The sequence below is a fragment of the Caballeronia sp. SEWSISQ10-4 2 genome, assembly GCF_030464885.1.
GTDB lineage: Bacteria > Pseudomonadota > Gammaproteobacteria > Burkholderiales > Burkholderiaceae > Caballeronia.
The window spans coordinates 57,672-115,342 of the sequence record NZ_JALPRJ010000003.1; the positions used below are offsets into that span (position 1 = coordinate 57,672).

General features: G+C 56.9%; 44 protein-coding genes and 4 pseudogenes (2 of these 48 cut by a window edge). 8 read left to right on the forward strand and 40 right to left on the reverse strand.

The genetic code is table 11. The annotated features are described in order from the left end of the window. The 7 genes and pseudogenes from M0D69_RS02960 to M0D69_RS02990 form a co-directional block, all read right to left on the reverse strand. Positions 1 to 487, reverse strand: the 5' portion of a protein-coding gene (locus tag M0D69_RS02960; RefSeq protein ID WP_301780588.1) for a P-loop NTPase. Its footprint begins 206 nt before the window's first position; the window shows 487 of its 693 coding nt (coding positions 1–487); it begins with the start codon at positions 485 to 487; its stop codon lies beyond the left edge, outside the window. 83 nt (positions 488 to 570) lie between these two features. Further along, complete coding sequence (locus M0D69_RS02965; RefSeq protein ID WP_301780589.1) at positions 571 to 960, reverse strand: hypothetical protein; 390 nt, start codon at positions 958 to 960, stop codon at positions 571 to 573. A gap of 1,632 nt (positions 961 to 2,592) precedes the next feature. Beyond that, complete coding sequence (locus tag M0D69_RS02970) at positions 2,593 to 3,765, reverse strand: porin (RefSeq protein ID WP_301780590.1); 1,173 nt, start codon at positions 3,763 to 3,765, stop codon at positions 2,593 to 2,595. Positions 3,766 to 4,571: 806 nt separating this feature from the next. Beyond that, on the reverse strand, positions 4,572 to 6,005 hold the full coding sequence (locus M0D69_RS02975) for an MFS transporter (RefSeq protein ID WP_301780591.1): 1,434 nt from the start codon (positions 6,003 to 6,005) through the stop codon (positions 4,572 to 4,574). 119 nt (positions 6,006 to 6,124) lie between these two features. After that, a complete protein-coding gene (locus M0D69_RS02980; protein WP_301780592.1) occupies positions 6,125 to 6,772 on the reverse strand; it encodes a glutathione S-transferase in 648 nt (215 codons plus the stop codon). A 169-nt stretch (positions 6,773 to 6,941) separates the two neighbouring features. Beyond that, on the reverse strand, positions 6,942 to 7,931 hold the full coding sequence (locus M0D69_RS02985) for a zinc-dependent alcohol dehydrogenase family protein (RefSeq protein WP_301780593.1): 990 nt from the start codon (positions 7,929 to 7,931) through the stop codon (positions 6,942 to 6,944). A gap of 366 nt (positions 7,932 to 8,297) precedes the next feature. Beyond that, positions 8,298 to 8,413 (reverse strand): annotated as a pseudogene (locus tag M0D69_RS02990) (electron transfer flavoprotein subunit alpha/FixB family protein); the annotation flags it as partial. Positions 8,414 to 8,445: 32 nt separating this feature from the next. Here M0D69_RS02990 and M0D69_RS02995 point away from each other — a divergent pair. Next, positions 8,446 to 8,853 carry a hypothetical protein gene (locus tag M0D69_RS02995; RefSeq protein WP_301780594.1) on the forward strand — a complete coding sequence of 136 codons (408 nt, stop codon included), beginning with the start codon at positions 8,446 to 8,448 and terminating at the stop codon, positions 8,851 to 8,853. 69 nt (positions 8,854 to 8,922) lie between these two features. On the opposite strand, the gene M0D69_RS03000 is transcribed toward M0D69_RS02995, so the two are convergent. The 20 genes and pseudogenes from M0D69_RS03000 to M0D69_RS03095 all read right to left on the reverse strand — a co-directional run bounded on the left by M0D69_RS03000 (position 8,923) and on the right by M0D69_RS03095 (position 30,841). Beyond that, the gene (locus M0D69_RS03000; RefSeq protein WP_301780595.1) at positions 8,923 to 9,792 is read right to left on the reverse strand and encodes a MaoC/PaaZ C-terminal domain-containing protein; all 870 of its coding nucleotides are present in this window, start codon (positions 9,790 to 9,792) and stop codon (positions 8,923 to 8,925) included. A gap of 92 nt (positions 9,793 to 9,884) precedes the next feature. Continuing rightward, positions 9,885 to 11,081, reverse strand: coding sequence for an acetyl-CoA C-acetyltransferase (locus M0D69_RS03005; protein WP_301780596.1), 1,197 nt, complete (start codon positions 11,079 to 11,081; stop codon positions 9,885 to 9,887). A 54-nt stretch (positions 11,082 to 11,135) separates the two neighbouring features. Then, positions 11,136 to 12,056: an SDR family NAD(P)-dependent oxidoreductase gene (locus M0D69_RS03010; protein WP_301780597.1), complete on the reverse strand. Its 921-nt coding sequence runs from the start codon at positions 12,054 to 12,056 to the stop codon at positions 11,136 to 11,138. Between the two features lie 35 nt (positions 12,057 to 12,091). Beyond that, the gene (locus M0D69_RS03015; RefSeq protein ID WP_301780598.1) at positions 12,092 to 12,895 is read right to left on the reverse strand and encodes an enoyl-CoA hydratase/isomerase family protein; all 804 of its coding nucleotides are present in this window, start codon (positions 12,893 to 12,895) and stop codon (positions 12,092 to 12,094) included. A gap of 20 nt (positions 12,896 to 12,915) precedes the next feature. After that, complete coding sequence (locus M0D69_RS03020) at positions 12,916 to 13,662, reverse strand: SDR family NAD(P)-dependent oxidoreductase (RefSeq protein ID WP_301780599.1); 747 nt, start codon at positions 13,660 to 13,662, stop codon at positions 12,916 to 12,918. A 44-nt stretch (positions 13,663 to 13,706) separates the two neighbouring features. Further along, positions 13,707 to 14,882 carry a thiolase family protein gene (locus tag M0D69_RS03025; protein WP_301780600.1) on the reverse strand — a complete coding sequence of 392 codons (1,176 nt, stop codon included), beginning with the start codon at positions 14,880 to 14,882 and terminating at the stop codon, positions 13,707 to 13,709. A 48-nt stretch (positions 14,883 to 14,930) separates the two neighbouring features. Beyond that, positions 14,931 to 16,082, reverse strand: coding sequence for an acyl-CoA dehydrogenase family protein (locus tag M0D69_RS03030; RefSeq protein ID WP_301780601.1), 1,152 nt, complete (start codon positions 16,080 to 16,082; stop codon positions 14,931 to 14,933). Positions 16,083 to 16,648: 566 nt separating this feature from the next. Then, a complete protein-coding gene (locus M0D69_RS03035; RefSeq protein ID WP_367619681.1) occupies positions 16,649 to 16,936 on the reverse strand; it encodes a hypothetical protein in 288 nt (95 codons plus the stop codon). A gap of 32 nt (positions 16,937 to 16,968) precedes the next feature. Further along, positions 16,969 to 17,754 carry an enoyl-CoA hydratase/isomerase family protein gene (locus tag M0D69_RS03040; protein ID WP_301780602.1) on the reverse strand — a complete coding sequence of 262 codons (786 nt, stop codon included), beginning with the start codon at positions 17,752 to 17,754 and terminating at the stop codon, positions 16,969 to 16,971. Further along, the gene (locus M0D69_RS03045; RefSeq protein WP_301780603.1) at positions 17,751 to 17,897 is read right to left on the reverse strand and encodes a hypothetical protein; all 147 of its coding nucleotides are present in this window, start codon (positions 17,895 to 17,897) and stop codon (positions 17,751 to 17,753) included. Before M0D69_RS03045 ends, M0D69_RS03040 begins: the two co-directional genes overlap by 4 nt. A 524-nt stretch (positions 17,898 to 18,421) precedes the next feature. Beyond that, the gene (locus M0D69_RS03050; protein WP_301780604.1) at positions 18,422 to 19,198 is read right to left on the reverse strand and encodes an enoyl-CoA hydratase/isomerase family protein; all 777 of its coding nucleotides are present in this window, start codon (positions 19,196 to 19,198) and stop codon (positions 18,422 to 18,424) included. 21 nt (positions 19,199 to 19,219) lie between these two features. Beyond that, positions 19,220 to 20,416: a CaiB/BaiF CoA-transferase family protein gene (locus M0D69_RS03055; protein ID WP_301780605.1), complete on the reverse strand. Its 1,197-nt coding sequence runs from the start codon at positions 20,414 to 20,416 to the stop codon at positions 19,220 to 19,222. A 929-nt stretch (positions 20,417 to 21,345) separates the two neighbouring features. Further along, positions 21,346 to 22,773, reverse strand: a complete 1,428-nt coding sequence (locus tag M0D69_RS03060) for an NAD-dependent succinate-semialdehyde dehydrogenase (protein WP_301780606.1) — start codon at positions 22,771 to 22,773, stop codon at positions 21,346 to 21,348. A 450-nt stretch (positions 22,774 to 23,223) separates the two neighbouring features. Next, positions 23,224 to 23,943: an SDR family oxidoreductase gene (locus M0D69_RS03065; protein WP_301780607.1), complete on the reverse strand. Its 720-nt coding sequence runs from the start codon at positions 23,941 to 23,943 to the stop codon at positions 23,224 to 23,226. 124 nt (positions 23,944 to 24,067) lie between these two features. Continuing rightward, complete coding sequence (locus M0D69_RS03070; RefSeq protein ID WP_301780608.1) at positions 24,068 to 24,742, reverse strand: SDR family NAD(P)-dependent oxidoreductase; 675 nt, start codon at positions 24,740 to 24,742, stop codon at positions 24,068 to 24,070. 386 nt (positions 24,743 to 25,128) lie between these two features. Beyond that, positions 25,129 to 26,031 carry a LysR family transcriptional regulator gene (locus M0D69_RS03075; RefSeq protein WP_301780696.1) on the reverse strand — a complete coding sequence of 301 codons (903 nt, stop codon included), beginning with the start codon at positions 26,029 to 26,031 and terminating at the stop codon, positions 25,129 to 25,131. A gap of 360 nt (positions 26,032 to 26,391) precedes the next feature. Then, a complete protein-coding gene (locus tag M0D69_RS03080) occupies positions 26,392 to 27,357 on the reverse strand; it encodes a D-2-hydroxyacid dehydrogenase family protein (RefSeq protein WP_301780697.1) in 966 nt (321 codons plus the stop codon). Between the two features lie 290 nt (positions 27,358 to 27,647). Further along, positions 27,648 to 27,829, reverse strand: a pseudogene (locus M0D69_RS03085) (methyl-accepting chemotaxis protein); the annotation flags it as partial. Between the two features lie 510 nt (positions 27,830 to 28,339). After that, positions 28,340 to 29,227: a haloalkane dehalogenase gene (locus M0D69_RS03090; protein WP_301780609.1), complete on the reverse strand. Its 888-nt coding sequence runs from the start codon at positions 29,225 to 29,227 to the stop codon at positions 28,340 to 28,342. Positions 29,228 to 29,311: 84 nt separating this feature from the next. Next, positions 29,312 to 30,841 carry an AMP-binding protein gene (locus M0D69_RS03095; protein WP_301780610.1) on the reverse strand — a complete coding sequence of 510 codons (1,530 nt, stop codon included), beginning with the start codon at positions 30,839 to 30,841 and terminating at the stop codon, positions 29,312 to 29,314. 876 nt (positions 30,842 to 31,717) lie between these two features. On the opposite strand from M0D69_RS03095, the gene M0D69_RS03100 reads away from it, so the two are divergent. The 3 genes and pseudogenes from M0D69_RS03100 (at position 31,718) to M0D69_RS03110 (ending at position 34,392) form a co-directional block, all read left to right on the forward strand. Beyond that, positions 31,718 to 32,824 (forward strand): TauD/TfdA family dioxygenase, encoded by a 1,107-nt coding sequence (locus M0D69_RS03100; protein ID WP_301780611.1) that lies wholly within the window; start codon positions 31,718 to 31,720, stop codon positions 32,822 to 32,824. 172 nt (positions 32,825 to 32,996) lie between these two features. Beyond that, positions 32,997 to 33,650: pseudogene (locus tag M0D69_RS03105) on the forward strand (class II aldolase/adducin family protein). A gap of 154 nt (positions 33,651 to 33,804) precedes the next feature. Beyond that, on the forward strand, positions 33,805 to 34,392 hold the full coding sequence (locus tag M0D69_RS03110) for an HD domain-containing protein (protein WP_301780612.1): 588 nt from the start codon (positions 33,805 to 33,807) through the stop codon (positions 34,390 to 34,392). Between the two features lie 646 nt (positions 34,393 to 35,038). Here the strand turns inward: M0D69_RS03110 and M0D69_RS03115 are convergent. The 9 genes from M0D69_RS03115 to M0D69_RS03155 form a co-directional block, all read right to left on the reverse strand. Then, complete coding sequence (locus M0D69_RS03115; RefSeq protein WP_301780613.1) at positions 35,039 to 36,901, reverse strand: acyl-CoA dehydrogenase; 1,863 nt, start codon at positions 36,899 to 36,901, stop codon at positions 35,039 to 35,041. Positions 36,902 to 36,914: 13 nt separating this feature from the next. Continuing rightward, positions 36,915 to 38,093: an acetyl-CoA C-acyltransferase gene (locus M0D69_RS03120; RefSeq protein ID WP_301780614.1), complete on the reverse strand. Its 1,179-nt coding sequence runs from the start codon at positions 38,091 to 38,093 to the stop codon at positions 36,915 to 36,917. A 91-nt stretch (positions 38,094 to 38,184) separates the two neighbouring features. Continuing rightward, complete coding sequence (locus M0D69_RS03125; protein ID WP_301780615.1) at positions 38,185 to 40,266, reverse strand: 3-hydroxyacyl-CoA dehydrogenase NAD-binding domain-containing protein; 2,082 nt, start codon at positions 40,264 to 40,266, stop codon at positions 38,185 to 38,187. A gap of 246 nt (positions 40,267 to 40,512) precedes the next feature. Further along, on the reverse strand, positions 40,513 to 40,695 hold the full coding sequence (locus M0D69_RS03130) for a hypothetical protein (protein WP_301780616.1): 183 nt from the start codon (positions 40,693 to 40,695) through the stop codon (positions 40,513 to 40,515). 89 nt (positions 40,696 to 40,784) lie between these two features. Then, positions 40,785 to 41,537: an enoyl-CoA hydratase-related protein gene (locus M0D69_RS03135; protein ID WP_301780617.1), complete on the reverse strand. Its 753-nt coding sequence runs from the start codon at positions 41,535 to 41,537 to the stop codon at positions 40,785 to 40,787. 30 nt (positions 41,538 to 41,567) lie between these two features. Continuing rightward, positions 41,568 to 42,554, reverse strand: a complete 987-nt coding sequence (locus M0D69_RS03140) for an NADPH:quinone oxidoreductase family protein (RefSeq protein ID WP_301780618.1) — start codon at positions 42,552 to 42,554, stop codon at positions 41,568 to 41,570. A gap of 449 nt (positions 42,555 to 43,003) precedes the next feature. Further along, on the reverse strand, positions 43,004 to 43,966 hold the full coding sequence (locus M0D69_RS03145; RefSeq protein WP_301780619.1) for an NAD(P)-dependent oxidoreductase: 963 nt from the start codon (positions 43,964 to 43,966) through the stop codon (positions 43,004 to 43,006). Positions 43,967 to 44,138: 172 nt separating this feature from the next. Further along, entirely contained in the window at positions 44,139 to 44,309 is a 171-nt protein-coding gene (locus M0D69_RS03150) for a hypothetical protein (protein WP_301780620.1), read from the reverse strand. A 634-nt stretch (positions 44,310 to 44,943) separates the two neighbouring features. Beyond that, on the reverse strand, positions 44,944 to 46,056 hold the full coding sequence (locus M0D69_RS03155) for a TauD/TfdA family dioxygenase (protein WP_301780621.1): 1,113 nt from the start codon (positions 46,054 to 46,056) through the stop codon (positions 44,944 to 44,946). Between the two features lie 447 nt (positions 46,057 to 46,503). On the opposite strand from M0D69_RS03155, the gene M0D69_RS03160 reads away from it, so the two are divergent. Continuing rightward, a complete protein-coding gene (locus M0D69_RS03160) occupies positions 46,504 to 47,313 on the forward strand; it encodes a Crp/Fnr family transcriptional regulator (RefSeq protein WP_301780622.1) in 810 nt (269 codons plus the stop codon). Between the two features lie 658 nt (positions 47,314 to 47,971). Here M0D69_RS03160 and M0D69_RS03165 read toward each other — a convergent pair. After that, a complete protein-coding gene (locus tag M0D69_RS03165; RefSeq protein WP_301780623.1) occupies positions 47,972 to 48,880 on the reverse strand; it encodes a LysR family transcriptional regulator in 909 nt (302 codons plus the stop codon). Positions 48,881 to 49,987: 1,107 nt separating this feature from the next. Next, positions 49,988 to 50,617: a Crp/Fnr family transcriptional regulator gene (locus M0D69_RS03170; RefSeq protein ID WP_301780624.1), complete on the reverse strand. Its 630-nt coding sequence runs from the start codon at positions 50,615 to 50,617 to the stop codon at positions 49,988 to 49,990. Positions 50,618 to 51,420: 803 nt separating this feature from the next. On the opposite strand from M0D69_RS03170, the gene M0D69_RS03175 reads away from it, so the two are divergent. From M0D69_RS03175 to M0D69_RS03185, 3 genes are all read left to right on the forward strand, one after another. Then, positions 51,421 to 52,530: a TauD/TfdA family dioxygenase gene (locus tag M0D69_RS03175; protein ID WP_301780625.1), complete on the forward strand. Its 1,110-nt coding sequence runs from the start codon at positions 51,421 to 51,423 to the stop codon at positions 52,528 to 52,530. Beyond that, on the forward strand, positions 52,523 to 53,359 hold the full coding sequence (locus M0D69_RS03180) for a class II aldolase/adducin family protein (protein ID WP_301780626.1): 837 nt from the start codon (positions 52,523 to 52,525) through the stop codon (positions 53,357 to 53,359). The genes M0D69_RS03175 and M0D69_RS03180 overlap by 8 nt, the downstream gene beginning before the upstream one ends. 175 nt (positions 53,360 to 53,534) lie before the next feature. Then, entirely contained in the window at positions 53,535 to 54,122 is a 588-nt protein-coding gene (locus tag M0D69_RS03185; protein WP_301780627.1) for an HD domain-containing protein, read from the forward strand. Positions 54,123 to 54,918: 796 nt separating this feature from the next. Here M0D69_RS03185 and M0D69_RS03190 read toward each other — a convergent pair. Beyond that, positions 54,919 to 56,294, reverse strand: a pseudogene (locus M0D69_RS03190) (IS4 family transposase). Positions 56,295 to 56,515: 221 nt separating this feature from the next. After that, on the reverse strand, positions 56,516 to 57,671 hold the 3' portion of the coding sequence (locus M0D69_RS03195) for a porin (protein WP_301780628.1). 59 nt of this gene lie beyond the right edge of the window; 1,156 of the gene's 1,215 nt are visible here — the last part of the coding sequence; its start codon lies beyond the right edge, outside the window; the stop codon is at positions 56,516 to 56,518.

Genomic DNA, 57,671 nt, shown 5'->3' on the forward strand with positions numbered 1-57,671 from the left:
CCTTGTACAGCGTGAACTTGTCCGCCGTGCCAAAGTAGCCATTGCGCACGACATGCGTAGTCGCATTGGGAAAGGTCGTGCCGAATTCGCGCAGCAGTTCCAGACTGTCGCGCTGCCGGTTGATGACCCAGAACACGACCAGCCGCCGGGATAGCTCTTCCAGCGTACTGGCAAGCATCGCGCCATACCGCGCGACCCCTGCCTGGTTGCGCGCCGCTGTATTGATGATCACCACCGCATCGCGATGCGTGTCGCAGAAGTTCACCAGCCCGATCCAGCCATCGGCCTCATCGAGATCGAACGCCGCGCATTCGATCTCGTCGTGAACCGCCTTCATCACATCCGGATTCGACGTGTCGGTTTCCATCAGCACGATATTGGCATCGCGCCGTTGCAAGTGATCAACCAGCGCCAGCGCGACCATGCTTTTACCCACGCCGCCCTTACTGCCGCCAACGATATAAATGGGATTGATTGTCGTATCCATCGCCTTCCTCTACAGATCGTCGGTATCAGGTTTGATCGCGAATGAGAGCGGCGCCTGTACCGGCATGGGGTTCGGTTTGACTTCTATTTTTCCCCATGTTGTCGCACGTCGCTGCGCACGTTGTCTGCGCGTAACGCGCCGTTTTGCACTGAGGATTGTCCGTGCTTCTGTACTGAAGTTGACCGCGACGACCCGGTTTTAGGTGCTGGTCGCGGCTTCGTTCCCTTACTCGATTCACGCAGGGCAAGCTTCAACGTGCCCGCACTGATGTCGACACCCGCTCGCTTCGCATGTTCGGCGATCTGCCCCAGCGTATAACCCTTGTTCTGCGCCGTGCGGATATGGCTTTTGACCTCCTTCATCGCCTCGCGCACCGTCATCCCGCGTTCACTTGCCGGTTTATCAGGAAGCGCGTCGAGACCGCGCACGAACTCATCCCATTGCGATCTCGTAAAGACTTTCACAACAGGCATTGTTAACCTCCGCCACACCGCTTGTGACGATCTTGCTAACCCGCGAGGCAAACGTCAACCACCTGTTTTTAGCCACAAAGATCTTCCCGGAACACCACGGACCACACTGGACATTGTCGGAACAACACACTTTTTTTGACCTGTCGTATGTCCGCAACGATGTGCGATCTGCTTTTGTTATCGACCAGCATCACGCACAGGATGTGTCCAGGTTCGCATCGTATGCGCCGGGGATTCAAAGCGACCGACCTTCGATGTTTTCGCGAAGCAACGTCGTTACCTCGGCCGTTGTTTCCGACTGCACGGGTTCTGTCTCGCCATCATGCGCCGTCCGTGTTGAGTGACTTGCGATGCCCTTCCGCGCTCGGTTGCTATTTATCCAGCGGACGTTTTTTCTCTCGCGCATCTGCTTCTTTGTTATCCAGTGTTTGTTATTTTTGCGTTGCCGAGGACGTCTCCTCTGTTTACCCGCGACGCATCTTTTTGTTGTCCGTCGCGCATCTGCGCAGGATTCACTGTGCGCATTAGGTGCGATCTTTTGTTGTCCGGCATAGGTCATGCATCCCTCGCGTTTGCGCTGGGTCGATGCCGTTTATTGACCGCGCGTGAATAACCGTTTGCTTGCCGTAGATACGTAACTTGCCTGAAAGCGCGATTTTGCTGACCCAGGTTCATCTCACGGAGCTGTAAACGACACCGAAACTAAGGTATTGCAGGATAGGCTACCGCCGGTTTTGGGCACCATGTCATGGTGACCGCCTCGCATACGGTGTTGGCTTACCGCGAAGACACATCGTTAACACCGCCGGATCAAGGGAGAGCTAGACCGGCGCGAGCGAGTTGTCGGCCGGATGTCGCGATTGCTCGAAGTGAGCTTCTCCCTCCTTGGTGAGCACCCACCGAATCGTAAGCTATGAGAGGTCGTGCGAGCCTACGATTCGTACAAGATCAAACAGACGTGTCGGCCGACTTCGGCCACTACGGTCCGCTATCTATTCGCATCTCCGCTGTGTTTGAGACCGTCGTCCTTCTCGATCGCTGTGGTCTGAGCCATGTGCACTTTGAAGGCAGCTTCCTATAGCCCGTCAACAAGTCAGCACCGGTAGTACGTGGATTCCACCACGACACCCGCCAGTTCATCTCGCCAGGGGGCTACGAACGCAAGAGTCTTCCCTAGGTCGTTGGGCAGGCGCCTCTCAGCTACCAGCCGTTCCGTTCCGTTTCGTCAATCACACTCATCACGCTGTTGTTGTCCTCTCGTCGATCGATGTCTTCCTGGATAGGCAACAACCCGCATGTCGGGTGACTTTTTCAACACAATCCGGTCTTTGCGGTCATTCATGCCTTCGAGCTTGAGAACATTTCCAATGACCGTTATCGTGTGCTGACGAATCAGCCGGGGCATACAAGCGCTGAGTTACGTCGCAGAGCGAAGACTGCCGTATCTTTACAGGTAGCCTGCGACCGAATTAGCAAAGACTGCCAAACAAGGAGTGGAACTTACACTCGCTCATCGTGTGCCGCTCCGACGGTCACCGATCCCGCCGTGCCGGCCCCGAAATCCCATTCGGGCTGTCACGACGTCCGCCCGGCAAGCGGTATCGTGCAAGTTCGTCATGCGTTTAGCTCACTTTAGAACTTGTGCCGAAAAGCAACACGAACGAGGACCTGATGGTTGTTCGACGAGTCACCCTCATTCGTGAAATCGGCCACCGCAGGCGCGCCGGTCGATGACGTTCCTGATGCCCTTTGCCAGCCCGCTGCAAGATAGACGTCGGTGCGTTTGGACAAGAGATAGTCACCCATGAGCACGACCTGGTGGTAGTGCTGATTTCCCACGGTCGACCCGCTCGCGGTCTGGACGCCCTTGCCCACCAAATAGTCGTAGCCGGCGCTGAAAATCAGGAAAGAGCAAAACGTGTATTGTGCTTCAACATCGACGTCATTGAATCGCGCCGTGCTGCCCGACAATGTCCCACCGAGGTTGGAGTACTGGATGTTCGAAGCCGATGCCATCAGGGTAACCGGGCCAATCGCGTAGCTACCGGCTACGACGATCACCTGGTAAGCCGACGCACTTGCATATCCCTTGTTAAGTGATTGGGCGAGCTGGGATGACCCATTTGCATTGTCGGTAAAAAAGCCCGAGCCCGCCGTTGCCGAACTCGGATTCTTGAAATATTCGAATGCCGCGTCAAGCCTGAGTGGCCCGTTCGCATATCCTGCGCCCAACGAATACCCGCTGTTGGCGGTCGTATTTCCAACCACGCCGCCAACGCTGTATTCGCCGCCAAATGAGAAACCGTCATAGCTCGGGCTCATATAGCGCACCGCGTTATTCGCCCGTACGGAATCGGCCGTGTTATCGAGATCGCCCGGATGCGCAAAGATAACGGTACCGATTCCTACAGCCGTCAACGGTTCGGGAAAGTAAAACACCATATCGTACTGGCGCCCGAACGTGAGGCTCCCAAACCGGTCGCTGCTCAGTCCGGCGAATGCCTGACGGCCAAACTCCGTGCCGCCCTGACCAAACGAGCCGTTATTCAGATTGATCCCCGACTCAAGCGTAAATATCGCATGCACCCCGCCGCCCAGATCTTCGCTACCGTTGAATCCCCAGCGGCTCCCGTTGATACCGCCCAACGAGTCCATGAAGACGCGCTTTCCGCCGCCAACGTTGCTCTGATACATGACACCTTCGTCGAGGATGCCGTACAGCATGACCGCACTTTGCGCATGGGCGGCAGAAGCAAACGCACCGAGGGCTGCACAGCACAGCAGCGACCTTTTCGTCTTCTCCATAATATATCGTCATCCTAAGTAATCATATTGTTTTAAACCTGATCGCAATCGTCCCAAGAAACGGGACACGTCAAAACCGCGGATCATCCCAGCGTGAGCCGGCCACGCGAATATTCGCCTTAACTCCATAAACGGGGCTGCCAGCCAGCGGCGATCGTCTGCCCGAATTCAGTGCTGATCGTCAATGTCTACAACATCATGCGACTTCTTGCCGGCCCGATTTTCTCTTCTCCATCAACCCCTCCAGTCATTTGTGATGCCGGACCTTTCGCAACGCCTGATCGCTGTCAGATCCAATTCGCAATCACTGCGAGGTGGTCCGACACCGATGCCGGCGACGGCGGTGACTCTGTTACAAGCGAGTCAAGGGTGGCGATAGCAAGGGCTGCGACAACGAGCCACACCCAGGAAAGCCCGAAATACTCCCGAACAAGCTTGACGTAACTGCGACCGGTAAACACGCTGAGCCGCACCGTCAACTGTTGCACCATGTAAAACAGCGGAATCAGAAACAGTCATAGCAGCAAACGGTAGCTCCATTGTGTCCCAGCCTGTGCGGCCGTCACCACGTTGCCCGCGTCCGTGTCCGCTAGCATGACGTGGAGGCCCGGGTCCCATGCGGAGATGAATTGCAAGCCGACCGCGAGCCAGTTTTCCCTCATACACCATTGGCCATTGTCGTGCGTTCCGACGCGTCTCAAGCATTTGCCCCCGGTTCGGATTGCCGCGCTCACGACCGAACGCCGCAACAACGTGGAGGAAGTTTGCGGGTTGCCGCTCCTATCGACATACTTATTTGGCATGGACTACTGAACTTGGTCGGGTTGTTCGTGCGCCAAGAACGCACGATGACGTTTTCGAGGTGCCGTGGCATACACTGCGAAGGCTGCAGCCAGCGCCGGCACAGCAAGCAGGCTAAACACCGCGCCAAGGTTCCAGCCCATACCTATCAGCGCAGCACCGACCCACGCCCCTGCCACCCCGCCGGGACGCCCCATGCCGTGCATCCATGAAACGCCGGTGGCCCGGCCGTGCATCGGATAGAAGGTTACCGCGAGCGCCGACATCGACGTACCGGCGCCGATCAACAGCACGCCGCAAAGGAAGAGCAGCGCACCTAGGGCTCCTGGATAGCCCATGGCCCGTCCGGTGACTAGGAGTAGTACCGCAGTGAGACCATACGTCAGCGCGATCACGCGTGCGCCATCAAACCGGTCCATCACCCAACCCACGCATATGTTGCCGACCATACCGCCGAGTGGGAACAGCGATGTCATCAACGCGGCATTTCGAATGGATAAGCCGGCGTCCTTCATGAGCGTCGGCAGCCAGTTGGTCAGAAAATAGTAGATCAGCAATGTCATGAAATACCCGACCCAAAGCATTAGCGTACCGAGTCTGTACCGTCGCGACAAAAGCACCGCAAACGGTGATTCGTCGCGGCTCGGTTGCGCATCTGCGTGCGTCGCCACAAAATGGCAACCGTCGAGGCGGGCGCCTGGCACAATTCGTCCGAGGATGCGCGCTATTCGGGCAGGCACATTGCTGCGCGCGACGAGAAACTGGACTGACTCGGGCAACAACGCTACCAACAACACGGATAGCACGAGCGGTCCTATACCGCCTGCAACCAACACGCTTTGCCAGCCGAATTTAGGGATGAGCCATGCCGATCCCACGCCACCCATCACAAGTCCAAACGAAAAACCGCAATTCATCACATTGACTACGAAAGCGCGTATTCGCGCCGGTGCGTACTCCGACATCAATGTCATCGCATTCGGCATCGCCGCGCCAAGCCCGAGTCCGGTCAAAAGTCGCAGCGCAGTCAACGTTCCCACAGAATGGGCCTGCGCCGCCACGAGACTCCAGAGACCGAAGCAGGCGACCGACATGATCAGCACCGTCTTGCGACCGATCCGATCCGCAATCGGCCCCGCGACGAGCGCACCCACTCCGAGCCCGATTAACGCTGCGCTCATCACGGGACCCAACGCCCCACGTGAAACGCCCCATTTAGCAACCAGTGCCGGGGCGATGTAGCCAATTGCAGCAGCGTCGAATCCGTCCGCCGCCAGTACCAGGAAGCAGAGCAAGAGGATCGCCGATTGGTAAATCGAAAACTTCTGAGCGTCAATGAATGCAACAACGTCAATGGTGCGCGGTGCCGTCCCGGAGGACGCGGCAGCGTCAGCCTGCAATGAACTATTGTCGGCTTTGGTACGGTCGCACTGTGTCATTATGTCTCCATTCTCATTCTAATGCTCGATAGATTAATTAGGCATACTATGTTATTGGTGTAATGACAACCATAAGCCTGCTAAGTCCACGCACCACCTTAGCGTCTTCGATGAAGGCGTTAAGCGACGGCACTGGGCCTGGCGGATACCACGTCATACCATCGCTGAAACGCGGTGAGTTCTGCCGGAATCGGCATCTTCAACGCGTTGGTCGCGAAGTCGACCGTTACCAGCGTCGTGATGTCCGCCGCTGAGAATTCAGCCCCAGCGACGTATCGCACCGTTCCCAACCGCTCGTTGAAATCCGCGAAGAAGTTGATCACACGTTGTTTGCTTCGCTCAATCAGTTCGGGAATCTGATCATAAGCGTGCGGACCCGACAGCGCGCGGCCTTTCAACCCGGCGACCGCATTGCGCACGCCTTCCATCACCGGTGCGAAGCCGTCCAGTTCTGCGCGCCGCTCCCACATCGTGACGAGCGCCTTCGACGTGGTCGTCGTGCCGAGCAATGGCATCTGTGGATACGCTTCCTCCAGATAGCGCCAGATAGCGGGCACTTCTGCGATGACGGAACCGTCGGAAAGAGCCAAAGCCGGCACCTGGCTGCGCGGATTAATTGCGCGAAAGGCGTCGGAGAACTGCTCTTTGGCACCGAGGTCCACAGGCTTCGTCTGGATATCTAGTCCCTTCTCCGCGATAAAGATACGCACACGGCGCGCGTTCGGCGAGCCCTTGTATTCATACAGCACAGGCGCGGCGGTTGTCATTTTGAATTCTCCTTTGGATCCGCTATTACTCCGATGACGCGGGTTAACCGGTCTTCGGGTGTACAGAAGCGTTGTTCGCCTTTGTTAAATCGTCGGGTTGCAGACATTGGCGAGCGCGACAGTCGTAAACCGGAGCACTTCGTCGACCCGCCAGTGGCCATGCGGTCGCCTACACCGTTACAACGATTTTCCCAAACTGGCTGTTGCCCTCGAGATAGCGATGCACTTCCACCATCTCGTCAAACTTGAACGTCCGATCGATGACAGGCTTGAGCGCACCGCTATCTAATCCCTTGAGGATGTAATCCACACCTACTTTCCGGCGTGCTTCGTCCGCGACGAAGTAAGAGAGGCTGTAAACCTTGATGGTCGGCAACTTGCGAAGCAGTTTCAGGATCGGTATCGGGGTTTCACCCTCATCAAGCAAGCCGTATAGGTAAGCGATGCCCCGATGAGCCAATGCCTCAATCAGTTTGGGGAAGTTTGGGCCGCCCACTGGGTCAAAGATGACACGTGCGCCCTTACCGTCAGTGATACGCATCACCTCTTGCAACATGTCATCCTCTTCTGTGGCAATGACATGGGCCGCCCCGGCTTTGAGAAGTCGATCCCGTTTCGCCGACGTACGCGTGAATGCGATGGGAGTCGCCCCGGCATAGTTAGCGAGTTGAATGGCAGCAAGGCCAACACTGCTTGATGCAGCCGGAATGATGACGAAATCACCCTTAGTTAATTGAGCATCTAGGATAAGCGCGCCGTAAGCTGTCAGATACATCATCCAGATCGACGCGGCATCGGTGAACGAGAGCGACTTCGGATGCTTTACGACGACGTAATCCGGCATGAGCACTACTTCGCCGTAGGCGGCGTATTTGTTCATTGAAAACGCCGGGATCGTGCTCACCTCGTCGCCCACCACGAGTCCCGTGACCTCCTCGCCCACTGCATCAATGATGCCGGCGATCTCGTACCCGAGCCCCGCCGGGAACTTCACCGGTTCGATGTACGCATCGTTGCGCCACATCACATCTGCGCGGTTCAACCCGATTGCCTTGACCTTGATTCGTACTTCATGTGGTGCCGGTGCGGCCACTTGCTCGTCGATGAATTCGAGGACTTCAGGGCCGCCGGCCTTCGCGAATTTGATGGTGCGTGACATTAGATACTCCTGGATGGAATGAGATACTGACTTGCGCAGAAATCGAAAAACGATGACCTACGCAGTTTTCACGTTCTGATGCGAGATGCACGAATCTGCGGGATAAACGGCCGCAAACGGTTTCGTTTCGATAAGGAGAGTAGTGATGGACCAACACCATCGCGTGGCGATACAACACCAGGCCGTGATCTCGAAGCTTCTTGACTATCGATACATCGCTGGTTAGATATGCGCTCGGCTGCTATCAACGAGCAATTAAATCATAGTTAGGTAACCTTATTTTATGCGTGAAAATTCACATCGCTTACGATCGATCATGACGAGGCAGCTCGCGAATGTCAATAGTGTTCACCATCGTTTTATGTCGTTGTGACCTGCCACGAGCACGTGAGTGCACCGATCTCCTGCAAGGCAGCGATCGTGTTCAGTGTCGCGGCCTTCATCGACGTGTTGTCGGGTTCTGCCAATACAAGATTCATCATTTCGTCGCTCTCCGCGTTCTACTTGAAGCCTCTTGACTTCGTTCTTCTGCTGCTCAACCATCGTATGCACATCCGCCAATGGACCATCCAACAAACCGTCTGTGTATCATCGCGGCCGAAAAAATTTCCTGCTCCTTCCGAATGACCGGTATATCGACCATCTTGCCGACCATGTTCACCGCCGCGCCTACATCCTGTCTTCGACGTCCATCAAGCATGGCCCATTCACGCTCGGCGTCGCTCCACGCAAAGACCCGATGCGCGGCAGCGAGTTGCTGCACATGTTCGACGAGCGTGATGAGAATCGCGTTGAACACAGACTACTTCAGCGTCGCGCCATTGTCGGTGAACTGCAGGAACACGATGTCGTCGAGACTGATCTGCTGAATCTTTCCTTGCCGCGCACAACAATACGATCGGACAGGTTGTACGAAATATGAGATCGCACCAGGGGTTTCGGTTGACGAGCCATTAATTTCCTTCAATCAAAGATTGAGCCAATTCGCGCTTTAGCGCAGTTCCGCGTAGCCGTTGTTGAGCACAATTACGCTGCGTTCGATCACGCTGGACCGGAACTGCACGACGCTACCCTCTCGCCACACTTCGGTCCGGATCGTCTCGCCCGGGTAAACAGGCGCCGTAAAGCGTGCGCGGAACAACGCAAGGCAAGCCGGATCACTGCTACACATCGTCTTCAGCACTGCATGGGCCGCGACGCCCCAAGTGGCGAGACCGTGCAGGATTGGCCGCTCGAAGCCAGCGTTGCGGGCCACGTCGGGATCCACGTGCAGTGGATTGTCGTCACCCGACAAACGGTAGATGTGAGCTATCTCCGGGCGTGTCGGCAGGTCGCATACCGCATCCGGCGTGCGCTCCGGCACCGGCTGGGGCGAGGTCGGCGCTTCGTCGCTCGGGTCGCCGTCGGCGCTATAGCCACCGTCGCCACGGCAGAAATTCAATTGCTCGATGGTCGCCAGCAGTTCGCCGGTCGCCTTGTCGGTCACCTTGCGTTCGATCAACACGAGCGCGCCCTTACCCGGCCCCTTGTCGACAATGCGCGCCACACGCGAACGGCCGATTACGGTCGCCGCGGAAGGCAACGGCTTGTGAATGTGCAACGTCTGCTCGCCGTGCAGCATGCGGACCCAGTCGATCCCGCTGCGGGGATCCCTGACCCAGAAGCCCGGATAACCAAGCACGACGGCAAATGTAGGCGGCACGCGCAGTTGCTTCTCGTAGACGAACGCTCTTTCGTCCGGGTCGAGCGGATTCAAACCATAACCTACGCCGAGGCTGTAGAGGATTGCATCACGGGCCGTGTAATGCTGCTCGACATCTTTGAACGGCCAGTTTTTCAGATTGTGATAGCTAATGGTCATGATGGACGCTCAAGCATTGATCCTGGAAGGCCACTGGAGACCGAGATCGAATTGCACGTTCAGTCGCTCAGGCATGGAAAGCGTCCCGCTCATCACGCGCGCTCGAAAATTGCGGCAATTCCCTGACCGCCGCCGATACACATGGTTTCGAGACCATAGCGTCCCTTGCGGCGCTGCAGCTCGTGAAGCAACGTCGCCAGCATCCGCACGCCGGTTGCACCGATTGGATGACCAAGCGAGATGCCCGAGCCGTTCACGTTCAGGCGCGAAGGATCGTTCCAGCCCCAGCCTTTCAGAACGGCCAGCACTTGGCAGGCAAAGGCCTCGTTCAACTCCACGAGATCGATCTGGTCGAGCGTGAGGCCGGTTTTACCCAGCAGCTTCTGGACGGCAGGCACCGGGCCGATCCCCATCGCCGAAGGTTCGCACCCGGCGGCGGCCCAACCCGTCAGATATGCAAGCGGCGTGAGATTCAACTCCGCGAGCTTGTCTTCGGCGACGATCAGGCAGGCCGCGGCCGCATCGTTTTGCTGACTGGCGTTGCCGGCCGTCACCGTGCCATCCTTCGTCAGCGCGCGCAGCTTACCAAGCGAATCGACCGTGGCTTCCGCGCGCACGCCTTCGTCACGCGTGAACAGCACAGGGTCGCCCTTGCGTTGCGGCACGTTCACCGTCACGATTTCGTCGTCGAAGCGGCCAGAGGCCCATGCGTCCGCTGCGCGCTGATGGCTGCGGACCGCGTACCTATCCGCTTCCTCGCGCGAAATGCCGTAGTCGCGCGCGAGATTCTCGGCTGTCTCGATCATCCCTGAGATGTGACCGAAACGTGCCTCCGGCTGCGAACGCACACGGCCTCGCTCAAGGCGGTCATGCAGCTTGACCGAGCCAGCACGCGAGCCCCAGCGCATGTCGGTCGTGTAGTACTCGATATTGCTCATGCTCTCGACGCCGCCCGCCATAACGACATCGGCCGCGCCGCTTTGCACCATCATCGCGGCTGTCACAACGGCCTGGAGGCCGCCGCCGCAACGGCGGTCGAGCTGCATGCCTGGCACCTCGACCGGCAGGCCGGCTTCCAGCGCGGCCCAACGGCCGATGCACGGCGCCTCGCTGTTCGCATACGACTGCGCGAAGACGACGTCTTCGATGCGGGCGGGATCGATGCCGCTCCGCTCAAGCGTCGCACGGATGACGGTCGCCGCCAGCGTCTCGGCCGGCACGCCGCGCAAGCTGCCGCCGAAAGTGCCGACCGGAGTCCGCACGGGTGCCACGATCGCTGCTCGTCTCATGATGATTTTCCTCGGTGAAGATATGCGTGTCAGAAGTCAGTCGGGTGCGCCGCGTCACACGGGGTCCCAGTTGAATACGTCAGCCGACACGTCGAGGGAGTGGAAGCTCGAGCGAAGCGCCGGCATCGCGTGTTCTGCGATCGACTGCGGCGTCCAGCCTTCGCTGCGATGCACCGAACGCACCGGACGCGGCTGGCTCATCACGAAGATCTCGTTGTTGCGAACTGCGAAGATCTGGCCGTTCACCGCTTGCGCCGCATCGCTGCAGAGATACACGGCGAGCGGCGCGATCTTAGCCGGCGTCATCTGCTTGATCTTCTCTACGCGCGCCTCCTGCTCAGGCGAGTCAACCTTGATCGAATTGATCATGCGGCTCCACGCGAACGGCGAAATGCAGTTCGAGCGCACGCCGAATTTCTGCAGATCGAGCGCGATCGACTTCGACAGGCCAGCAATCCCCAGTTTCGCTGCGCTATAGTTCGCCTGCGCGAGATTGCCGATCAGGCCCGACGTCGACGTCATGTGGACGAACGAACCGCTGCCCTGCTCCTTGAAACGGTCGGCTGCCGCGCGCGAGACGTAGAAGCTACCGTACAGGTGAACCTTCAGGACTGCATCCCAATCCTCTTCTGACATCTTGTGGAAGAAGCGATCGCGCAGGATGCCCGCGTTGTTGACGACACAATCAATGCGGCCGAACGTGTCCACGGCCTGCTCAACGATGCGTGTCGCACCGGCCAGGTCCGCGACGTTGTCGCTGTTCGCCGTGGCCTCAGCGCCAAAGGCATGGATCTCCTCTACGACCTGCTGCGCCGGGCCGGCACTGTGTCCCTCGCCCGCGAGCGATGCGCCGACGTCGTTGATCAAAACCTTGGCGCCCTGACGCGCCATCAGGAGTGCAATGTCGCGCCCGATGCCGCCGCCCGCGCCGGTCACGACTACGACCTTGCCATCCATTGTCCGTTGCTCCGCCATTACTTCATCTCCTCGATCTCTTGATTGCATTCTGTTTATCTGCCCCGATATACAGGTGGTCGCTTTTCGCCGAACGCTTTGCGGCCTTCGATTCGGTCTTCCGTATTGCGCAGTAGTCCCCACGCTAGATTCGCGTGAGCAGTGAATTCGGCGGGCGCCTGATGCGCCGTTTCGAGCGCGAGCTTCTTCACCATCTGGACTGCGAGAGGTCCATTCGACGCGATCTGATTCGCAAGCTCGAAAGCCTCGTCGCGCAGATCGGTCCCCGGATACACATCGCTGACCAACCCTATACGTAACGCTTCCTCCGCGTCGATGCGCGCGCCAGTCAACGCCAGTTTCATTGCATGCGCGGCAGGAATCGCTCGCAGCAGATACTGCATACCGCCGGCCGCCGGCACGCTTGCGACCTTCACTTCTGGCAGCGCGAACGAGGCGTTAGCACTGGCGATGCGCAAATCGCATTGCAATGCGAGTTCAAGACCGCCTCCGAGGCAATAGCCGTTAATGGCGGCAATCAACGGCTTCCACAGCGCCAGATCACTCAGATCGATCAGCCGCGTGTACCCGCCCTGCGCGGCGTCCTGCGAGCGGTCTTTTAGAAGGCCGGCGGCAAAGCTTTCCTCGGGTGGAAACGTCGCTTTCAGGTTCGCTCCTGTGCAGAATGCCTTCGTCCCGGCACCGGTAATGATGATCGCTCGCACCGCGTCGTCGCCCTGACACGCGAGAAGCGTATTGCGTAGTGCGAGCAGATCGGCCACGGTCAACGCATTCATCGATTCCGCGGAATCAAGTTCAATCAGCGTGACGTGTTCACGCCGCTCCACATGGATGGCCATGTCAGGTTCTCCTGTGCAAGTCAGACACTTGGGCTGGACAACGAACGGCCTCCACACACATAAAGTGTCTGGCCCGTGATGTACGATGCCGCCTCGCTTGCAAAAAACAACGCGGCGGCGGCCACGTCCTCCGGTTCGCCGATTCTTCGAGCCGGCACGCTTGCCTTGAGCTTGTCGCGAATCTCCTGTGCATAGCCGTTCAGCAACGGGGTCGCAATGATCCCCGGCGCGATCGCGTTAACGGTAATGCCCTCGCCAGCCAGTTCGATCGCCAGCGATCTCGTCAGGCTCACCACCCCCCCCTTCGCTGACGAATAGTTCGCCTGCCCAAAGCCCCCGAGCCACGCGCGCGAAGAGATATTCACCAATCGCCCGAAGTGCTGCCCGATCATTGCTGGTACCAATGCGTGTGCACACAAGAACTGCGATTTGAGATTAACGTTGATCACAAAGTCCCAGTCCTCCTCAGTCATGCGCACAAATCGTTTGTCACGACTCAATCCCGCGTTGTTGACCAGGATGTCCGCACACTTCCACTGCTCCGTGAGCGTGTCCCGCGCAGCCTCTATACTGGCGCGCGAGGTCACGTCCACCTGCGTCGTCAGCAATCGGTCGCAGCCCGCTTCCAAGACGCCATGCAGGCCGTCTAGTGCCTGCTGATTCAGATCCCACACGGCAACACGATAGCCCGCCGTCAAGAGCGCCCGCGCTATTCCCATTCCAATTCCGCTTGCGCCGCCGGTCACCACTGCCACTTGTTCAGTCATCGGAATTCCTTTGTTTCAATCGGACTTACTGCCGCTCAGCTATTTCAAATCGAAAGAATCGTGACGACGGCAGCTGCCGAATCCCCTGCCAGTTGACCGCCGTTGTTCTCGGCCAGCGCTACCTTCGCAGCCGGACGTTGGCGTGCGCCCGCTCGTCCACGCAGTTGCTGCGTCAACTCGACGATCTGGGCGGCGCCGGTCGCGCCAATCGGATGTCCGCGGCTTAGCAAACCACCGCTTGGATTAACAGACAGTCGCCCGCCGATGTCAGTCGCCCCCGATCGCAGCAATTCGATCGCGCCACCGCCTGGCTCGCAAAATCCCAGATTCTCGTAGTGGATCAACTCGGCCGGCGCGGATGCGTCATGCAGCTCGACCACATGCACGTCTTCAGGGCCAATTCCCGCGATCTCGTAGGCGCGGCGTGAGGCGACTCGTGCTACCGGTTCACGGTCTCCCGACACCTTCGCGGACACCACGGCGCTAGCGCGAATCAGGACCTTTGGCGTATCGAGTCGCGCCGCGTACTCTTCAGAGCAGGTGAATATGGCTGCAGCGCCATCACCAATCGATGAACACATGAACAACGTCAGCGGATCGCTGATCATACGGCTGCCAAGCACCTCGTCGATAGAAGTCGGTTGGCGGAACTGCGCGAGCTGATTAAGTGAACCTGCATGACGGCTCTTGACCACGACGCGTGCAAAGTCCTCCACCTTGCAGCCGGTTTTGCGCATCCACTCACGTGCCTTCGCCGCATACAAGTCCATGAACAGCGAACCCGTCCCGGCCTGATATCCCTCGGGCAACGGCTCTTCCAGATCCACGGCGCGCGCGAACGCACCGAACGAGACCGCTTTGTCCTCGTGGCTGAGCTTCTCTGCGCCAATTGCCAACGCGGTCTCACACGCACCCGAGGCCACCGCCATCCACGCGAGGTGCAAGGCGGTGCTGCTCGAAGCGCACGCGTTCTCGACATTGAACATCGGTTTGCCGTCCAGCCCGGTGTTGCGCAAGGAAGACTGAGCGCGGATCATCTCCTGCCCGGTCACTACGCCGGCCGCGGCATTGCCGAAGTAGACCTGATCAACCGCGTCGGGCCCCACACCCGCATCTGCGAGCGCCGCGGATACGGCTTCCTCCGACAGCGACTTCAGGTTCCTGGAAAGAAACTTGCCGAACGGGGTCATACCCACTCCTGCGATAACGACCTTTCTCATAATCTGTTCCTGGGATAAGCAATGTTTGATTCGGCTAACGGATTACTCTTACCGAAACGCGGCGATGCCCGTGAGTTCGCGGCCATGAATCAGCGCTAACGTACCGTTGGTTCCATCAGGGACTTGAAACATACGCGCATCGAGCCACAGCCGGTCGATGCCCATTTCCTGGCTGATGCCCATACCGCCATGAATCTGCATCGCCAAGAGAATCGCCCGCTCGCACGCCTGCGTGGCGTAGCGTTTGGCCATCGCTGAGATTCCATTGGCACGCACACCGCGATCGACTGCTTCGAGCGCATGCAGGCACAGCAGACGCGACGTGACAATCGCGGTTTCGATATCGGCAAGGTCTTGCTGCACAAGTTGATGCGCGGCCAGGGCCTTGCCGAATTGTTTGCGATCGGCCGCATGCTGCACGGCCAGTTCAAGCGCACGTTGCGCCAGATGGACAGTCATCAGGCCGATCAACGGGCGGTTCACGTTCCAGCCCAATGTCAAATATTTCGCCGCGTCTCCTTGTTCGCCGATGATGTGCTCAACCGGCACCCGGCAATCCTCGAAGCTCAACTCCCCGAGGTGGCCTTGTTGCAATCCCATGACCGGGATCTCGCGAACCGAGAACGGCGACGCCGCACGGTCAACAAGTACTCGCCGGGTCACCGGACGGCCATGCGCGTCCACGCCGTCCATACAGGACACGTTGAACACATCAGCTACCGATGCGTTGGTGATCCACATCTTGCTGCCATTGATCACAGCGTGTTCGCCTTCGACCACCACCTTCGTGCGGATCGCGCGTGAGTCGGACCCGGCTTCCGGCTCGGTATTGGCCGTGCAACAGATCTTGCGTCCCGCGATCAAATCGGCCAGATAAGTCTGTGCGATCTCGGCTGGGCAACCCGCGTGCAAACGCGCCACGGTGCCTTCATGTGAGAGCAGAGACAAGGCAATCACGGGTGGCAATTGCTCGACGATCAGACCATAGTCGACCATCCTTAGCCCACCACCACCTGCCGATTCGGGCAGCCGCGGAGCCGTGATACCGAAGCGCGCCAAGGCTGCGAAGATCTTTAGCATCGTGGCCTTGGACAAAGGCCGATCAATGGGATGAGATACGAGCTCCGGCGTGATTTCTTGAGCAACCATCCGGCGAGCCGAGTCGACGATCGATTGCTGGTCTTCAGTGAGATGGAACATAGGATACGGTTAGGTTCAGGTTAATTTTCAGCGGTGACCGATAACGCTGGCGCTCAACGGCACCCGTGGTTTTGGGCAACGCCAACAGGGCGAAGATCGAAACTGCGTAGGACTCGAAACAGCAAGCACCTATCCCGGTTGCCAACCTAGTACGTGCCGACAGCGCGCCAACTCTGGCGATCGCGAGTGCGCCAGGATTTTCGCCACGTTGTAGTTGTATCGAAACCCATGCGTGTCGTACGCACTTGAGTCGGAAACAGCTCGACGCGATGTGCCACGATTGTCTCGAGATCGGCATCCAGACGGACATTCGTGGGATGGACCACAAGGTTTTACGGCAAGCTGTCCAGTCTCATGACCGGCTCTTGTATCAACCTCCGAGATCAGACGCATCTCGATCTCGGTTGACCAACTATCGAGCAAGTCTTGCGACATTGCATTCAGCGCCGGGAAACTGCCGATAATTCCTGCCTTGCATTGCATCATCACGAGGTCCGGGTTCGACACAAGGAACATCGGCGCGGCAAGTACGGACAAGCGGAGTTCATCCAAAAAAGACCAGTCCATCATTCTGCTCCGCGCCTGTTGATTAACAGGTCGCTACGTCCGCTCTGCCCGGTTTCGTCGCTCTGATTGAGTGCATCAAAACGGCGCCCCAAGCGTCCCATGCGCTCACTTCTATCGCCATCGAATTCCGCGCTTTCAATCACCAAGTGCAAGGTGTCGCCGACCAGAATCGGGGCGATGAATTTTCGCTCGTTCGACGACATCGTGACGACCGCGCTATCGGGGAAAATCCCCAGTTCATGGAGCATGCCAGTGGTGATCGCGATGCCAAGCAGGCCACGAATCACGTGCTGTTCGTACCGCATGGTCCTAGCGAGCGTCATGCGACTGGCCAAGTGAAAAGAGGCGTAGCCTTATCGCGGAAACGTTGCACCGCTTCGCGATGAAATTCAGTGGTAAGTGCCACCGCCTGAGCGACGCATTCGAGTTCGAGCATCGTGCGCAGATCACTGCCAAGCGACATGTTCAACGCGCGTTTGCTCAGGCCGAAGGCGATCGGCGACGCATCCGCGAGCGCGCGCGCAACGCCCGCTGCGCGCGCATGCAACGTTTCAGATTCGACCACTTCGAGCACCACTCCCATGCCGCGCGCTTCGTCGACGCTAACTTCCCTAGCCGTGAAAATAAGCTCTTTTGCGCGCGCGAGACCGACTGCGCGGGGCAACGTGTAGAACGCCGCACAGTCTGGAATGAGGCCAAGTTTCATGAATGGCATGCAAAATCGCGCACGCGGACTGGCGATCACGAAGTCGGCCGCAAGTGCGAGACTGAAGCCCGCACCGTACGCGACGCCGTCCACCGCTGCAATCGTCGGTCGGTCCAGGTCGACGAGTTGCGAGATCCAGCCATGCAGATCGTCGATACGATTGCGCCCTTCCTCCGCAGTCTGCACGGACATGCCGTGCACATCGCCACCTGAACAAAACGCAGTGCCCGCGCCGCGCAAAATGACGGCACGCACTGAGCGATCCTGACGTATGGAGTAGATAGCATCGCGTAATGCCGCGCGCATCGGCATATTCATCGCATTCCTAGATTCCGGTCGGTTCAACGTGAGCGTCGCAACACCGTCGTCGATTTCAAACAGCAGGGATTGGTCGCTCACGCCGTCACCTCAATTGATAGATCGTTAAGCGCGAAGTCCGGTGCCTTCATGAGATGTTCGAGATCGGTGCCTGCAAATTCGCCATCCGGGCGCTGCAAGAACGCTTTCACGACCTTGCCATCCATCATGTCTTGTGTAGCCATGCCTATCGTCCCCATCGGTTTTCTGTCGAGCGGAAAGTGGACATTCGAAAAACGAACATTGCGCGATCGCTTGGTCGGATTCCTTTTATTCCTGCTTGTCAACGCGCTACGTATCACGTCCAATTCTGCCGCTCACGCTTATCGAACCTCCGTTTTCCGAATGACGACAGAAGTCGTATTTGTTATCCCCGATCTTCCTGAAATCTCGATCTATCGTCACCGCCAGAGAGTCGTCCTAGGTGTAAATCCGAGCACAGAGTTGCAGCAGATAGTTCCCAGTACTTCGCATGCCTGCCGTTTTGTACGGATTCTGGCCGAGGCTTTTGGTCTAATAGACGATCGCAGCGTACCTGGACCTATTTGGCACGTCCGTTCTGCTCACGGAACTGTTGCACCGTCCCAAGATGTCGCGCGACTATATTTCCAGTACAGGTCCACATAAGCGATGACCGCCCGCGACAATTTATGCATCGCCAATCAGTTTTTTTGAGCAATAACTCCCAGACATCACTCGTACGCTCAAGCTAACCAGAATTTTTCCACGTCGGCTTGTGGCGTTCGGCGAAAGCCGTAAGCCTCTCCCTCGCCTCTTCACCATTGGCTACATTGCAAAAGTTCTCTACAGCGGCCGCAATCTCCCGCCGGTAGTTCTGATCAAGCGCAGACATAAATGCCGCACGTCCCCTCCTGACTGCTTCAGGCGGCTTCGACGCGAGTGTCCGAGCAATCGCCCGCGCGGCATCGAGAACTTCATCATCCGGCACCACTCGATTGATCAGGCCGAGCGAAAACGCTTCGGTAGCTGAAAACGTACGGCCGGTAAACAGCAGGTCGAAAGCCCGTTGACGACCAACGACGCGCGGTAGATGAACATAATGTATGGCTGGTAACAGGCCGCTATCGATCTCGGGGTATCCGAATGTGGCGGATTCAGCGGCCACAATCATGTCGGACGATACGGCCACCGTCATGCCACCGCCGCGAGCCGCACCAGCGACCGCACTGATCGAGGGTTTTCCAAGGTTGAACTGCACGTCAAAGAGCTCAATGTAGAGCTTCCGCGTCACGTCATATAGTTGTTCAGCACCCGCAGCGCTGGCCACCTTCAGATCAAGCCCGGCGCAGAAGCGTCCCGAAATGGCACTGTGCAAAATGACAGCTCGCGTGTCCCGGTCACCTGCCGCGCGACGCAACGCCGCCAGCAAGTCGACAAGCATTGCTTCGTCCAAAGCGTTCGCAGGCGGTCGCGACATCGATATCTCGGCTATTCCGTCACGGACGCTGTACTCTATTGTTTTCATGTCTGTTCCCGCGTGATCGAATCAATCAGATTCCGACTGCACAATGGGGCGGTCAGCCGTTTGACAATACGCAGCCTGGCGCGGCGGAAGCTTTGCAATACGCCCCGGTGTTCTTGAAAATTTCGTGGGAATGTTCATCAGGCGCACCATTCCTTCGGTTGGGTGCTCCCGTTTGACAAAAAAACCCGTCTGATTTAAGTGCTCGTCTTCAAGAAGTTCTTCAGGCGAGATCACCGCTGCGACCGGAATGTCAGCAGGTCCTAGCAGTTTTATCCATTCATCTGTAGTACGTAACAATACGATGTCGGACAAAAACCGATATAGGGCGTCAAAGTTCGTGCTACGTGCCCGCGCACTGGTGAAGCGTGCATCCGCGGCGAGTTCCGGGTGGCCGGAAAGTGCAAAAAACCGCTGCCACTGCGCGTCTGTATATGGCACGACGCTTGCGAAACCGTCTCTGGTACGGTATGGCTTGCGATAAGGTGATAGTACCCGTCCATAGCCCATGGGTCCAAGCGGTGGATCAAATACCTCTCCACCCATATGCTCGATCATGCAGAATGAGACGAGCGTCTCGAACATCGGCACCTCGATGGCTTGTCCGCGGCCCGACTTTTCTCGCTCGTACAACGCCATCGGAATTGTGTACGCCAGCGTAAGGCCAGCGACCTTGTCTGCCATAATCGTACTGACGTACGCTGGCTCACCCGTATTTCGTCCCTGCAGATCAGCGATTCCGCTCATGGCCTGAATGATGTCGTCAAAGGCCGGTCTTTCTGCATACGGTCCATCTTGTCCGAATCCAACGGCCGCGCAGTAGATCAGTCGCTCGTTGCTTTTCGCAAGCGTCTCATAGTCAAGTCCTACCCTTCTCAGCGCTCGCGGACGCACATTGGATACAAAAACGTCGGCCTGCTCGATGAGAGCGTTCAGATGTGCAAGGTCGTCAGCATTCTTGAGATCAAGGGTGAGGCTATACTTGTTGCGGTTCAGATTCATGAAAATCGCACCCATTCCCTCTGAGCGGAACGGTTCAGCATGGCGAAACACATCGCCTTCAGGTGCTTCAATCTTGATGACGTCAGCGCCCATATCGCCAAGGATCTGGGTCGCGTACGGACCCATGCCAACCGACGTAAGGTCGACTACCTTTACGCCGGCCAGGGGTCCATATGGCTCTGATGATCCGTACTCGGGTACTTTGGATGAAATGCGCATCAAGAAAATCCGTTATACGTTATGGCCTCTTGTTCGCGTACGCATTTCACGGCTGCTGGATGTCGAAATGAGACATCTCCTGGACACTGTGATGCAGTGCGATCGAGACCTATTCGGGGGACGCCGGGACATCAGTCTTTCCGGCAACTCGGCTTTACAAACTTCATGATGGCGCAGGCAATCCATTCCAACAATGGACTTAACTTCATATAACCATCCCGATATGCGATAAATGAACGCTTGCACTCGTCGGGGTCCGATGGTGGACGAGCAAGCCCTCCTCGACCCTACGCCATCAGCAATTTTCGTTATCGACTGCGTTGCAGATCAACACGCATGATCTCGATGAATTTAGCAGCAGCGATCGACGACCGCGCGTTGCGTCGTCGGATCAGTGAAAGCGTGCGTACGGTATCTGCTGAATGGGCGATAGGGGCAATGCTGATCCCAAATGCGCGCGCATCGTGAAATGTATTTCGACACGACTGCGATACCTGCGCCGGCGCGCACAAGTCCGAGCATGGTGCTCACCGCATACACTTCCACCGGCGGTCGATGATCTGCATGCGACACCGAGGCGTGAGAACCTTGGTCATTCCGTCGCTCTTCTTTGGCGCCCGAGGCAGCAGCGCTTGCACGATCTTGTCGGCACGTACCCATAGTATTGGGTCCCTGCCACATGGCACCAGCGTCCACTCGAGCATGCCGCGTGCGAGTCACGGTTAGGTCGCAAATCCAATCAACGATTGAATGCTCGTCGTCCTGTGCGGCGCAGGGTCATCAGTCCACGTCTGCGGCAGATAATTTTCGCGGGCGATGGAAGCACTGCCTCCATGGCCAGAGTAACAGGGGTACATGGCGATCTGACGGCTTTCGACGCAACGATACTGGCCCAGTCCACCGACCGGATGTCCGTCCTGCCTTATCGCTTAGACCAGCAATGTCATTACGGTTTTGGCAACAGTGTGCGCTAAAGGTCCTTCAATTCCTCCTTCCCGTCCAATACCGCTATCTTTTACACCGCCAAAGGGTAAATCTGGCTCCGAAGACGAGAAGTGATTGATCGCAAGGTTGCCCACCTCGAGTTGTTGAGACAATATCTTGATGTCAAGGGCAGAACGGGTAAATGCGTAACCCGCCAATCCGAAACGCACCGAATTGGCCTTTTCAACCGCTTCTTCGACGCCACTGACACGGCTCAGTAACGCCACCGGACCGAAGGGCTCTTCTCGCATTGCCCTTGCTGTAACGGGAACATTACCAAGAATTGTTAGTGGAAAGGCGAAACCTCGATGGCCGATACGCTCACCACCGGCGAGTATATGCGCCCCTGTGGCCTTCGCGTCAGCGATCAGAGCTTCAACCGCACTGACACGCCGGGAATTGACCAGAGGTCCCATATCTGTATCATCGTTGAGTCCATTGCCTACCTTTAGCGCTTTGGCGCGCTCGACAAATCGTGAGGCAAACCGATCATAGACTGCATCTTCAACAAAGAACCTAGTTGGTGAGACGCAAACTTGACCGGCATTGATCGCCTTAGCCGCCACTGCTGCATCAGCTGCCTCATCGATATCGGCCGTTTTGGAAATGAATACCGGGGAGTGCCCTCCAAGTTCCATGAGCACAGCTTTCATATGATCGCCCGCGAGCGCAGCAAGATGCTTACCAACGGGCACCGAACCGGTGAATGTCACCATCCGCACGTCAGGATGCGCGATGAGATAATTGGAAATTGTGGGAGGATCACCATATACCAGGTTCAACACCCCGTTGGGAATGCCTGCATCGACAAACGCACGCACCAGTTCAAATGCTCCCGCCGGCGTATCTTCCGCTGCTTTCAAGATGACAGAACAGCCAGCCGCTAGGGCGCTTCCTATTTTTCTGGATGGAGACGCGATCGGAAAATTCCATGGAGAGAATCCCGCAACAATTCCTATGGGCTGACGATAAACTGCATTATGGTATGCGTCCGTTGACGGCACAATACGGCCGTAGATTCGTCTACCTTCATGGCCATCCCACTCAATATTGGCAGCCGCACGCAGGACTTCCGCCCGCGCCTCACGTAGCGTTTTACCTTGTTCTAGCGTAATCGTTAGGGCGATTTCGTCTGCGCGCTCGCGTAGTAGATTCGCGGCGCGGGTCATAATTTCTTCACGCCCGACTGGTCCTAAATTTCCCCAGGCGCGTATCCCACGCTTTGCTGCGGCTACGGCGTCTTCCAAATCAGTAACCGTTGCGTGGGCATACGTCCCAATCTCCATTTCATTAAATGGATTTATAACAGAGCGGGGATCGGACATACGCCAATCGCCATCGATAAGGATTTTTACTTCTGGATAATGATTCATATTCAATACTCCTTAATTCTTACGCCTTATCTGGAATGAGCAATGCTAGTATCTGCCTTACAAAGATACTTCAATTCGTTGAGAAATTTTGCTCACGGCGCTTGACTCAACAGCCATCTGCTCCGTTTGCATATGAATTGAAGATAGTTCATCTTGCGCTCTGCAATGGTCACGTTCTGACATCGCAACGAAATCAGTGGCATGCCCGCAAGCGATGCGGTCCGCAACGGCGAGGTATGGATATGGAAACCGTCGGCAGGAGTCGGAACGTAATTGTTTCACTATCAATTCATGCCATTTTTAAAAAGCATCCTCACTTTTTCAATCTCACGGCACGGTCGAATATTAATGTTCCATCCACAACCGGGCAGAAAAACAGCTACATGTCCGCCGATGACGACGGCCGCGGATCGCCACTCGAAATGTACTTCGATCGCATTCGGCTTCAAACTATATCGACGATTTGCCGATAGACCCGCCACCGTCTACAAACAGAGTCTGTCCGGTGATATAGCTCGCCTCGTCCGAGAGCATGAAAGCGATCGTAGCAGCGATCTCCTCCGGTGTGCCGAGACGCTTCATTGGAACGTAAGTCAGAAAGGCTCGCTCGGCGTCACTTCCCGCGGGCATAGATCGACGAAGCATCTCAGTTTCGACGGGACCTGGTGCGACAGAATTGACCGTGATGCCCGTCTCCGCCAATTCGAGTGCCCATGTGCGGGTGAAGCTCGTCAGCGCGGCCTTGCTGGCAGCATAAGCGGTACGATTAATCATTCCGAGCATCACAAAGCTCGTAACATTAACAATCCGTCCCCATCCTTTTTCTCGCAGCGTGGGAAGGATTGCCTGCACAGCATTGATCGCGGGATGTAGGTTGAAGCGTAGAATTTGATCAACCAGATCCAGATCGATTTCGCCGAGGCGCTGGAGCTTTGCAAGCCCAGCGTTGTTCACGACACCATCAAAGGAATAGCAAGTGGCAAGATCCGCGAAAGCCCGCGCGGAAGCTTTGTCATCGCTAAGATCAACCGATACAAACGTGCCGGGAAATGTCTGCGGCTGGTCTCGCGCTATTCCGACCACATGGTGCCCGGCATTGGCAAGACGGGTTGAGAGCGCCAGACCGATGCCCTTTGTAGCTCCCGTAACGAGGAACGTCCGATTGATCATAGAAGCGCCATCCCTCTAAAATGGTTATCGATATTTCCGGACACGGCGAGCTTGCCGGACCGCTTGTGCCAGACCGGGGCGGCTCGACGGAACCGACCCGTTGCCCGACGACCCAGCCAGGAACTCAGGCTACCAATCCACCCGCGAAGGGAATGACCTGACCATAGAAGAAATCGCTTTCAGGCCCTGCGAGGAAAAGGACCGTCTTGGCGCATTCCTCCATTGAGGCGAGACGCTGGGCTGGGACTTGAGCGAACCGCCGGCGAAAGGCTTCACTCCTTTTGTACTCCTCAGGAAAATATGTGGGATTATCTACGTAGGCCTGCGCAGTAGCATTCACGTTGATATGAGGAGCTAAATCGTGCGCGAGATTCAACATGTATCCGATCTGCGCTCCACGGGCCGCGCCGTAGAGAGCGACTCCTCCCTCGCGCCCCTTAATCGCATTTAGGCTGCTCGTTATTACAATTTTACCCTTCTTTCTCTCAAGCATCTGCGGAAGCACGGCCCTGATCATTCGGTGCATAGGGTAGAAGATGGAACTCATCAGTCGTTCCATCTCATCGTCCGTACTGTCCGCGGCTGGAGTGGGCACGAACGGGCGTGCATGATTGGCGATGAGGATGTCCACGCGGCCAACCCTCGCCACCAGATCCTCCGGGGCGCCGGGTTCCGTGAGGTCACTATTGTCGGCGAACAGAACGGCGTCCTCTTCCTCGAATACTTTGACGATGCCGGGTCCGCTGTAATATGCGGCATCGGTAAGAATAACGCGTTTTCCCTCAAGACGTCCTGTCATTGCGATGCTCCTACTCTGCTAACAATAAGGGCGAGGCTTGGATGATTTCTCATGTCCGTTCGACTACCTACTAAATAATGCTCATCCTTCCGGTCGACGTTTTCTGACGAACGCGCGAAGCCCTTTTTGAGCGACCTCCGTGATTGCGGTATTGCTGAAATCTTCCACTGCGTTTGCGGTGCTGGATCAATTGTCGAGACCCATCTGCGGCAACGCAGACGGTTGTACAGACTTCATGATGGCGCAGGCAATCCATTCCAACAATGGAATTAACGTCATATATCCATCCCAATATGCGATAAATGAACGCTTGCACTCGTCGGAGCCCGGTGACGGATGAACTTGAGCACAAGCCCTCCTCGGCCCTGCGCCACCGACAATTTCCGTTATTGACTGCGTTGCAGATCAACACGCATGATCTCGATGAATTTGGCAGCAGCGATCGACGACCGCGCGTTGCGTCGTCGGATCAGTGAAAGCGTGCGTACGGTATCTGCTGAATGGACGATAGGGACAATGCTGATCCCAAATGTGTCCGCGCATCGTGAAATGTATTTCGACACGACCGCGATACCTGCGCCGGCGCGCACAAGTCCGAGCATGGTGCTCACGGCACCAACTTCCACCGGCGCTCGAAAATCCGCGTCATAACGCCTCATGATCGAGTCTACCGTGCGGCCTATGTTGTTATCCGACCGTAGCATGATGATTTTCTCCCTCGCCAGCTGTTCCCACTTCACCGGCTGGCCATCCGCAAGAAGATGATGCAGTGGTGGACAGGCAAGACAGAGGACGTCGTGGTAGACAGGTTCTATCTGTAGCCTCGGCTCGTCCCTGTCAATCGCGACGAGACCGAAGTCGACACGCCCATTTACAACATGGTCGATGGCCACGTCGGTTGACACTTCGTACGTCTCAAGTCTGACATGCGGAAATTGACGTTGATATCCGGTCATGACATCGCATAGCAAGCCATAGAAAACCATGGGTGCGGCGGCAATGCCAACCTTTCCCTTGCGCGTTGAACCCAGGTCCGAGAGGCTGCGCGTAGCCGAGTCCAGCGTACCAAGTAGTTCGACTGCGTACGCGTACAGATCTGATGCACCGTCCGTCGGTTCGACATGGCGCGTGGAACGATCAAAAAGCGGAAAACCGACCTCTGCCTCAAGTTCCGAGCAAAGCTTGCTCACGGCAGATTGGGTCATGTGCAATGCAAGCGACGATGCAGTAAAGCTGCGTAGCTCGAAAAGCTGGACAAAAACCCTGAGTTGTCTGAAGGTGATATTCATCACGTGATTTCTCGGCTCGAAGACGGCTGAAACGCAATCGGTCACTGTCTGAGCACCGTCCAACAGCGGTATGTCGCTTTGCAATGGGTACCCAGCCGCGGTGGATCTGGGCGTATATGATGTCTCGCTGGCGGATTTCTCCCTTTTTCACTAACGGCGAGATCGGAACGTCCGGCTGTCATATGACGCATACGATCAGTTACGCGTAGGCTTGAGGCCGTGTTTATCGGGTTCATTTTGTGCAAATGGTGCCTCACCCTCTGCTTTCAATGTTGCGCAGGGTTTGGCGCAGACATACTGCTACAGCGCGCCGGCGCGTTGTCTGGACCGGCGCGTGTACAGCACCGCACAATTCGCGCGTCAGCCGTTGGCGGCCTCCTCAGTCTCATCGAGCCAGCGAACGAGGTTCTGTACCGTATCGCCGTAGAATGTTCGATATAATTCCTTCGACACGTATCCGAGATGCGGGGTCGCAAGCACGTTGGGTAGTTCGCGCAAGGGGTGCGGATTGCCGAGCGGCTCAACATCGTAGACGTCCAGCGCAGCGCCCGCGATCTGTCCGCTCGTTAGCGCCTTGAGCAGCGCTGTCTCGTCGACAATCGGGCCGCGTGACGTGTTAATCAGTCGGCTCGTCGATTTCATACGGGCCAATTCCGTTTTCCCGACGAGATGGTGGGTTCGCGAACTCAAACGCACGTGGACCGACAGAAAGTCTGCGGTAGAAAACAGCTCGTCCTTGCTGACCAACTGCACGCCTTTTTCTTGTGCGCGTTCCGCAGTCAGATTCTGACTCCAAGCGACGACGTTCATTCTGAACGCCCGCCCAATCACGCCCACGGCCGAACCGACGCGGCCCAAACCGAGTAAACCGAGCGTCTTACCCGCGAGTTCCTCGCCAAGCGACACCTGCCAGCCACCTTGGCGTAGCGATTGACTTTCGAGCGATATGTTGCGGGTCATGGCAAGGAGAAGTGCCCACGTAAACTCGATTGTCGGCGTCGAACTGTATTCGGTGTGAACGACCTTGATGTCGCGCTGAGCGGCGGCGTCGAGATCAATCGAGGCGTTGGCTGGACCGGTCGATGCGATCAGCTTAAGATTCGGCAATCTTTCGATGATGTTGCGCGTGAGTGGCGTACGCTCGCGCATCACACACACAACATCGAACGGCACTAAGCGATCGATCAGCTTTTCAACGTCGCCGATGTGGTCGTTGAACACCGTGATTTCTACGCGACCGTTCAGGGGCGACCAGTCCGCCATACTCAGCGCAACGCGCTGATAATCGTCGAGGATTGCCGCCTTGACTCGGGGCACAGTGAACATGCTGCTTTCTCCCTTCTGGTTTGGATGGTGAATGGGCGGAACCGCAGGCCCGTGCTCTGCCACATCTACGGGTGTACTGTCAGTTTGACGCAAGCGAGACTCGCTTGCAGGGACCCATACTGGATGGTGGTCTAGTATTACGTCCCCTGAAGCAATCATCGCCGCGGTATTGACCGGCGTCAGTTCGGTCTTCGCTACACACGCGAGGCGGTGCGAAAATTGCCCGATGTAGTTCACTCCGCGGGACGATCATCCGGGACCCGAACAATCCCCATACGAGCTTCGAACGGGCGCCCAACTGATTCACCGATCAGATCCTTGGTCTCCCTGGCCACCGTCACGCCGCGCTTGGCGAGTGTGCGGACTTCACTGGCCACGACGGCAAAGCCTCGACCGTGCTCGCCGGCGCGGGCCGGTTCGACCGCCGCGTTAAGCGCGAGGATGTTGGTTTGGAAGCGATACCCTCGATTACGCTGATAGATCGCCTAGACCTGCGGTCACCTAACAATGGTGATTACAATCGATCTGTCCAATCATGATGATGCCGCTAGCCAATGTCAATGGCATTCGTCATCGTTTTATGAAAAAATGGTAAAAGACGACGCGTGGGCAAGGAGAACAGTTCATCGGTGTTTCAAGACAGCAAACCATTGAAAATCGGCAGTCGATCATTGCTGCGGCGGGCGGATCCGATCAAGCGTCACGATCGACTGATACCTGTCCTCCGATCGCGGACGATCTGATTTCGTTACTCTCTCTATGGCCGATATGGAGGAAAGTACGAAGACTTGCGGGAACTGGAAGCGAGCACGGTTGCCTGGCATGAGGAAGTGGTCAAAGCAGAATTTACAGGCAGTCGGCAGCCTGGGGAGCGCAGCTCGAACGTCCCGAGGTAATGACGCCATGGGCTTATCACTTAACCGGCATCGAGACAGAGCCAAAACGGCGAACAATCCTTTGCCAACCCACCGACTGAATCGTCCTATACGAGAGCGGAAAGCCAGCCGGCAACGGCGTGGCCAATTTCATCGGGTGAATCTTCCTGGATGAAATGCAACCCTTTGACAGTGACCTCGGTCTGGTTGGGCCAACTGCGACAAAACTCACGTTGAGCACCCACAAGAATTGAACCTGGCTCTGCGTTGATGAATAGCTTCGGTACTTGGGATTGCCGCAACCAATCCGCGTACAACTGGACAACTGCAACCATGTGAGAGGGCTCACCTGCGATAGGGAGTAACCGGGGCCAGTTCAGCATGGTTTGACGGTCGGCTTCGATCACGAAAGGCGCGTAGTAGTGCCACAGTTCTTCGATGCTCAATTCGCGCAACACGGACCCGGGAAGGACACGCTCGATAAATAGGTTACGTCGCAGAATCAGTTCCTCGCCATTCGGCGAACGAAATCCCTGAAAGATTCCTCGGGCCTTCTCCGGCCAGTCATCCCAAGAGGCCCATGGTGCGACAATGCTCTCCATATAGACGAGCCCTCTCACCCTGTCTGGATGCAAGCGTGCCCAGTGAAAACCTAGTGCGCTGCCCCAGTCGTGAAGTACCAGCGTCACCCGCGTGTCCGCGTCTAGTTCCGACAGCATCGCATCCAAATACGAGAATGCACGCTCGAAGCTGTACCGTGCCGCCCCCTCCGAAGCCGGAAGTTTGTCCGAATCACCGTGACCTATCAGATCGGGTGCGATGACTCTGCCCTTGCTCGCTATACGCGGAATGATATTCCGCCACAGATAACTAGAGGTCGGATTGCCGTGCAACAGAACGATGGGAGGACCTGATCCGGCCTCCAAATACGCCAATCTGCGCCCAGCAATGTCACAGAACTTCCGCTCCACGAGTGGCACAATCGTTTCCGCCATTCAACTGCGCTCCGTCAGAAAGCCCGAGATGTGAGCCCACCCGATTTGACTGCCGGCCAGACTTCAAGTGTCATGCTACCGCTCTCAATTTACCTGGCGAGAGAGACTTTCCCAATACGGCTTACGCAATAGATATTTCTGCAACTTGCCAGTAGCATTTCGCGGAAGCTCATTGCGAAACTCAACACGTTTAGGGCACTTGTAGCCAGCCAGATGCTGGCGACAATGTGCGATGAGCTCTGCGTCGGTCACGTGCTGGCCAGCCTCAAGGACAACGAGTGCAGTTACCAGTTCGCCCCATTTTTCGTCCGGAATACCGATGACAGCGACGTCTCGAACTGCAGGGTGCGACACCATCGCATTCTCGACCTCGACGGAAGCGACATTCTCACCACCCGAAACGATGACATCTTTGATCCGATCGCTAATCGTGAGGTAGTGGTCTGAAATGAAACCACCGTCGCCTGTTCGAAACCAGTCGCCGTCATGTGCCTTCGCCGTCGCTTCCGGGTCATTCCAGTACGATTCGAGAATTCGACTTGAGCGCGCAAGCACTTCTCCGTCGGCCCCCGTCCTCAGTTGCACACCCAAAACCGGTACGCCTGCACGTCCAAGCAACCGGGCTTGCTCGAAAGAATCCAGACCATCCCACTCTGGACGCATACGATTCAGCGTAAGGAGGGGACCAGTCTCAGTCAGTCCATACATCTGCATGAACTCCCAACCAAGTTCGTCGCGCACGCGCTGGATGGTTCGGGTGGGCGGCGGCGCGCCCCCACAAATGATACGCAGGCAACCGTATCCGGGAATCGGGCCATTCCAGGTCTTTGCGCCATCGAGGACCGCGCTCACCACGGCAGGCGCGGCACATAGGTACGTCACGCCATGCGCCTGGACACGCTTAAGGACCTCGATTCCGTCCATTTTCCTTAAGACTATATGTTTGACTCCCATCGCGGTAGCGGCGTAGATATGCCCCCACCCGCTTCCGTGGAATGCCTGAACTGTATGCAGGTAGACATCCCGATCGGAGACAGATGTTTGCCAGCCAAACACTGTCGCGTTTAGCCACAGGTGCCGGTGCGACAGTTGCACGCCTTTCGGGAGCCCTGTGGTTCCCGAGGTGTAGTTGATGACGGCGGTGGCTGTCTCATCTTCGATCCACGGCAGAGGATCCGCCGTGCTGCCCCAGATCTGATCATCGTCGTCCCCGAGTACAAATGTTCTCTGGCACGGGACATGCTCCGCAAGGTGCCGAAACTCGGGGTCAAGCAAAAGGACCTCCGCACCCGAGTGGGCCATGACGTGACGGATCTCGGCGGGAGCAAGGCGGAAATTCACTGGCACCAGCACACGCCCCCACCCTGACACTCCGAAGAAGGTACATATGAGCCGCGCTGAATTCTGAGAGACGATTGCAACACGAGCACCTACGGGAACTCCCATCTCGTCCAGTGTTGCGGCCTGCGCACGAGCTTTACGGCCAAGTTCCGCGTAAGTCAACTCACCCCATGACCTGGCGGGCTGAACCTCCTCGTCGACTACCGCAATACGCTCAGGGTACGCAACGAGCGCGCGGTCCAGAAAATCGTTGATGACCAGCGGTTTATACATAGACACTCCGAAATGGTTCTTGCCAACGGGATCCTCGACGGCTTTACTTTTCGCCTGTGCTTTAAAGTCGAAATGCAGGAGAGCCCACGAATGCGCGAACGAAATCAACGTGGGCCCTGTCACAGGCACCTCGTTCGCGAGGCAACACGTCTCACTGCTGACTAGTTTGACAAGGCTGAGCCAAAACTCTGTATCAGCGGATACGGCGCAATGCAGGGGTTTTCCCGCGCGTCCAAAATTTTTAAGAGATCGCATATGAATGATCACCGTCAGCGGCAGACGGAAAATGCTGAACCATGGTGGCCCGGTCGAAGCGTGTCGCCACCCCGGTGTCTTGGATGTTGCGGGATTCGCGTGAATGGCTCTCGATAGTTCAGTACGAGGTTCCCGTCAGTCAGGAAAACTAAACATGTCATGCGCACAGTGATGCCACAAGGCCGCGCCATACGCTATTGCGTCGGAGTTTTCTCCATGGCGACATGAGATCGTCGGAAAGCGCAGAGTACATTCCCAGAACACGCCTGGACTACAGATGCGGTGAAATCATCCCGGCAAGCGATTGGGAACGAGGTGTTTTTCCGATCCAATGGCGATCATCAAAACATCCCCACAAAATTCATCCCCAACGCAAGTCACGCAGTGCCTGTTCATCGGTCCACACAAGTCTCGCCACGCGACGATTGGCCTACCAAAACACACAAATTAAGGAACGTCGTCCAACCGCCTGCATCGGGAATTTTTTTGATTTAGCTGTCATTTCGTATCCGCTGATACAGCGGACTGTGGAACCGGGAAATACAGTAGGCCACATGAACCACACGACACATTAAATTGTGCAATGCGTAGCGGTTCCCATCCGAAGATAAGGAGACTTTAATGAGCGACACAGCCGTCAGTCAGTCCAGCGCCGAGACACTGGACATCCGTTCCTCCAGTCCCGTTTCTGGCACCCACGCCGCTTTGGGCGAAGAGGTAACAGTGCATTTGCACCCGCAGGGCATTCCATTGTTCATCATGCCCGTATCCAGACGCCTCAAGACGGATCGTGCAGCCTTTCAGGCGTGGCTGGTCGACCATGAGGAGGCCATCGACAAATTGCTGCTCCGGTTCGGTGCCGTGCGTCTCCGCGGATTCCCCGTCAAGGGTCCGGAGCAGTTCGGCAATGTGATGTCGCACTATCCCGTCGCCGCTATGGGATACAAGGGCGGTGGAGGGCCACGCGCAGCGATTGCAGGCAGGGTGATGGAGTCGACGCGCACAGAAAAAGACCGCTTCATTCCCCTACACCATGAGATGTGCTACCAACGTCAATGGCCGTTGAAGCTTGCGTTCTACTCCAACATAGTCGCGAGTTCTGGCGGAGCCACCACGATTGGGGATATTCGCCGCTTCGAAGCGAAAATTCCACAGCGAATCCTTGACGAGGTGCGCAAGCGCGGAGTTCTCTATCGCCGCAATTTCCGCGACGGAAGTGTACCGACGGAAGGCTGGAGTGGCCAGTTGCTCAACATACACCGCCCCTGGCAAGAAGCTTTCTTTACCGAAGACAAGGCCGACGTCGAAGCCGCATGCGAAGCCGGGGGGCTGGAATGGCAATGGCTGGATGATGGAAGCTTGCAGACCGAAATCCGCAAATCCGGTTTCGTCACCCATCCGGTGCTTGGCACCAGCCACTGGTTTAACCAGATCAGTAATCTGACCGCATTGCCCACGAGCGACCGGCAATGGTACACGTTGACACCCGAGGATCAACGCAACGGTGGACGTTACCCCAACGCAGTTCTGTTTGGCGATGGCGGGACGATTCCTGCCGAGGATGTCAAGCTCTTGCGCCAGATCGAAGACGAAATTCGGGTGGACGAGCCTTGGGAGGCAGGCGAGATCTTCATCCTGGACAACATTCTGTGCACCCATGGCCGCACGCCTTTTGAAGGTAAGCGCGATACGTTGATTCAATTTCTAGGATCCGGGAGCAACGATTAAGGCGCATGCGGCAAACGACAGGTCGGCCCTGGATTGGCCAGGACCTGATCCACTACACCAAACTCAGGCGGTTGGCGCGGCAGCCAACGATCCGGTCGCTCAGGAGTGGCAGGTACGTGTCGATCTGGCCGCCTGCTACAGACTGGTCGAACTGTTCGGCGGGAGCGACCTGATAGGGACGCATATTTCGGCGCGGGTGCCCGGGCACAAGCATGCCTTCCTCATCAACTCTCTCGGTATGACCTTCGATGAGATTACCGCTACCAGTCTGATCAAGATCGACCTTGAGGGCAACGTGATCGGCGAGTCGCCCTACAGCTTCAACAAGGCTGGGTTCGTGATCCATAGCGCGGTCCATCAGGTGCGTGATGACGCCAACTGCGTGTTCATCCGCACACCGCCGACAGCATGGCGGTGTCGGCTCTTTCCGAGGGTTTGCTGCCGCTGAATCAGACAGCCATGCTCACGACAGGCGACCTCGCGCAACACGACTATGAGGGGCCAGCCCTTTTATCTGGACGAACGCGAGCGATTGCAACGGGACCTGAGCGACAAACATCTGATGCTGCTGCGCAATCACGGCACTCTGGCGGTAGGTGCGAGTATCAGCGAGGCCTTCGTACGTATGTACATGCTGCAGCGCGCCTGCTCCGCACAGGTACGGACCTTGAGCATGGGCCGCCCGTTGCATGAAGTCTCAGCCGCGGCGCGAGCCAGCACTGAAGCGATGGGGGCGAACCCAACAACGCTGAGCAGCTATGGACAACTGGCGTGGCCGGCGCTGTTGCGGATGCTAGACCGCAGAATGCTAGGTTACGACATCTAGGCCACTGCTAGCGCTATGCCCGTGTAAGAGCCGGGAGCGTCGCGTTGGCGTCTCCGCCGCTGAGGACGGCAGGCACGGCAGGCACGGCAGAATTTTATAGATTGATTGGACTGCGAATGTTTCGCATATTACCGAAATTTTTAGGAGACGGGACGTGAGTAAACAAGCCACCTTTTCACATATCGGCCAGAGCACCGCCGAAGACTGGGCAATCATCCTCGGAGAGCTCAAGCCCTACGCGGCGACACTGGCAGACCGCGCGCTCGAGCACCTTAAGGTGCTCGAAGACGACTGGGGCGGCTTGCCCGTCGCTCGTCTCACGCATTGCCTGCAGACCGCGACACTGGCGCACCGGGATGGGCGCGACGAAGAGTACGTGGTCTGTGCCCTGCTGCACGACATTGGCGACACCCTCGGCAGCTATAACCATCCCGACATCGCTGCGGCCATGCTTAAACCATTCGTCAGTCCGGAAAATGTCTGGATGGTGCAGCATCATGGCGTCTTTCAAGGTTACTACTTCTTCCAAAATATAGGTCTCGACCCAAACATGCGTGAACAGTTTCGCAATCAGCCGGAACTGTTCGAGCGTACTGTTGAATTTTGCGAAAAGTACGATGCACCAGCGTTCGATAAGAATTACGACACTTTGCCGCTGTCGTTCTTCGATCCCATGGTTCGGCGCGTGTTCTCGAAGCCGAGTCATTCCATGTATGACAAGATGTTTCATCCCGCGAAATGAAGGCCAGCGTCGAGGAATGATCGAAGCGCGACGCACTGATTTACATGACTTGTGTCAGATGCTCAATGACGCGTCCATGATTGGAACAACGTGACAATACATTTGGCCCGGACGAGGTGATTGCCCGGTGGCTTACTACTCTGATACGCGCGAATCAATTCCCGTATGACAAGCGAAACGTCGGCCAACTACCCCAACCGGTTGATTTCGAGATTTGCGTTGTTTCTCCTTTCCTCTTTGTATCCCCCTGAAGGCCTTCACGTTCCTGCGATTTCCGGTAGCGTTCGGTTGAACAGAAAGCAACCAGGGCAGTCGCTTTCTGTCTTATCGTCAAGCTAATTAAAATTTCACCTGTAAACCAAGTCGGGCGAGTGCCATGTGATTGCCCGCGGCTGGAGTCACAGCATTAATATTCGCAACCGCCGTTTGCCCGGTCGAGTCTATACCGCTTGCTTTCTGGTAGATTCCAACCAGATACGCTGTCTTGCCTTCCAGACTGAATATGTCACTCTGCTCGCTCGATTATGCCTCCACTGATCTGGAATCTGTCGTATTGAACGTATACGGTTCCTCGTCTTGTGAACTCAAACATCGTTCACGCTACTCACGAGGAGGTCGTCTCAAAGCTGCCTCCGCATCCCTTGCGTCAGAACCAGACGTCTTGCATATCGAGCGTGGTGCGATCAAGCGTCTCAAGCAGGTCAAGTTGCGCCGTCGCGCGCGGCAATTCCCATTTGAAGAAATACGCGGCTGCGGCCAGCTTGCCTCGATAGAACGCTTCGTCTTCGTTGCTTCTGTTCGCGGATAGCGCGGCATGTGCCGCAATCGCCTGTTCCAGCCAAATCCACGCCAGTACGATGTGGCCGAATGCCTCGAGGTACACCGATGCGTTAGCAAGCGTAAGAGTTGGGTCTCCCGCCTCCCACAATCGCTGCGTAACGAGCGTCAGCCCCCCCATCACAGTGCTCAGCGTGTGCGCATATTCGTGGAGCTCAGCATCCTTTGTGGCGAGCGCCCTGATGACCCCGGCCCGCACCGTCTCGCTGACGATCCCCAATGCCGTGCCGTCTTTCATCATTACCTTGCGACCCAGCAGGTCCAATCCGTGGATCCCATGCGTGCCTTCGTGGATCGGGTTCAGACGGTTGTCGCGATAGAACTGCTCGACGTTGTACTCACGCGTGTAGCCATAGCCGCCGTGCACCTGGATAGCGAGGTTGTTCGCTTCGAGGCACCATTGCGATGGCCAGCTCTTGGCGATCGGCGTCAGAATATCGAGCAATAACGTGGCACGCTCGCGCGCAACTGCGTCGTCGGCAGCCCGTGCGGCGCGCTCCGCGTCGACCAGCTTCGCACAGTACAGGTTCAGCGCCAGCGCACCTTCCGTATAGCTCTTCTGCGCGAGCAGCATCCGGCGTATATCGGCGTGCTCAATCAGCTTCACCTGGGGGCTTGAGGGGTCTTTGCCGCCTTTACCGATGGCGCGCCCTTGCGGCCGGTTCCGTGCATAATCAAGTGCGTGCAGATAGCCGGTATAGCCGAGGACTGCGGCGGTGAGTCCCACGCCAATGCGTGCTTCGTTCATCATGTGGAACATGCATGCGAGGCCCCGCCCGGGTTGGCCCAACAGATAACCAATTGCCCCAGCCTTACCGTCGGGCCGATATTTGACGCCTTCGCCGAAATTCAGCAGACAGTTCGTTGTGCCGCGATATCCCATTTTGTGGTTCAGACCCGCGAGCACTACATCGTTGTGCTCGCCAAGCGAGCCGTCGCCATTGACGAGGTACTTCGGGACAACAAAGAGCGAGATGCCGCTGACCCCAGGAATTAGCTTTCCGTCTGAACTTGGGATTTTGGCCAGCACCATATGTACGATATTTTCGGACAACTCATGCTCGCCACCGGATATCCACATCTTGTTGCCACGCAACCGGTACTGCTGGCCGAGCGGCGATTCGCCCTCGTATTCAGCGCGAGTGGTGATGTCTGACAACGACGAACCCGCCTGCGGCTCCGATAGACACATCGTGCCGAAGAAACGACCTTCCATCTCAGGTCGCACGAACGCATCGATCTGCGTCGGCGCGCCGTACGTGAGCAGGAGATTCGCATTGCCGATGGTCAGGAATGGATACGCTGCGGTAGCAGCGTTCGCGCCCAGGAAGTATGCGAAGCAGGCCTTCTCCACAACCAGCGGTAGTTGCATACCGCCGAGTTCATAGTCCTGGCCAGCGGCAATCAAACCCGCTGCGTTAAAGGCATCGAGCGCGGTCTTCACTTCGGGGATGATGTGAACGGTTTCACCGTCGAAATGCGGTTCCTGCTGGTCGCTCTTCTTGTTGTGCGTAGCGAATAATTCGGTGGCGATTTTCTCGCAAGTGTCGAGTGCCGCGTCGAAGGTCTCGCGCGTATGTTCAGCATAGCGGGGAATGCTCGTCAGCTCCTCGACCCGGAGCCACTCGTAGAGCAGGAAGTTCAGGTCGCGGCGGGAGAGAATCAGTGACATGACGGCACTCCGCTCAAAGAACTTCGAAGAGGCCGGCCGCGCCCTGCCCCCCACCGACGCACATTGTGACTACCACGTGCCTCACGCCGCGACGCTTGCCCTCGATCAGTGCGTGGCCAACGAGGCGTGCGCCGGACACTCCGTACGGGTGACCAACCGCAATTGCGCCGCCGTTCACGTTCAGCCGCTCCATCGGAATGCCCAGCTGATCGGCGCAGTAGAGCACCTGCACGGCGAATGCTTCGTTTAGTTCCCATAGGCCGATGTCTTCGATCTTCAGCCCGGTCCTCTTCAGCAGCTTGGGGACCGCGAACACCGGACCGATGCCCATCTCATCCGGTTCGCATCCTGCCACCGCGAATCCGCGAAATACGCCCAATGGTTTCAGGCCTTGCGCAGCAGCCACGCGCGCGTTCATCACTACGGCTGCCGACGCGCCGTCCGAAAACTGTGACGCATTGCCTGCCGAAATTACGCCGCCGGGAGTGGCAGAGCGAATTTTCGATACGCCTTCAAGCGTCGTATCGCCGCGAATGCCTTCGTCGGCCGCGATCGTCACTTCCCTCGTCACGATCTGGCCGGTGGCTTCGTCGGTCATACCAGAGAGCACCGTCATCGGTACGATCTCCTCGTTGAAGAGGCCAGCGGCCTGTGCAGACGCGGCGCGTTGCTGGCTGCGTACACCGTATTCGTTCTGACGTTCGCGGGGGATCCCATAGCGGGTCGATACGTTCTCGGCGGTCTGCAGCATGCTCCAGTAAATTTCCGGTTTGTGCTGCAAAAGCCAAGGGTCGCTGGCGAATTGCATGTTCAACTGCCGCTGCGTCAACGAGATGCTTTCCACACCGCCTGCAACGTAACAATCGCCCTCATCGGCGATCACACGCTGCGCGGCCATCGCGATCGCCTGCAAGCCCGATGCGCAGAAGCGGTTCACGGTGGCGCCCGGGACCGTCACCGGGCAGCCAGCGCGCAGGGCGATCTGCCGCGCAATATTGGTGCCAGTCGCGCCTTCGGGATTCGCGCACCCCATTAACACATCGTTTATTTCGCCAGCTTCTATGCCCGCGCGCGCGATCGCGTGCCGCACCGCATGCGCGCCAAGCGTGGCGCCGTGGGTCATGTTGAAGGCACCTTTCCAGCTCTTCGCGAGCCCGGTACGCGCCGTGGATACGATCACTGCCTCATTCATGTCCTGTTCCTTGATATGCCTTGACGTCGGATCCACTGCCACAGAGCACGGGTTCCACCCATTGGGCTGCCTGAAGTGACGGCAAATTGAGTTAGTCGTTAAAACGCGTACCCGCGTCTACGAGCTTCTGCAAGAGTGGCGCGACCTGCCACGCCTTGCCCTGATAGCCCTTCGCGTAGCGGCGAATCGCCCGCGCAACGTTGTACAAACCGACCTCGTCCGCATACTGCATCGGGCCGCCGCGCCACCTCGGAAAACCGTAGCCGCTCAGATAGACCATGTCGATGTCCGATGCCTTCGACGCGATCCCTTCCTCGACGATCAGCGCTCCTTCATTGACGAGCGCGTACACCAAACGCTCGACAATCTCCTCGTCGGATATTTTGCGCCGCGTGAGACCAAGATCCTCTGTATGCCGGATGATCATGTCGTTGACCTGCTGGCTCGAGTAGGCCCTGCGGTCACCCTCCCTATAGTCGTACCAGCCCGCGCCGACCTTCTGCCCGAAGCGCCCCATTTCGCACAGCAGGTCGGCCGTCTTCGAATACGTAAACGCCGGCTGCTCAACGGCGCGGCGCTTTCTGATCTCCCGGCTGATATCGTTACCGGCCATGTCGATCATCCGAAAAGGGCCCATTGCGAAGCCGAATTTTTCGATGGCCTTGTCGACCTGCTCGGGCAGCGCACCCTCGTCGAGCAGGAAACCCGCCTGACGGCTGTACTGTTCAATCATCCGATTGCCGATAAAGCCGTCGCATACACCAGACACGACGGCGATCTTCCCGATCTTCTTCGCGAGCCGCATCACGGTCGCAAGGACGTCCTTTGCGGTCTTCTCGCCACGCACGACTTCGAGCAGCTTCATCACGTTGGCCGGGCTGAAAAAGTGCATGCCGACCACATCCTTCGGACGCGTTGTGAATTCAGCGATATTATTGACATCCAGGGTCGACGTATTTGACGCGAGAATCGCGCCCGGTTTCATGACCTTGTCGAGTTGTCGGAACACGGCCTGCTTGATACTCATGTCTTCGAACACGGCTTCGATCGCAAGGTCCGCGTCCTTGATGTCGTCGTAGGACAGCGTGGTCGTAAGCATGCCAACGCGCGCTTCGATCTCCTCCTGAGTGAGCTTTCCTTTCTTCGCTGTGTTTTCGTAGTGGCGGCGGATGGTGGCGACCCTTTGTTCGAGCGCGTCGGCTTTCATTTCCAGCATCGTCACAGGAATTCCGGCGTTCAAAAAGCTCATGCTAATGCCCCCACCCATCGTGCCTGCACCGATTACTGCAACTTTCGCGATTTTGCGAGTGGGCGTATCGACAGGTACTTCCGCAATCTTGCTCGCCGCGCGCTCGGCGAGGAACGCATGTCGTAGCGCACGCGATTCGGAGCTGGTCAGCAGGTAGAGGAATGCGTCGCGCTCCTCCTTGATGCCCTGATCGAACGGTTTGAGTGACGCCGCGATGGCATCCACGCACTTAACCGGAGCCGGATAGTCCCTTGCACTTGCAGCGACCGTATTGCGGACGATTCCCAGATACGCCTCGGCGTTTTCGTGGTGGACATTCAAGTCGCGTACGCGGGGATGCGGAGCCCCCGCAGCGACTGCATCCTGCGCAAACTTCAAGGCCTCCCATAGCAATTCATCGGTTGCGAAGTGGTCAAACAGCTTCGTGCCAGCAAGCTCCTCAGACGCCATCGTCTTGCCCGACACGATCATGTTCACCGCGGTCTCGAGGCCGACCACGCGCGGCAGGCGTTGTGTACCGCCGGCCCCAGGCAGCAGGCCCAGATTCACTTCTGGTAGCGCAATCTTCGTTCCCTTGACCGTAACGCGATAATGACAGCCGAGGGCCAGCTCCAGACCGCCGCCCATCGCGACCGAATGAATCGCTGCCACCACGGGCTTCGGAGACGCCTCGATCACATCGATTATCGTTTGCAGGCTCGGTTCCTGTAGCGCCTTAGATGTGCCGAATTCTCGAATATCGGCACCACCCGAGAACGCGTTGCCCGTACCGATGAGGACAATTGCCTTGACGCCCGAGTCGTCCAGTGCGCGCTCTATCCCGTCTACAATGCACACTCTTGTGCTGTGACCGAGGCCATTGACCGGAGGATTGTCGAGTGAAATGATAGCCACACTGTCCTGTACCTGATACTGCGCTGTCATGCCGGTTCCTTTTGATATCTCGAAATTGTCTGGCAATTCAGAGGTTCAGTTCATTCACGAACCTGTTTGTTGTGGCGCCCGCGGCATGGCAGCCTGCTGCGGAAATTCCTGACCGCCGTCCTTACGCGCAACCTCTGACGACGCCTCAGGCTGTACTCTTGATGCCGTAGATCTCGCGACGCTCGCTGCCATCGTCGTTCTTCACGAACTCATAGGCGTCCGCCGAGCGGTAGCGGTTTTGCGGTCCTAATACGTGCGCAGATCCATCTTCAAGACCATCGACGACAGACCGGCGAACACCAGCTTGCTATCAGGCTTCGAATAGCCGATCGACTCGCACCACGACGCGGGATTGAGAATTTCGTGATTCCGGCGCTGCCAATGCAGCTTCAACGGCGCACTGCCAGTGCGACGCGATTCGTTTGCCACTCGAACTGTACAAGCTGCTGCGGCTAGCAAAATGCATCTAGCGTGACGCGCAAAGCGAGTCGCAGACAGCTTCGCCGCAACAATATTGACTATCTGCCGCGGAAAATCGGCGGGCGTTTCTCGAGAAAGGCACGCGCACCTTCTCTCGCATCCTCCGTTTCGAAGAGTGGCACTTGCCCATCGCGCTCACGGTCAAGGGCTTCGTCCAGATGTGACAGCGTCGTGGCCGCAATGGCGCCTTTCATTGCAGCGAACGCCTTGGTGGGCCCGTTCTTGATTTTTTGCACCAGAGCTTCCAGTTCCGCATCGTAGGCATCGTCGGCTACCGAACGGTAGATCAGTCCCGCCGCCACTGCGTCATCAGCGGACAGCCGATTGCCGAGCATTGCCATAGTGTTAGCACGTGCACGACCAATCGAAGCGCCAATTAACTCCGTTGCGCCGCCGTCCGGCATCATGCCAATGTTCACAAACGCCAGTAGAAAGTAGGCGGACCGCGTGGCAAGCGTAATGTCTGCGGCGACGGCGATGGAGCAGGCCATTCCAACTGCGGGACCATTGACTCCGCTTATAACGGGTACATGCGAACGCGCAATCGCCCGCACAAGGCGATGACCGCTGTCCACGGTTTCAATATTGATGCCGCTCTTGAAATCGCCTCCGGCGCTGAAGGCGCGACCCTCGCCACTGATCACGATTACCCGCACATCGGCGGGCACATCATTAATGGCCTGGGCAGCATCCTCAAGCATTGAAGCGTCGAATGCATTGAGGCGCTCTGGCCTGTTCCACCTGATGGAGAGAACTCCATCCGAGTTGTTGATGAGTACGTGTTGCGTCATGCGCGACTCCTATGCAGGGTTACGACAGAATTACGGGACGAGCACGACCTTACCGGTTGCGAGTCTCTGGTCGATTGCGAGCAGCGCTTGGGACGCATCTCCGAGTGCGTAGCTCGTTCCGATGACCGGACTAAGCGCCCCGCTTTGGACATGTGCCTTGATCGCCCTCCACTGGGACTGCATACGCCCGAGGTGCTTGTAAGCGTCCCAGCCGACGCCGACCGCAGATATATTGTTCAGCATCAGACGATTGACCTGGACGGAGGGTATCGTGCCTTCTGTAAACCCGAGAACGAGGACTCGACCGTTTGCCTTGAGCGCTCTCAGGGAGTCGGTAAAACGCTCACCACCGACGGGGTCAACGACAATGTCCACGCCGCCCAGGGCTTTTACGGCCTTGCCGAATCCCTCGACCAGGATGAACTCGTCAGCACCCGCAGCAACCGCAACAGCACCCTTCTCGGGTGTGGAGGTTACTGCGATGACCCGGCTGGCGCCGAAGGCCTTTGCAATCTGAATCGCCGCCGTCCCAACACCACCGGCCGCACCGTGGACGAGCACCGATTCGCCTTGCACGAAGTGGCCGCGTTCGATGAGTGCGAAGTAGGCGGTCAGGTAGTTGAGCGGAAGGGACGCGCCCTTCTCGAAGGAAACGCCATCCGGGAGCGCAAATGTCATGTCGACCGCCGCGACCGCTTGCTCCGAGAAGCCACCAAGCATCGGCAGTGCAGCGTGATCTGGACCCTGGAACGACGTGATTGCTGCGACCCGGTCGCCGGCGGCAAATCCGGAATCCGCAGGAGCAGCGACGACGACGCCCGCGACCTCCGATCCGGGCGTATACGGTAGTGCGGGTTTTACGTGGTAAAGACCGCGCGACTGCAGGACATCCGGGAACCCCACACCAGCAGCGCGGACACTGATCAAAACCTGATCGTGCGCCGGCTTTGGAGGCTCGACGTCCACAAGTTCAATCGAAGTCGGGCCGTCCAGTTTGGTAATCTGTATCACTTTCATGGTGTTCAGTGTTCCGCGTGATTGGTGTAACGCCACTGTATTTCTCAGTTCCGCCGTCCGCTGTATCAATGGATACGAAACTGACCGCGGAATCAAAAAAAGTATCCCGGCTCCGGGGCAATCGGGCGATGAACAGGGAACTGCCCGAGAAATTGCACCAGAAAATTTGATGGGATTCGATCATGGCAACATCGTCTGATCAAACCAGACGGTTCCTGACTCGGGTGCCCGATAGCGCCCCCTACCGCGGCGCGGGCGACGCCAATTGCAGGGATGAACGACGCTCGAGAAATGCATCATGGCGCTCGTCACCACTGTGACCGTTACGACGAGCGCCGATAGAATGTTCTCGGTGCTGCCCTTGCGTCGTGGCGGAACAAGTCCGCATTGCTCAAAATGTGCCAGGGATTAGAAGTGCGATCAAGAACGACGAGTGGGGACGCAGTCCTTCAATTGACCAATTTGTGGGCCGGGCAGCTCGCTTCCTCACAACACCATCCGACGCTCGCGGTGCGTGCTTCGATGGATCGAATCACAGACATCATGTCGAGCCGGCCATTACCCAGGTCTACGCTTTCCCCATAAAGTTTTCGGCTAAGGTCAAGCAAAGGCGAGGCGATGCCAGCGGCCCGCGCCGCATCAGCGATCAACTGGCAACTGGTAAAGGCATCCGCCGTAGCTGCCTGCACGGCGAAATCGCGCTCGACGAGTTTTGGAATCTTCACTCTTGTTACGTCGCAGGCCATCGGCCCTGAATCGATGGCGGCCTTAAAAGTATTGAGATCCAGGCCGTTTCGATCCGCGAAGTGCATCGCTTCGGACAACCCGACGAGCATCGTATTTGCGTAAAGATTGACCGCCAGTTTCATGAGCAGTGCGTTTCCGACCGGGCCACAAATCACTGTGGCCCGGCACATCGGTGCGAGCATCGGGCGTATTTTCGCAATGGTCTCAGGATCGCCACCTAGCAGCGACACCAATTGGCCGGCCTCGGCCGGCTTTCGCGAACCGGACACCGGAGCTTCAACATAGCGACCGCCAGCTGCGTGAATGCTCGCGGCTAGTCCTCGCGAGTAGTCCGGAGCAACCGAACTCATGCTGACGATGGTGTGCCCTGCGACACGCGATGCGAATGCCGGCGTGCCAGAACCCAACACTGAATCGATCGCCCCGCTATCTGACAGCATAACAATCACCGTTTCCGTTCGCCTGAATACCTCGTCGGCACTCTCCCCCACTTGAACGCCGATGGCGCGCAGCGGCTCGGCGCGCTCGGCTGATCGATTCCAGACGACGAGTTTTGTACCGGCCTTTGCCAAATTCATTGCCATAGGCTGGCCCATCCCGCCAAGCCCGATAAAACCAACTTCATCTTGCGCCCGAGGCCCAGCGCTTTCTGTTGTAGATGTCATTTTCGATAATCCTGGATTGAGAGACGCGGAGACGCAACTTCGCTTAAACGGCTAGACCAGCCAACCGTGCTGGTCTGCAGCGAACTCCTTTTGAATGTCCGACGGCGCCCTCGGGCGTCCGGTCACTGGTCCAGCTTGCCACCCCCTACCGTGAAATCACGCTTACTGCCTTTCACGCCGGTCGATCGGCGTCACGACTGCGGTCGTTCTGCAGGCTCTTCGCGCACCACCAACCTAAATCGCGAACAAGCACGATCAGAGAATCTCCAGCGATGCCAGACAAAATCATGTCGGTGAACAGTGACGTCTGGAAAGAGCCATCGTCAAAGGAAAATACGTTCATGCCACTGAGTTCCTCGACAACATTGAGGAACACCACCAGGTCGCAATCTTCGCGGGCCGCTCACCTAGTGCGTAGAGGTCGATAACATAGTTACCGCCGCGCTAGGTCCCTTGTGCTACTTGAGTTAACCGCGCGCGGTTCTCGCAAATCCAAATAGTGACTGCGGACAGTCCGTCTTAGCAATAGGAACTGATAGACGGACCAACGACGCGATAGAGACATTGGACCAAAGGTTTCGTGCCGAGTACATTTTTCAATCGCGATCATGAATCGACGGAGATCAATCACGGCCGCTTCTGCTGCTGTAATCCAATCTCGATCAACACGGACAAGTACGCGCACAGATTCGAAGATAACTCGTTCCCCAAAGGCCCAATCGCTAGCGAATGGGAGAAATTGCGAAAGCGGCGGGGTTACTGTTGGAACGGAACGGCGTGGAACCACCGTCAGACAAGCGATAAGCCATCGTCCTCTCAAAGGTCTCTAGAGCGCAGTGAAGTACCAGAGTTCCGGGAGCGCGCTCGAGAGTATTCTGAGGCCCAACTTTCGCGTGTTGCCAGCCGCATTCCACTTGACAGCCACATCGTCTTTCACCGGCCAGTCGAGCGCGGATGCCTCGCCGGTCGCGTGCGCTTTATTCGCTCGTCCCGGTTCCTAGAAGTTGAATCAGCGTATCGCGCTGACCTTTATACGGCGTGCGGCCATGGACACACAGAACATTGTCCAGCATCATGATCTCGCCCGGTACGTAAGGCTCGTCAACCAGAACTTCGTCTTCGAGCTTGCGCAGGAGCTCGACATCCTCTGCGGGAATCTTGCCGCCATCACCGAAATGAGGTTCGTTGGGGTAGCGCTTACCTTGCCGAAGGTCCTCGGCCGTCAGCGTGTTGTGCCAAAGCCGGTCGCCCTGGGGCAATGCGGTCTGATTGCTGATCTGGTTAAACCAGTGGCGTGTGCCAAGCACCGGATGGGTGACGAAACCAGAATTGCGGGCTTCGGTTTGCAGGCTGCCATCGTCCAACCAATGCCATTCCAGTCCTCCTGCCTCACATGCGGCTTCGACCTCGGCCTTGTCTTCGGTGAAGAAGGCTTCCTGCCACGGCCGGTGCATGTTAAGAAACTGGCTAGTCCAGCCCTCCGTCGGCTCGCGTCCGTCGCGGAAATTACGACTATAGAGGACGCCGCGCTTGCGCACTTCGTCAAGTATCCGCTGCGGGATCTTCGCTTCGTAGCGGCGAATATCTGCGATCGTGGTGGCTCCTCCACCATCACTGGGCACTACGTTGGAATAGAACGCGAGCTTCAGCGGCCATTGACGTTGATAGCACATCTCATGATGCAGTTGGATGTAACGGTCCTTGTCTGTGCGCGTTGCTTCCATCACTCTGCCCGAGACCGCCGCGCGCGGTCCTCCACCTCCTTTGTAGCCCATGGCGGCGGCCGGATAGTGCGACATTAGATCGCGAAATTGCTCCGATCCATTGACCGGAAATCCGCGAAATCGCACGGCGCCGAACTCGAGCAGCAGTTTCTCGATGGCCTCCTCATGGTCGATCAGCCACATGTGAAAGGCTTCAAAATTCGACTTGAGACGCTTCGACACGGGCATGACGAATAGCGGAATACCCTGCGAGTGCAAGTGCACCGTCACCTCGTCGCCCAATGCAGCGTGCGTGCCGGAAACGGGACTGGAGGAGAGGATGTCCAGTGTCTTAGAGCGGGACGGACTGACGGCTGTGTCGTTCATTAACGTCTCCTGAACTTGGGTTAAAACCTCGACGCACGGCACGATTCAATGTGTCGCGCGGTTCGTGTGATGTCACTGTATTTCGCAATTCCGCTGTCCGCTGTATCAATGGATACGAATCTGATGGCTGATAATAAAAAAGTAATGCAGCTTCGGAACGTAGGCCATGAACACGGGACCAATTCAGCGTTGTGGCGGAGAGATAGGTGTAATTGCTGATGCCAGTCACTCAATGATTAGGCATGCTTAGACGAGAGACAGATTGAGTTCCGAGTTAGCCCGCGTTCAGTCCTGCTGAGAAGTCGCCAGTGATACTGAAGGTACCGAGCGGCAAGCTCAGTGGAGACCCGATTGATCATTCGTTCCGAACAGAGGCGGAGAGCAACCTGGAACGCCTTCCGGAATGCGCGAGGAGCTCCCTTTGGCAGGGAGCAAAGGAGACGCTGAATGAGCAATGCTCAGAACATCGGATTGTCAAGCGAATCCAGGGCTGTTCGGGTTCCTGCAGCCTTGACGGGATTTCAGCCGGGAGAAAAGATAGTTTTGCAAGAGCCGTCGTCACCGCGCGACCCTGCAAGTTCTCCGTTTTTGCTCCCAGAGGTAAGGGAGCTCTCGCGCAGCATTGCCAGGCTGGGGATGGAACGCACGTTCACCCGAGGCGCATATCTATACCGTCAGGGTGAATCTGCCACATCTCTTCACTACGCGCTGACAGGTCGAACTCGGGTGTTCATGACCGGAATAGATGGTTCGGACCGGGACGTCGCATTCGCGGGACCTTACACAACGATTGGCGAATACGGCATCTTTGATGATCAGCCGCGTTACACATCCGCCGTTGCGGTTGAAGATTCGCGCGTCCTCGTGATTGACCATGCCGCGATCATGTCAGCCGGCCGGGCTGACCCTGAAATCTTCATTGAAATAGCCCGTCGACTGGCGCAGAAGGCCCGCATCGGGTGTATGCACATCATGTATGGTGGTCTCACGGCGCGTGTGCGCGTGGCAACATTGTTCGTCCAATTGCTCAACGCATATGGAACACTTGAGGCTAACAACACAACGCGTCTGTCAAAAAGTCATCGCATTGAAGACCTTGCTCATCTTATAGGGGTGACACGCGTAACCATGAGCCGCGAACTTGCGCGATTTGTGGAGGAAGGAATCCTTATGAAATCCAGTCGAGAAATCATTATCACGGACGGCGCTGCACTGCACGCGGTCGCAGACACTTCCGGACTGGTACCTCAACACTAAACGACGGAACGTACGTAATACCGTCGAGGCTCTCGGTCCACATCATCCTGGGTGATCTTCCGTCCAATGATCTACCTTATGGCGTTGGCGGGCGAACTGCCACTGCCCTACCTCACGCTGCAGGATTGGGCGACTGGGCCAGCGGTGATCCGGCCACCGACGACGAGGATGCCGGCTCGACTTCGCTATGTTCAGCCTGTCTGTGTGACCGGGCATATAGTGGAACCGCACGTGCCACAGCAACCTGGCGCCCCGTGCAGCGCTCACGAACCTCCTCGAAGCGTCTCCTGAAATCGATGTCGGTAGGCAGTTGTCACGAACTTGCATAACGTGATCGTTTTCAGCGCTGACCTTCAATAGATTCAACATGCTCAGTTTAATTAAACAAACAAAGTGACTAACACGTACAATGATAAGGTTATCTTAGTATTATTTATATAACCGCATGATCAAGTCCTTAGTCTTTTACATCTTACAAGCAGACTCCAATCCAAAGACGGTGTTATCTGGATGATGTTCCGTATCAATCCGCCAAAGACGAGAGCGATGCCTGCTTGCCAAAAGATACAGGTTCGTGATGGACGATAACACCCCTTAGAGATGCGACGTCAACACGATTATTGGCACGCCGCATCAGCCATTTCCCCTGACTGACCATTCAGTTTTGAATCTGCTCAGCGCCGTAGTATGAAATCGCGTAATCAACAAACGCCCGAACCTTCGCCGGCATGAACTCTCGAGCGCTATATGCAAGACGCAGCTCAATACCGCCGTCGACAACGTCATACTCGTCTAGAACTCGAACTAAGCGTCCGGTTTTGATCTCATCAGCTATGAGCAACTCCGGCAACACACCGAGTCCGAATCCCCGAACCACCATTTCTTTCCGGAGTGCGGAATTGTTAGAGGTAATCTCGAACTTGAGGTCAATCGAAACCTCTTCATTGTTTCTTCGCAGACGTAGCGACGGGGCTTGCATCGCGGGTGAAAACGCTACGAACCGCAGGCCCTCAAGATCTTGCGGCGTCCTTGGACACCCATGGGACGCGAGATACTCTGGCGTCGAAACCAACGCCACTGTGACGCGCATGAGCAAGCGGGTGATAGCCCGGTCTGTGGTCAGCATTGACGGTAACAAGAGACCTAGATCGAAGCCATCCTCGACAAGGTCGACCGGTCGCTCCGTAAGCGTAATATCGAGATATACGGAAGGGAACTGCTTCTTGAAGTCTGCAATCAATGGCACGAGAACGTTCATCGTCGCCGTCGTGTGTGCAACGAGCCTTAGCACCCCGGTTGGCTCTATGATCGCATTTCGCGCCTCCGTCTCGAGTGCACCAAGCTCGGCAAGAATACGTACGCACCCCACAAAAAAACGTTCTGCTGCCTCTGTCGTCGAGATGTGACGTGTTGTACGTTGAAAAAGTCGGACTCCCAGCGTTCGTTCAAGCTTTGTAATCGATCGAGATACATTCGGCGTCGACATCCCAAGTATCTCTGCAGCACGAGTAAAGCTTCTCACTTCGAAGACAGTGCAGAAAATCCGTAAGTTTTCTAGATGGTCCATGAATCATCCTCTATTGTCCGAAGGCGGAACGGTCCAGCTTCATGTCGACAACATGGCAAAATTCTCGACCGCTATATCGCGCGACTCAACGATAACAGTTTATAGGGGGCGGCATCCTGCAAGAGATGCGAACGGCTCAGCAGACATTGAGCGACTTCGCGGCCTTCGGCATGCGTGCTGAAGCAGCCGCGGCGGGAGAATCAGATGTTGCCGTCTTCCTAGAGAGCCTCTCTTCGGCATGGAAGGAAGGTGAAGCACGTCCAATGCACCGAAAGCAACCCAACGCAGAGCACTGGTGGAGAAGTCAGACGGATCCGTTCGCCGACGCGTGGCCGCTAATCGAAGGATGGCTGCTTGCAGAGCTCTCTGTGCCGGCCAATATATTGATGGATCGGTTGGCCGGGATGTTTCCGGAAGCGTATGCAAGTCAGGCACAACTGCGAACGTAGCAACGCCGGGTCAAAGCATGGCGCGCCGAGCGGGTGAAAGAACTGATCCTGGGTGGCCTAGGAAAGTCGGCCGCCATGCCGGCTGAAGTGTGAGCTGCGGAAAGTTAAGGCTGACAGCAGGAGTCTTAGTCACAGCCGGGAGCGCATTCTGGCGGTGCTGGGCGTGGGGATGCACGGTATTGTGGTACTCGCGCGACCTACAAGGCGGCCAGAAGGGGCGGTGCGCTATTCGACATGATTCATCGTCAAGTGTGATAACCAAGCACGATCTCGAATATCTGCGCATGACAGCGCGCGATCACGGCTACCGAACACAGTGGCGAGGTCGATTTCTTCAAATTCGGATTCGTCACCTTATTGCTCGCTGGCGTACGTCTCGGCCCGTCAGATTCATCTCGTTGGACAACCTGAACATCCATCTCGGAAGATGCTTCGGCGAGCTTCCTGAGTGCCGCGCCGTCCACCAGTCTGCTGTGGCGCGTGAGGTTCCACTACACGCTCAGTCACGCAGGTCGACTGAACACGGCGAAGTCGAACCGACATCCTCATCGTCAGTGCCCAGATCATCGTAGGACAGTCGACAAGCCCTGCAGCATGGGGTCATTGAGGGGAAGATCATACGACAGGATGCGGACTGAAAATCCCGATAGCATTATGGTCAGTCATCTGCGTATTGATGTACCAGTCCGGAAGTGTCTGCGACGGCGTGCAGTGCAGCGATGTCCGAGATAATGATTTCCCGACCGATTTTCATGAGGATTCCTTCCTCCACAAATCGCGTAAGTTCGCGACTCATGGTTACGCGTGTCACCCCTACAAGGTGAGCACAGTCTTCAACGCGGTGACTTTTTGACAGACGCGCAGTATTGTTGGCCTCCAGTGTTCCATATGCGTTGAGCAATTGGACGAACAGCGTTGCCACACGTACACGTGCTGGCAGACCAGCGTACATGACATGCATACACCCGAGGCGGGTTTTCTGCGCCAGTCGACGGGCTATTTCAATGAAGATTTCAGGGTCAGCCCGGCCGGCTGACATGATCGCGGCATGGTCAATCACGAGGACGCGCGAATCTTCAACCGCAACGGCGGATGTGTAACGCGGCTGATCATCAAAGATGCCGTATTCGCCAATCGTTGTGTAAGGTCCGGCAAATGCGACGTCCCGGTCTGACCCGTCTATTCCAGTCATGAACACCCGGATTCGGCCTGCCAACGCGTAGTACATAGATGTGGCAGATTCGCCCTGACGGTATAAATGTGCGCCCCGGGCGAAAGTGCGTTCCATGCCCAGGCTGGCAATGCTGCGCGGGAGCTCCCTTACCTCCGGGAGCAAAAACGGGGAACTTGCGGGATCACGCGGTGACGGCCGCGCGTGCGAAGCTCTTCTTTCGTCCGGCTGAAATCCCGTCAAGGCTGCGGAAACCCGAACAGCCGTGAACTCACCCGACAATCCGGTGCTCTGAGCATTCCTCATTCGACGCCTCCTTCGCTCCCTGTCAAGGGAACTCCTCGCGCAGTATCGAAGGCGTTCCAGGTGGCTCTCCGCCTCTGTTCGGAACGCATGATCGACAGGGTCTCCATTGAGGTTGCCACTCGATATCCGCAGTATCTCTAGCCACTTTTTCGCCAGGACTGAAGACGGGCTAACCTCGAATTTAATCTGTTGCTCGCTTAAGGATGCCTAATCGTCACGCGGCTGGCATCAGCAATTACACCTATCTTTCTGGTCGGCATCAGAGATCGATATGGTTTGATCAGACGAGACCGTCGTGGCCGTACCTGTCCATGTCATCGACGCCGGCTGTAGCGATCAAACTGGCATGAGCGATTTGATGCGCTTCTCGACGTCGTCTACCCCGGCTCATCGGTCTGGTCCATGCCGACATAGGTGCCACGACGCTGTGTCAGTCCCATGTTCATCGCTTAACTGCTCCGGATACGGAATATTTTTTTGATTCGGTCGTCAGTTTTGTATCCGCTGATACATCGCACTGCGGAACCGGGAAATACAGTGGTATTACGCGAACCACGCGAAGCATCGAATCGTGCAACGCGACAATATTCTAACCTCAAGATAAAGAGACTTTAATGAACGAAACAGCCTTGAGTCCGTACAACTCCGAGACACTGGACATCCGTTCCTCCAGTCCCGTTCCTGGCGGCCACGCCGCTTTGGGCGACGAGGTGACGGCGCATCTGCATCCGCAGGGCATTCCGTTGTTCATCATGCCTGTATCCAGGCGCCTCAAGTCGGATTTTGCAGCTTTTCATGCGTGGTTGGTCGACCATGAGGACGCCATCGAGAAACTGCTGCTCGAGTTCGGTGCAGTACGGTTCCGTGGATTTCCCGTCAAGGGGCCGGAGCAATTTCGCGATCTGATGTCGCATTATCCCGTCGCCACCATGGGGTACAAAGGGGGTGGAGGGGCGCGCGCCGCGATTACCGGTAGGGTGATGGAGGCGACGCGCATAAACAATGACCGCTTCATTCAGCTACATCACGAGATGTGCTATCAACGTCAATGGCCACTGAAGCTCGCGTTCTACTGCAACGTAACACCGAGTTCTGGCGGCGCCACCACAATTGGGGATATTCGCCGCTATGAGGCGAAGATTCCGCAGCGGATCCTCGACGAGGTGCGCAAGCGCGGTGTCCTCTATCGCCGCAATTTCCGCGACGGTCGTACGTCGACGGAAGGCTGGACTCGCGAGTTTCTTAACATGCACCGACCCTGGCAGGAAGCTTTCTTCACCGAAGACAAGACTGAGGTCGAATCCGCATGCGAAGCAGCGGGGCTGCAATGGCAATGGCTGGACGATGGTAGCCTGCAAACCGAAGCTCCCAAATCCGGTTTCGTTACCCATCCGGTGCTTGGCACGAGCCACTGGTTCAATCAGATCAACAACATGACCGGGTTGCCCATGGGTGATCGGCTTTGGCATAACACGCTGACGCCCGAGGACTATCGGCAAGGTAAGCGTTACCCCAATGAAGTTTTGTTTGGTGACGGCGGCAAAATTCCCGTTGAGGATGTCGAACTCCTGCGCCGGATCGATGGCGAAGTACTGGTCGACGAGCCTTGGGAGGCGGGCGAGATCATGATCCTGGACAACATTCTGTGCACTCATGGCCGCACGCCTTTTGAGGGTAAGCGCGATACGCAGGTTCAACTTCTAGGGACCGGGAGCAATGAATAAAACGCATGCAATCGGCGACGCATCAGCGCTGGACTGGCCAGGAGCTGGTCCACTAAATCAAGCTCAGGCGGTCGGCGCGGCAGACGACGACGCGGCCGCGCAGGAGTGGCGGGTACGGGTCGATCTCGCCGCCTGCTACAGACTGGTCGAGCTGTTCGGCTGGAGCGACCTGGTGGGGACGCATATTTCGGCCCGGGTACCCGGGCACGATCACGCCTTCCTCATCAATCCGTTCGGTATGACCTTCGATGAGATTACCGCTACCAGTCTGATCAAGATCGATCTTGAGGGCAACGTGATCGGCGAGTCGTCCTACTATGGCGTCAACAAGGCAGGGTTTGTGATCCACAGCGCGGTCCATCAGGTGCGTGATGACGCCAACTGCGTCATGCATCTGCATACCGTCGACAGCATGGCGGTGTCGGCGCTTTCTGAGGGTTTGCTGCCTCTGAATCAGACGGCCATGCTCACGACAGGTGACCTCGCGCTACATGACTATGAGGGGCCTGCCCTTCATCTGGACGAACGCGAACGGCTGCAGCGCGACCTGGGCGACAAGCATTTGATGCTTCTGCGCAATCACGGCACGCTGGCGGTAGGTGCGAGCGTCAGCGAAGCCTTCGTCCGCATGTTCATGCTGCAGCGCGCCTGCTCTGCACAGGTACGGACCTTGAGCATGGGCCGGCCGCTGCATGAAGTGTCAGCCGCGGCACGGGCCAGCACTGAAGCGATGGGGACCAGCGCAACAACGTTGAGCCGCTATGGGCAGTTGGCATGGCCGGCGCTGCTGCGCAAGCTAGACCGAGAGATGCCAGGTTACGACAGCTAGGCCGCTGCAAACAGATCGACGATCGGGAAAGGGGTGCTGCGAGCGCAAGATGCGTGTAAGAATCTGGCACGCGCTACACGTTCCTTCCCGGTGAACGTGACCGACATAATTTAGAGCCACATATCGATTGGGCTGCGAATTCTTCGCAGGTGAAGAAACATTTAGGAGACAGGACGTGACTGCACAAGCCACCTTTGCACATATCGGCAAAAGCACGCCCGAAGACTGGGCTGCCATCCTCGGAGAACTCAGACCTTATGCCGCCACACTTGCGGACCGTGTACTCGACCATCTGAAGGTGCTCGAAGATGATTGGGGGGGCTTGCCTGTCGCTCGCCTCACGCATTGCCTGCAAACAGCGACACTGGCGCATCGGGACGGACGCGACGAAGAATACGTGGTCTGTGCGCTGCTGCACGACATCGGCGACACCCTCGGCAGCTATAACCATCCCGACATCGCTGCGGCCATGCTTAAACCATTCGTCAGCCCGGAAAATGTCTGGATGGTACAGCATCATGGCGTCTTTCAAGGTTACTACTTCTTCCAAAATATAGGCCTCGACCCAAACATGCGTGAGCAGTTTCGCGATCAGCCGGAACTGTTCGAGCGTACCGCCGAGTTTTGTGAAAAATACGATGCGCCGGCATTCGATAAAGATTACGACACGTTGTCGCTGTCGTTCTTCGAGCCGATGGTTCGACGCGTGTTCGCCAAGCCGCGTCATTCCATGTACGATAAAATGTTTCGTCCCGCTGAATGAGTGTCAGCGACCGCGCGGGGACTGTCGCACGTGGTGCAGGCTAGTCCTTTATCCCTGCAACGTACGACGGAATAAAGCGGCCCGCGAACGGCGTCGTGCGATGAGGATTCCGAAATGCAACCATCCCAGCGCACTGAGCCGCGACTGGCGTTCAGAACGAATCGCCGATGTAGCATCGCGGCAGCTTGCGCGGACGTACGCCCTGTCATAGTTCGTGGTACGCCCTGTCATAGTTCGTAGCAACTCCGCGTCTGTGCGGAATTAGACACAGGAGGCTGGGTTGGACACGATGCCTGATGGACTAGAAACGGAGGCGCAACCGACCACAGAGAAGCAATCTTCCGCCATTGGCATGGCCGAGGCCTATCCGGACGCAGGTGTCGACTTCCGAAGTTAGTTTGGCGTAGAAAAAGGTTGCATCTTTCTATTTGCAAGGCCCCTTCTGCGACGCTCATCCGCCTCTCCCCCAACTCCCTTCCCGCCGATTCGGCCGCGCGTTGTGCACATTCGTCACGACACGGCGCCGGCCGTCAAAAAATTGATCTTCTCGCGCGGCTTATTCCGACGCAATTGGACGAAACAACGAATGCTAACGAGCAAATTTATCGGCGAATTTCTTCTCAAAATACTTTTATGCTCAACGACGTCTTCATGATCGGTTCTAATATGCCCGGATTGATTGCCGTATTACGAACAAAAGATCGGGGAACTGTCTCAATATATTGAATTCGAGAGTACTCAGTTTCCTCTTGTTTCCTCATGCCACTACTATGGTTCTAACACGAATGGCACTTACTTAAGCCCGTGGCGCGTGCCCATATTTTCGGACGCGCTCGCGTGCGATGTGACGAGGCTCTTTCAGCCATGGGTAAGACTTCGGCCTTCGTTTTCGCATTCGTGGTTCGATGCGACCGGGACGATTCCCAACGCAAGACTGCGCGATCAGGTTGAACAGGAGACTCTGGTCGTGGGTTGCTGCCAGACCTCGGGCCAGCCATTCAGTCCATAACTGCACGGTGTGTTTGAAACTCAGTATTCTCGGATCGGTGGCATAGTGGCTCGCGGCCTGAGCCATCAGCAACCGAATCACGTTATAGGCCAGCAGATGAACCCAGATCTCCTTCTCGTTCATGTGGGCAGTCTGGCAATGCAGTACGTCCATACCCATCGTCGTCTTGATGTTACGTAGATCCAGTTCCACGTTCCAACGCCTGGCGTACAACTGCGAGAGCTCCTGTTTGCTGGTCTTGCGTGCATCAAGCATCGTGGTGACCAGCACCCGGTGATGCAGCCTGGACTCGCGCACCACCAGTTCATCGGGGAAGGCCTGGTACTGCTCACGCGTCATCCAGTCGGGCCGCTGTCGGGGTTTGGGCCACGTCACAATGTGATCGCGCATGCCCAGCGACTTGCCTCGCCGAAAGTCGGTGCGGCGCGCCCCATGCTGTTCCATCACGACATCCACTCCGGCGGCGATCATTGAGGCCATCAGAAAGTAGTGGCAATACAAGGCATCTGCGACGATCACATCACCTTTGCGAAACGTATCTTGCAGCATGCGAAACGCCGTCAGCTCCCCGCTGCCTTTGCCCGCGTACGTTCCGACACTCGCCTCCAGCACTGCGCCGCTTGCCAGACAGATCACCGCAACCAGATAGGCTAACGGAAATCCCACTCCTTCAGCCTGAGAACTGGACTGCGGGAAGCGGGCCTGGTTCGACGGCGTATCGGGCATCGAGATCCCTGTTCCGTCAACCAGCTTGACCGGGCGCCCGCGCCACGTCCAGGCCGCTCTGGCCTGCTCGTGCAGTTGACGTCCTGTCTCGCGCGTCAACTCCCGCACCATCGTCAGAGGCAGTCTCTGGCGAGCGCGGCAGTAGCCTCCCGTACGCACACTCATGGGTCGCAGCCCGTCGGCAGCTCGCTGCGCAGCCCACCCGTTGACCGCCTTCTGACAGGAGGCGTCCTCTTCCAGCCCTGGCGCATGAACATCGACAGTGTCACCGTCGGCGGATACAGCCGTTCCCGATGTTCTGGCAAATGTGCTTCCGTTATGTCCAACAGCTCCGGGCTCGTCAGTATGTTGAAGTAGTCAACCGCCTGGGCCCTGCGTGCCCGGCTTTGAACGCCGCCTAGTGTTTGCCTGTGATGACTTCGTGCATTACGATCCATGGTGGCTGGTCCTTGGAATGAGACGGGTGTTTGCCTGGTAACAACCATCCTACAATCCCTGGATCAGCCTCCTCCGTTTCTCTTCAAATACTTACCCGCGTCTTCTCCTCCATGCTGGCTTAAGTAAGTGCCATTCGTTCTAACACCCCTACGATACCCGATAGCGTTCCGCTGAAAACGAGCGACCATGGCAGCCGCTCGCTGTCTCATTGCGAAGTTGGCTAAAATTTTACGCGCATACCAAGTCGGACGAGTGCAGCGTGATTTCCCGCCGCTGCAGTTACGCTGGTAATACTGGCAACCGCCACTTGTCCAGTCGAGTCCACACCGGTTGCCTTCTGATAGACACCGAGAATATAAACGTCGGTACGCGTCGAGAGAGAGTAGTCAGCACCTAACGCAAACTGATGGTACCTGGCCCCGGCGTCGTGAACCGTAGCAAGGGTGCTGCTGACGTCGCTGCCTCTCGTGTAATCATAGGCAACACCGAACACCAACGCGGGTGTCATTTGATATTTCCCGCTCACTTCGGCATTGTTGAACGTGGCAGTCCCAGCGTAGCCGAGTGGATTCGGTCCCGACGTTGCCGTATCTCCGAGATTCATGAACTTGATGTTGGAGTATGTCGCGCCGACGGTGGCGGCGCCAAATGCGTATGATCCACCCGTCGCGATCACCTGATAGGTGTGCGCCGATGCATAGCCGGAGAAGACCGGATTGGTGGATGGTGACATGTTATTAACCGTCACACCGCCGCCGCTCGGGTTATCGCCAAAGAACGAGTTATTCGGATTGCGGACGTTCAAATAGCCCACGCCGAACGCGACTGGTCCATTCGTATATGCTGCGGCCAACGAAAAGACCTGATTGCGCGAAATCGATCCAGGCTGACCGCCCAAGCTATACAAGCCATCAAAAATCAACCCGCCATAGCTCGCACTGCTGTATTTGATTGAATTGTTCGTCCGAACAGAGTTATTCAAATTGTCCAGATCGCCAGGGTGAGAACCGCGATGACTCGCCCATTGTTCAGCTGCTCCGAAGGGTGAGACGAGATCCACCAAAGTGTCATATTGTCGACCCAGTGTAATGGATCCATAACCTGTGCTCGAGAGACCGACGAACGCTTGTCGACCAAACTCAGCGCCGCCCTGATTCAACTTGCCTGTATTGATCTCAAACCCATTTTCCAATACAAATATCGCCTTCAATCCGGCGCCCAAATCTTCAGCGCCTCGCAATCCCCATCGCGAACCTTGAAGGCCACTTGTCGCATCCAGTTGGTACAGTGCTTTGCCCTCTCCGGGGGCTGTTTTGACATTGCTGACCGCCTCAAAACTCTCATCGATAAGACCGTACAGGGTGACACTACTTTGA

Bases quoted from the DNA above. Each gene is read 5' to 3' on its own strand.
- M0D69_RS02965 (WP_301780589.1), bottom strand. From the start codon at position 960: ATGCCTGTTGTGAAAGTCTTTACGAGATCGCAATGGGATGAGTTCGTG.
- M0D69_RS03080 (WP_301780697.1), bottom strand. From the start codon at position 27,357: ATGTTCACTGTGCCCCGAGTCAAGGCGGCAATCCTCGACGATTATCAG.
- M0D69_RS03020 (WP_301780599.1), bottom strand. From the start codon at position 13,662: ATGACTGAACAAGTGGCAGTGGTGACCGGCGGCGCAAGCGGAATTGGA.
- M0D69_RS02980 (WP_301780592.1), bottom strand. From the start codon at position 6,772: ATGACAACCGCCGCGCCTGTGCTGTATGAATACAAGGGCTCGCCGAAC.
- M0D69_RS03170 (WP_301780624.1), bottom strand. From the start codon at position 50,617: ATGGAACGCACTTTCGCCCGGGGCGCACATTTATACCGTCAGGGCGAA.
- M0D69_RS03065 (WP_301780607.1), bottom strand. From the start codon at position 23,943: ATGATCAATCGGACGTTCCTCGTTACGGGAGCTACAAAGGGCATCGGT.
- M0D69_RS02975 (WP_301780591.1), bottom strand. From the start codon at position 6,005: ATGACACAGTGCGACCGTACCAAAGCCGACAATAGTTCATTGCAGGCT.
- M0D69_RS03140 (WP_301780618.1), bottom strand. From the start codon at position 42,554: ATGAAAGTGATACAGATTACCAAACTGGACGGCCCGACTTCGATTGAA.
- M0D69_RS03120 (WP_301780614.1), bottom strand. From the start codon at position 38,093: ATGAATGAGGCAGTGATCGTATCCACGGCGCGTACCGGGCTCGCGAAG.
- M0D69_RS03155 (WP_301780621.1), bottom strand. From the start codon at position 46,056: ATGAACGACACAGCCGTCAGTCCGTCCCGCTCTAAGACACTGGACATC.
- M0D69_RS03090 (WP_301780609.1), bottom strand. From the start codon at position 29,227: ATGGCGGAAACGATTGTGCCACTCGTGGAGCGGAAGTTCTGTGACATT.
- M0D69_RS03115 (WP_301780613.1), bottom strand. From the start codon at position 36,901: ATGTCACTGATTCTCTCCCGCCGCGACCTGAACTTCCTGCTCTACGAG.
- M0D69_RS03145 (WP_301780619.1), bottom strand. From the start codon at position 43,966: ATGACATCTACAACAGAAAGCGCTGGGCCTCGGGCGCAAGATGAAGTT.
- M0D69_RS03010 (WP_301780597.1), bottom strand. From the start codon at position 12,056: ATGGCGGAGCAACGGACAATGGATGGCAAGGTCGTAGTCGTGACCGGC.
- M0D69_RS03060 (WP_301780606.1), bottom strand. From the start codon at position 22,773: ATGAATCATTATCCAGAAGTAAAAATCCTTATCGATGGCGATTGGCGT.
- M0D69_RS03070 (WP_301780608.1), bottom strand. From the start codon at position 24,742: ATGACAGGACGTCTTGAGGGAAAACGCGTTATTCTTACCGATGCCGCA.
- M0D69_RS02985 (WP_301780593.1), bottom strand. From the start codon at position 7,931: ATGTCACGCACCATCAAATTCGCGAAGGCCGGCGGCCCTGAAGTCCTC.
- M0D69_RS03075 (WP_301780696.1), bottom strand. From the start codon at position 26,031: ATGAATATCACCTTCAGACAACTCAGGGTTTTTGTCCAGCTTTTCGAG.
- M0D69_RS03160 (WP_301780622.1), top strand. From the start codon at position 46,504: ATGAGCAATGCTCAGAACATCGGATTGTCAAGCGAATCCAGGGCTGTT.
- M0D69_RS03150 (WP_301780620.1), bottom strand. From the start codon at position 44,309: ATGAACGTATTTTCCTTTGACGATGGCTCTTTCCAGACGTCACTGTTC.
- M0D69_RS03050 (WP_301780604.1), bottom strand. From the start codon at position 19,198: ATGAAAACAATAGAGTACAGCGTCCGTGACGGAATAGCCGAGATATCG.
- M0D69_RS03135 (WP_301780617.1), bottom strand. From the start codon at position 41,537: ATGACGCAACACGTACTCATCAACAACTCGGATGGAGTTCTCTCCATC.
- M0D69_RS03045 (WP_301780603.1), bottom strand. From the start codon at position 17,897: ATGGCTACACAAGACATGATGGATGGCAAGGTCGTGAAAGCGTTCTTG.
- M0D69_RS03125 (WP_301780615.1), bottom strand. From the start codon at position 40,266: ATGACAGCGCAGTATCAGGTACAGGACAGTGTGGCTATCATTTCACTC.
- M0D69_RS02970 (WP_301780590.1), bottom strand. From the start codon at position 3,765: ATGGAGAAGACGAAAAGGTCGCTGCTGTGCTGTGCAGCCCTCGGTGCG.
- M0D69_RS03175 (WP_301780625.1), top strand. From the start codon at position 51,421: ATGAACGAAACAGCCTTGAGTCCGTACAACTCCGAGACACTGGACATC.
- M0D69_RS03015 (WP_301780598.1), bottom strand. From the start codon at position 12,895: ATGGCCATCCATGTGGAGCGGCGTGAACACGTCACGCTGATTGAACTT.
- M0D69_RS03055 (WP_301780605.1), bottom strand. From the start codon at position 20,416: ATGCGCATTTCATCCAAAGTACCCGAGTACGGATCATCAGAGCCATAT.
- M0D69_RS03005 (WP_301780596.1), bottom strand. From the start codon at position 11,081: ATGAGACGAGCAGCGATCGTGGCACCCGTGCGGACTCCGGTCGGCACT.
- M0D69_RS03165 (WP_301780623.1), bottom strand. From the start codon at position 48,880: ATGGACCATCTAGAAAACTTACGGATTTTCTGCACTGTCTTCGAAGTG.
- M0D69_RS03025 (WP_301780600.1), bottom strand. From the start codon at position 14,882: ATGAGAAAGGTCGTTATCGCAGGAGTGGGTATGACCCCGTTCGGCAAG.
- M0D69_RS03030 (WP_301780601.1), bottom strand. From the start codon at position 16,082: ATGTTCCATCTCACTGAAGACCAGCAATCGATCGTCGACTCGGCTCGC.
- M0D69_RS03095 (WP_301780610.1), bottom strand. From the start codon at position 30,841: ATGTATAAACCGCTGGTCATCAACGATTTTCTGGACCGCGCGCTCGTT.
- M0D69_RS03000 (WP_301780595.1), bottom strand. From the start codon at position 9,792: ATGACCATTAGCTATCACAATCTGAAAAACTGGCCGTTCAAAGATGTC.
- M0D69_RS03180 (WP_301780626.1), top strand. From the start codon at position 52,523: ATGAATAAAACGCATGCAATCGGCGACGCATCAGCGCTGGACTGGCCA.
- M0D69_RS03100 (WP_301780611.1), top strand. From the start codon at position 31,718: ATGAGCGACACAGCCGTCAGTCAGTCCAGCGCCGAGACACTGGACATC.